The sequence below is a fragment of the Bacillus sp. PK6-025 genome (assembly GCF_056530265.1).
Window position 1 is genome coordinate 3,123,778 of sequence record NZ_CP096509.1, and the last position, 57,671, is coordinate 3,181,448.

Consider the following 57,671-nt stretch of genomic DNA (forward strand, 5'->3'; position numbering starts at 1 on the left):
AAATATTGCCCAGTCCGACCACTGTCCGCTGATCGAGCAGTGCGGTTTTCACTGAGCGGTTTGTTTTCTTCAGGCGCTCTCTTAAGTAACCGGCTGTAAATTCCTCGCTGAAAGGTTCGGGACCGAGCTGCCTGAGAGGCAGCTCCGTCAGTTCTTCTCCCGGCTTAAACAAATGCATCGTGCCGAACTTTCTGACATCCCGGTAGCGCAGCTCGCTTCCGTCCGTGAACCTGAAAATGACGTGCACATGTTTATCAAGGGGTTCATCGTTTTGATGAAGCCCGTACTTTCCTTCCATTCTCAAATGGGAAACCATGACACAATCATCAAGATGAAACAACAGGAATTTTCCCCTTCTTCCGATCGACTGAATCGTCTGACCGGCCAGGAGCCTTGCGAATTCCTCAGGCTCCTCCGGACGTTTTATGATTTTTGTCCATCTGACATCAACCGCATCGATCGTTTTCCCTCTTACAAGCCCGGCAAGAGTGCGCCGGACCGTTTCGACTTCTGGTAATTCCGGCACATCATCACTTCCTTTTCTCTATTTTGCATCGTACCATGAAGGCCCTGAAGCGCAGTCCACTTTCAGCGGAACATCGAGCTCCAATGCATGTTCCATTACTTCCGGAACTAGTTTTTCAAGCACTTTGATTTCATCTTCAGGCGCTTCAAAAATCAATTCGTCATGAACCTGCAGCAGCAGTTTGGCCTGGAGATTTTTTTCTTTCAGCTTGTCCGCCATGTCGATCATCGCTTTTTTAATGATATCTGCGGCGCTTCCCTGGATCGGCGTGTTCATTGCCGTCCGTTCGGCAAAGCTGCGCAGATTGAAATTCCGACTCGTCAATTCCGGTATATACCGCCTCCGGCTTAAAAGAGTCGTCACATAGCCCCTCTGTTTCGCTTCTTGAACGGTTTCTTCCATGTATTCTTTAACTCCCTGGAAGCTGTGGAAATAGCGCTCAATAAACGCGGCCGCTTCCTTTCTTGTAATTCCCAGGTTTTGCGACAAGCCGTAGTCGCTGATTCCGTAGACGATTCCGAAATTGACGGCTTTCGCCTGCCTCCTCATCGCAGGGGTGACTTCTTCTTCTGATACATGAAAAACATCCATCGCCGTTTTCGTGTGAACGTCCATATCGTTCGTGAACGCTTCAATCAAATTTTTATCCTTTGAAATGTGGGCGAGAACCCTCAATTCGATTTGGGAGTAATCCGCAGCGAATATGAGCCAGCCTTTTTGCGAAGGGACAAACGCCTGCCGGATTTTGCGGCCTTCCTCAAGACGGATCGGTATATTTTGCAGATTTGGATCGGTTGAGCTGAGCCTTCCCGTCTGTGTTAAAGCTTGATTAAAGCGGGTATGCACTTTATGGCTGTCTTTTTTGATTACTTTTAAAAGCCCTTCGACGTATGTGGACTGGAGCTTGCCGATCTGTCTGTAGTGCAGAATATCTTCGATAATGACGTGTTTGTCGCGCAGTTTTTCCAGCACATCGGCTGAAGTCGAATAGCCCGTTTTTGTTTTTTTGACGGCAGGCAGCCCGAGTTTTTCAAACAAAATCACACCGAGCTGCTTTGGAGAATTGATATTGAACGTTTCACCTGCTGACTCGTGGATTTTCTTCTCGTATTCCGCTAATTTGGCGGACAGTTCTTCCCCCATTTTTTTCAATCTGTCGACATCGACTTGGACACCGATCGATTCCATCTCACCGAGAATGTGGGCGAGGGGCATTTCGAGCGCTTCAAACAGATCGAGCTGCTCGTTTTTCTCCAATTCATCAAGAAGCTTTTCGCGGAGCAGCGATATCGCCTTCGCTTTTCTGGCTAAATGGTCGGCAAGCTCCTTCTCATCCGGCACCGCCTGTTTCGCGCCTTTTCCGTAGACCGCTTCATCTGCCGCGACAATGTGTAATTGGTGTTCTTTCGCAACGCTTGCAACATCGTCGTAAGAGTGTCCCGGATTGATGATATAGGCCGCAAGGAGAACGTCAAATTCTGCGCCTTTCAGTTCGATGCCCCGCCAGCGCAAAGCGACCGCCGCGCGTTTTGCATCAAACACCCATTTCTTTTTCGACTCGTCTTCGGCCCACTCTTTAAAACGGTCCGACTGAACAGCTGTCTCTTCCGGGATGAAGAAAGCGCCATGTTCGTTGACGATCGAAAAACCGAGGATCGGCGCCTCATGATAATTGTCGCCGAGCTGTTCGACAACGAGTGAAGCCGGTGACGCAAACAAATCATCCGTGATGTCTGTTTTGATCGTGACGTTGATCTCTTCAAACTGTTCTTCTTCTTTTTCTCCCGGCTCTTCGCCAATCCTTTCGAGCAAAGAGTTAAAACCGAGATCTTTAAAAATCTTGACGACCGCTTCCCTGTCAAAACCTTCGTATCCGAGGGAATCGAGGGTGACTTCAAGCGGCGCTTCTGTCGTAATTGTCGCAAGCTCTTTGCTCATCAATGCCTGTTCTTTAAATTCTTCAAGCTTTTCTTTCAGTTTTTTTCCGCTGACTTCGTCTATTGACGACAGCAGCTCCTCTACTGTATGGAACTGTTTCAAAAGCTTGATCGCCGTCTTTTCGCCGACGCCCGGCACACCTGGAATGTTGTCTGATGAGTCTCCCATCAGCCCTTTCATGTCAATGATTTGTTCAGGTGTAAGTCCGTACTTTTCCCGGACATGTTCCGGCGTATAGTATTCAACATCTGTAATGCCCTTTTTCGTGATGGCGACCGTCGTTCCTTCTGTAGCCAGCTGTGTCAGGTCTTTGTCGCCTGAAAAAATCTTCACTTCAAATCCGTCTTTTTCCGCTGACTTGGCAAGGGTGCCGATAATATCATCGGCCTCGTAGTTTTCAAGCTCATACCTTGAGATTTGATAGGCGTCGAGGAGCTCGCGGATAAACGGCAGCTGCTCGGACAGCTCGGGCGGCGTTTTTTGTCTGCCGCCTTTATATTCTTTAAACGTTTTATGTCTGAATGTCGTTTTCCCCGCATCAAAAGCAACGAGCATGTGGGTCGGTTTTTCTTCTTCAAGCATCTTCATTAAGATCGTGGTAAAACCGTACACAGCGTTTGTATGTATCCCTTTTTCATTGCTGAGAAGAGGCAGAGCGAAAAACGCGCGGTAAGCCAGGCTGTTTCCGTCAACCAATACTAGTTTTTTTCTTTCAGTCATCTTTATCCTCCTAAGGAGCCGATTCGTCAGCTTCCATTCAACTTCGTGATCATATTTGCTTATTTTATTTTAGCAAAGTTCATTTTGAAAGGAAAATGAGAGTGATTTTGCAGAAAAATAAAAAAAGGGACGCGCTGTTGATCGCGTCCGTCCATATGGCTCCTTGGATGAAGGGGTTCACTAATGATCCTATCAGCCAAGTTTTAACCATGTATATAAAAGTTGTTAAGCCTTTGTAAAGTTTGCTAAATGAAGCTACTCGGATGCGCGTTTTAAGCGGACCGTGAATTCGGTGCCTTTTCCCCGCTCGCTTTCGACGTCGATTTCACCGTCGTGGGCCTCGACTAAATGCTTGACGATCGCTAGGCCGAGACCGGTTCCTCCTGAATTTCTGCTCCTGTCTTTATCGATCCGGTAGAAGCGTTCGAATATTCTCGGGATTTCGGACCGCTTGATCCCGATGCCCGTATCCTTCACTTTGACTTGCACTGCATTTTCCAGTACATCAGCCGAAATCGTTACGTTTCCATCTTCAGGCGTATATGTGAGGGCATTGTTCACCAAATTTAAAAAGATCTGCTTTAGTCTGTGCGGATCCCCGGAAGCAACGGCTGGCTTCTCCGGCTTTTCCAGGGTCAAGGTGATTCCTTTTTCCTCCGCTTTATTCTTCAAAAGCATCTCAATTTCAGCGAGGATTTCACCAATATTGCAATTTTGAATATTCAGGGTGAAGTTCTGCTGTTCGATTTTCGACAGATCCAACAGGTCCTGGATCAAGGTTTGCAGACGGCTGCTCTCTTTTAAGATGATCGATAGAAATTGCAGCAGCGTCTCCCTTTCGTTCATCGCTCCGTCTAAAAGCGTCTCGGTGAACCCTTTGATCGATGTAATCGGCGTTTTCAGCTCATGGGAGACATTGGCGACAAAGTCCTTCCTCATTTCTTCAAGCTGCTTTCTTTCCGTCATATCATGGAACACGAGAACGATGCCTTTCCACTCATCATTGATGCCGATAATTGGAACTCCGTCGACTTCAAAATACCTTCTTTCAATTTTGATCGGCAGTTTAAACATTTTGCGGACCTTTGTTTCCGTCATAAAAATTTCTTCGATGAGATTAATGATTTCTTCGTGTTCGAGCACTTCGTGATAGAAATGGTAAAGAAGCTGATCGGCTTCTACGTGAAATTGCTTTTGATAAGCGCGGTTCACAAGGTGAATATAACCCTTTCCATCGATTAAGATCAGACCGGAGTCGATATTTTCGATGACGGTTTGCAGACGGTCGCGCTGCATTTCCTGTGCTCTTGTCATGTCCTGCAGGTTCTGCGCCAGCATATTGATGGACTGGCTCAGCATCGTTTCATCTTCGTTGAAAGTTCTTGCTTTATAGTTTCCTTTGGCAAGCTCAATCGCTACTTGTGTCGCAGACTCAATCGGATTCGTATATTGAGAGGTTATTCTCGCCCCAAGCCCGGCGATGATTAAAAAGGCCGTTCCAAGGCTCACGCCGAGGAGAATCCAGATCTTTTGATTGATATCTTGCAATGAATCGACAGGAGTGCTGATCAGAATATATCCATTCACATTCCCGTCTTCTTTCAGCGGCTGCACGTAACGGTAAACGGACTCGTCATCCGGATTGATTCTGAAGCCTCCTCCTTCACCGTTTAAATCCGACTCAAGCGCTTCTTTGATAACGGATTGATCTTCTGCACGGCCCCCAAAATGAAAAAGAACCTGACCTTTTGTATCAATCAGCGATACATGACTGTCCAGTTCACGGCTTGCCTTCTCTAAAATGGCTCCTTGCTCCGAAGACTTCATGTTTTCACGATTTGCCAATGAAGCGACCAAAGCGGCTTCTTTTTCAATATGGCTGCTCAGTTTGGCATCGTATGAGGAGTGAAACAAGTGAACGAGCAGAAAACCGAGTGAAGCAAATACGAGAATCAAAAGCGTCAGCAGGGCAGCTAAAAGCCGGGTCCGGAATTTAATCATTCAGCTTCGGCTCCTCCATTTTGTAGCCAAGACCTCTGATTGTTTTAATGTATTCCGGTTTTTTCGTATTTTTTTCGATCTTATCGCGAAGATGGCTGATATGGACATCGACGATGCGCGTATCGCCCGCGAAGTCGTAGTTCCAGACAGCATTGAGGAGAAGGTCTCTCGTCAGCACCCTCCCTTTATGCCTTCCCAAATATAAAAGGAGTTCGAATTCCTTAGGCGTTAGCTCGAGGCGTTCGTTTTGAAAGTAAACCTCATAATGTTCTGGCAGTATTTTCAATTCGCCTATGATCAGCTCGCCTGCATCCGGTTCTTCCGTCTCCTCCGGATGAACGGACAGCGTCTGTGTTCTTCTTAAAATCGCTTTGACCCTTGCCGTCACCTCTCTCGGGCTGAACGGCTTCGTCATATAGTCATCGGCACCCAGCTCGAGACCGAGCACCTTATCAAATTCATCATCCTTAGCGGTCAGCATCAAAATCGGATACATCAGCTTCTTCTGTCTGAGTTCCTTGCATACTTCAATGCCGTCCATTTTAGGAAGCATCAGATCGAGCACGATCAGATCCGGCTTCTCTTCAATCGCCTTTAATAAGCCGGCCTCTCCGTCCATGGCCGTCACCACATGATAGCCCGACCGTTCAAGGTTATATTTTAGAAGGGTAACAATCGATTCCTCATCATCTACAACTAATATCTTTTTGCTCATGACATGCCTCCAGGCTTCAGATTTCCCCGACATCTCTTTCTCTATCTTTTGTTAAATAAACGTTTTCACTCCTATTTTAACGAAAGCCTATCCGTTCGACAATTTGATTTTTCAGTGTTTTGCATAAAATCTCTCTTTTTCGGCAATAAACCGCTGTTTTAAGCGATGGAATGCTTCCAGAAAAAAGAATGAAAATGTCCGGGCAGATGATTATGATTAGGTATATGCTGACAGCCCGTGTTTATGTCTTGATTTTCATATGGTTTTATGTAAAAAAGATCGCATTCAAAAACAGGAAGGCTTGTATAAAGCCTTCCTGCTGTTTTCATTATGATAATACTTTCATGACGTTTTTGACTGATTCAACGGATTGATCAAGCTGACTTCTTTCTGTTTCAGTCAGTTCAAGTTCAATGATCTGTTCAAGACCGTTTCCGCCGATAATCGTCGGAACGCCGAGGTAAATGCCTTCATAGCCGTATTCGCCTTCAAGGTAGGCAATAGTCGGCAGCACGCGGCGCTGGTCTTTTAAGATTGCTTCAACCATTTCTGTCAGGGAAGCGGCTGGCGCATAATACGCACTTCCGTTTCCTAACAGGTTGACAATTTCTCCCCCGCCTTTTCTCGTTCTTTCAACAATCGCATCGATCCGGTCTTTCGGAAGAAGCGTTTCAAGCGGAATGCCGCCTGCATAAGAGTAGCGAACGAGCGGAACCATATCGTCCCCGTGTCCGCCCAGTACAAAACCTGTAATGTCTTTGACGGAAAGGTTGAGCTCCTGAGCGACAAACGTTCTGAATCTTGCCGTATCCAAAACTCCCGACTGGCCGATGACCCGCTCTTTCGGGAAGCCCGATTCTTTATAGACGGCGTATGTCATCGCATCCACAGGGTTTGTCAGAACGACGATGATACAATCAGGTGAGTATTTAACAACTTCCTTCGTTACGCTCCTCATGATCTTTTCATTTGTAGCCACGAGGTCGTCCCGGCTCATTCCCGGCTTTCTTGCGATTCCCGCCGTGATGACGACGATATCTGAGCCGGCCGTATCTTCGTAGTTTGCCGTTCCTGTAATATTCGCATCAAATCCTTGGACAGGGCTCGCTTCCAGCATATCGAGCGCTTTCCCTTTTGTAGGGTTTTCAAGCTGCGGAATGTCGACTAGCACGACGTCAGCCAATTCTTTTTGAGCCGTTAAAAACGCAGTTGTTGCACCTGTAAAGCCCGCTCCGATGACAGATACTTTATTTCGCTTCTTTCCCATGTTTTCTACCCCTTTTAATTGTTGTTGTTTTACCCCAAAACAGCCGTTTAAGACATATTTTTGATAAGCTCATCACCGAATTCAGAGCATTTAACTTCAGTCGCGCCGTCCATCAAACGAGCGAAATCGTATGTGACGACTTTGGATGCGATTGTTTTCTCCATAGATTTAATCACAAGGTCGGCAGCTTCATTCCAGCCCAAATGCTCAAGAAGCAGCACGCCGGATAGGATGACTGAAGACGGGTTTACTTTGTCTAGGCCAGCATATTTTGGAGCTGTACCATGTGTCGCTTCAAAGATGGCGTGTCCTGTCTCATAGTTGATGTTTGCTCCAGGAGCGATGCCGATTCCGCCGACTTGGGCAGCAAGCGCATCTGAAATGTAGTCCCCGTTCAGGTTCATTGTCGCCACAACATCAAACTCGGCAGGGCGGGTCAGGATCTGCTGAAGGAAGATGTCAGCGATGCTGTCTTTGATGATGACTTTGCCGGCCGCTTCAGCTTCGCTTTGCGCTTTGTTTGCAGCGTCTTTGCCGTCTTTTTCAGCGATGCGGTCGTATTCGGCCCATGTGAATACTTTATCGCCGAATTCTTTTTCAGCCACTTCATAGCCCCAGTTTTTAAAGGCGCCTTCCGTGAATTTCATGATGTTTCCTTTATGGACGAGCGTTACAGATTTGCGGCCGTGCTCGATTGCATACTCGATCGCAGCTCTGACAAGCCTTGACGTTCCTTCTTCAGAAACCGGCTTGATACCGATGCCTGATGTTTCAGGGAAACGGATTTTGTTAACGCCAAGCTCGTTTTTCAGGAATGAAATCAGCTTTTGAACTTCTTCAGAGCCTTTCGCGTATTCGATGCCGGCATAGATATCTTCAGTATTTTCGCGGAAGATGACCATATCCGTATCTTCAGGGCGCTTAACCGGTGAAGGAACGCCTGTGAAATAGCGGACAGGACGCAGGCATGTAAACAGGTCAAGCTCTTGTCTTAGCGCTACGTTTAATGAGCGGATTCCGCCGCCTACAGGAGTTGTTAAAGGACCTTTAATCGCGATCAGGTATTCGCGGATCGTATCAAGCGTTTCTTCAGGAAGCCATTCGCCTGTTTTGTTGTACGCTTTTTCCCCGGCGTAGACTTCTTTCCAAGTGATTTCCTTTTCGCCGTTATACGCTTTCTCCACAGCCGCTTCAAGAACCCTTGAAGCCGCTCTCCAAATATCAGGACCTGTTCCGTCCCCTTCAATAAACGGGATGACCGGGTTGTTTGGAACGTTTAATACTCCGCCGGAGACTGTAATTTTTTCGCCTTGTGCCACAATAAAACCTCCCATAATATGTAATTCTTCAATATAGAAAAACATTTGTTTCCCCCGTTTGGCGGGGGACAAACATGTTTTTTCATAGATTCATGAAATCGTTGTTTCCTAAGAAAGCCGTTAAGAGGCCGGCCGAACAAAGCTCGAACAGCCTCCTTTCAAACGGTCAGCTTCTGTCTTCAATCGGAATGAACGTCTGCATGTCAGGGCCGGTGTAATCAGCCCGCGGACGAATCAGTCGGTTATTTTCATATTGTTCGAGAATGTGAGCGAGCCAGCCTGATACCCTGCTGATCGCAAAAATCGGCGTGAACAGATCATGGTCGATTCCTAAGCTATGATAAACCGACGCAGAATAAAAGTCTACGTTTGGCGGCAGCTTTTTCTGAGACGTGACGATTTCCTCAGTCCGCTCTGAAATCTCATACCATTTGCTTTCACCCGTTAAATTCGTCAAACGTCTGCTCATTTCCTTCAAATGTTTTGCGCGGGGATCGCCCTGGCGGTATACGCGGTGGCCGAACCCCATGATCTTTTCTTTCTTTTCAAGCTTGGCGTGAATATATGAATCTACGTTTTCAACCTCGCCAATCTCTAAAAGCATTTTCATAACTGCTTCGTTTGCTCCGCCGTGAAGCGGACCTTTCAAGGCCCCGATTGCGGCCGTGATCCCTGAGTAGACGTCTGAAAGCGTCGCGACGCATACTCTTGCTGTGAACGTAGATGCGTTCAGCTCATGATCCGCATGCAGAATCAAGGCTTTGTCAAACGCTTCCACTTCAACAGGTGAAGGTTCTTTTCCATTCAGCATGTAGAGAAAGTTGGCGGCAAAACCGAGTTCCGGATTCGGCTCAATCGGCTCGAGCCCTTTGCGGATTCTTGAAAAAGCAGCGACAAGCGCAGGCATCTTCGCTTGGAGACGCACCGCTTTTCTGTAGTTTGCTTCCGCATCCATTTGATCTGCTTCTTCGTCAAACAGTCCGAGTAAAGAAACGGCTGTCCGAAGAGCTGCCATCGGGTGGACTTTTCCATTCGAGTAGGATTTGAAATGGTCAATCACTTCTTTGGGGATACCGGCATTTTCAGAAAGCTGTTTTTTAAGCTCTGCGAGCTCCTCTTTGTTCGGCAGCTTTAAATGCCAAAGCAGATAAACAACTTCTTCAAAGCTAGCTTTTTCTGTCAAATCATCGATGTTATACCCTACATATGTAAGAGTATCATCAATAATTGAACTTACTGATGATGTAGTGGCGACTACCCCTTCAAGGCCGCGTGTTGCTGTCATACTCATCTCTCCCTTTTTTAAAAAATTTCCCCTTTTAAAATTAAACCAAAACCTAGGAGCAAAAACAACGCATGTTGTATACATCTTCTTCAACCCAAAAAGAAAATGCTTACATTAAATCGTTTTTCAAATAAAACAATCGTGCGTTTCTATATACCGTTCGATACTCCGATATGCTTAATAAAGATTAAGCATATTTATATTATAAACAATAATCTGATAAATTTGTAGGTTTTTGATCAAAAATGCTTTCAAAGCCTTATAAATCAAGGGTTCGTAGTTATTTATTATCAATCGACAGCTTTGTAGAATCATGTATTCTTCTGTATCTATTTGAGGGAGGTTTTGGGAAGGGATTTTTATTAAAAGTGGACAGACGTATTCCTCCAGTTCTTTCATACTAATCGGTTTATGATTTTCACCTATAATAAATTTATAAACAAAAGAAAAAGAGATAAAATCTTTTACTTGTTACTTTACAGCAAATCCCCTTCATCCGTTTTAAAACAAACGGGGGGAGTTTTTATGAATGAAAAGTTATTATCATTATTTTGACTGATGTTCCCTTTTAAAAGAATCAGGTATGATCGATAAAGAAAACGTTTTCAAAGAAAGGGGAATGCCACATGCCTTATCGTATGAAACGAGTGTTGCTGCTTCTTGTCACTGGATTGTTTTTGAGTTTGTCTGCAGTCACTTCTACTGCCTCGGCTCAAGCAGGCGGATCGTTTTTTGACCCTTTTAACAGCTATAACTCCGGTGTATGGCAGAAAGCAAATGGTTATTCGAATGGAGGTGTGTTCAACTGCACTTGGCGTGCAAATAACGTATCAATGACATCATTAGGTGAAATGCGTTTGGGGCTAACAAGTCCATCTTATAACAAGTTTGACTGCGGGGAAAATCGCTCTATTCAAACATATGGATATGGACTTTATGAAGTCAGAATGAAACCAGCTAAAAACGTAGGGATCGTTTCATCGTTCTTCACTTACACAGGTCCAACAGATGGAACTCCTTGGGATGAGATTGATATCGAATTTTTAGGAAAAGACACAACAAAGGTTCAGTTTAACTACTATACGAATGGTGTAGGAAACCATGAGAAGCTTGTGGATCTCGGATTTGATGCATCCAATGCCTATCATACGTATGCGTTCGATTGGCAGCCAAACTCGATTAAATGGTATGTCGATGGGCAATTAAAACATACCGCGACGAGCCAAATTCCGACTACGCCAGGAAAGATCATGATGAACTTGTGGAATGGTATTGGTGTCGATGACTGGCTCGGTTCCTACAACGGTGTAACACCTCTATACGCTCATTACGACTGGGTGCGTTATACAAAAAAATAATGTCAAAAATGATAAGAGCCTGCAGCCTCAACCTAACCAGGCTCTTATGATTGTAATGAGAAGTTGTTGGCATGATTAGTCTTTTATACAATCTTATCGAGATGATGACAGCCCTCTTTCTGGGTTTGCTTTTTTTGCTTCTTTAGTTCTCTTTCTTTTGTGAAAATGACATCTCATATCCTTCAATTTTTTGATGGTTTCCTCAATTTCTTTCTGTTTTCTATCAATTTTTCTTTTTCGTTCACTAAAATCACTTGCTGCCGTCCGCGCCGCAATCATATCCGACGTCTCAGTTAGCAGAAAAAATAAACTCTCCGGCACTGAACAGCACTCGCAATTCGACAGCCATCATAATAAAGGATGCGATAACTGATGCAAGCGTTTCAGCCCGAAAGAGACGATAGATCATTTTTTCTTTTTATCCAAGCTTACCTGCTGAAGACTCCACAAATAAAAACCCACAAATTCGAAATAAACGGTCATATTTCCCCACACAGGTTTTTGACAAACTGAGCCCTCTTTTTATAGAGGGCCTTATTTTTTTGCACCAGCTGACTTCTATTTACAGATTTTTAGGAGTTTTAACTGCGTTATGTATGTTTATTTTTAGTTGCGAACGTTTTTTTCAAACTAAAAAACCCCCTGAAACAGGGGGAGCTGGCCCGCATTTCTAAGATGTAAAATGCTGGACGGCCTGCATGACAAGATAGGCGATCCCGGCACCGATGAGCGGGCCGACGGCAACGCCTTTGAATAAAGCGACCGCTAAAATCGTTCCAAATACAAGAGCGGTGGTGATATGCGGGTCTTCCGCGAGCAATGTGATCCCGTTTTTGGCGATCAATGCTACGAGAATGCCCGCCCCGAGTGCGATCCATGCGTAATATGATTTCATCGCTTCGCCAAGCTGTTTAAAGCCGATCTCTCCAGTGGCAATCGGCACAAGGACCGCTATTGTAATAACGGTAACTCCCCAGTTAATCCCTTTGGATTGGATGGCCGGAAACAGCTTTTGATCGAGGCCGGTCAGCTTGATCAAAAGCAGGACGGATACCGCGATGATCAACGACTGATTTTTCGCGATTAATGCGATGGCCAAAAGCAGGATCAAAAATAAATTAGCTTGAGTAAACATGCTGTATTCAACTCCATTTTTTTATGACCTTTCTCATAATAACAGGACTCAAGAATAAAATGAAATAAGGACATGCTTTCTAATATCAGGAGGATGCAGAATTGAATCAATCCTATCTCACAGCTGCGCTTCGGGCAGTGTATGTGCTGTTTTTGACCGCTGCTTGCGGAGCGGTCGGCTACTACTCTTTTCCGTTAACCTATCCTTTTGTGATTGCGCTTATTCTCGCCATCATGATCAACCCTTTTGTGGAATGGCTCGATAAGCGGACCGGGCTCCCGAGAGGCGTTAATGTCGGCATCGTGCTATGCGGCTTTTTGATCGCCGGAGCCGGCTTTTTGACCCTGGTCGTTGCCGAGATTGTCTCTGGAACGGCTCATTTGGCTAAAATACTCCCCGTCCAGTTTAATAAAGCCGCTCTTTATATCGAATCTTTTTTTACGAATCAAATCATGCCGCTGTATAATCAGCTTGCCGCTTTTTTTGACGGGCTCGAAGCCGCCCAGCAGGAATCGATCATTACACAGGTCCAAAATTTGGGCAGTGAACTCGCATCAGGCACCGCTTTGTTTCTTTCAAAAATTCTTGAGATGGTGCCCCTCTTTTTCGCCTTTCTGCCGAATATGGCGGCCGTGCTGATCTTTTCGCTCCTAGCTACTTTTTTTATCAGCAAAGATTTGCATAAAATACAAAACAAGGCGCGGTCTGTTCTTCCTGATCGGCTGATCTCGGGTGCAGCGGCTGTCTATGCGGAATTGAAAAGAGCGCTGGCAGGCTTTGTGAAGGCCCAGCTTACCCTTGTGGCGATGACGATGGTGCTGGTGTTGATCGGGCTTTCTGTGTTGAAGGTTAATCATGCTGTCGCCATCGCTTTTCTCATCGGGCTGGTCGACCTGCTGCCGTATTTGGGAGCGGGGTCTGTATTTGTGCCGTGGATCGTCTATTTAGCAGCATCCAAGCAGCTGCCGCTCGCGATCGGCCTCGGAGTCCTGTACATCGTCGTGCTCGTCTTCAGGCAGCTGGCCGAACCGAAGATTTTGAGCCGGTCAATCGGACTTCACCCTTTGGGAACATTGATCGCGCTGTTTGCCGGTTTCAAATTGTTTGGCTTTCTCGGATTGATCATGGGTCCCGCCCTTCTCGTTCTCATTCAGGCTCTCTTTACAACAGGTATTTTTAAAGACGTATGGCAGTTTATTAAAGGAAATGAAAAATAAGCGGCAGCCTGCTTTTTCCAATGCGGGCCGCCGCTTATCGGGTTATTTGATGATGTTAATCCGCCTGCCTTCAGACATCCTCTTCAGCTTGCGGGATATGAACGGTTTGAAACGGCTGCGCGTTGCCGGCAGCAGCAGCAGTAAACCGATGATATCCGATAAAAAGCCGGGCAGCAAAAGCAGCATGCCGCCTATGAAAATACAAAGCCCGTCCAAAATCGCATCCCCAGGCATTTTTCCATACTGAAGATCGCGCTGAACTTTGTAGTAAACTTCGATTCCTTGTTTTTTGGCGAGAGCGGCCCCGAGAAATCCCGTCAAGATGATCAGCAAAACGGTCGGCAAGACACCGATCCAATTAGCGGACAAGAGGAACAGACCGATTTCACTCGCTGGAAAAATGACGAGAAATAATAAGAAAAACTTCATTGTCTTCACCTCATAATTCTAATATGGAAGCGAACGGCCGCCCTGTCGCCTGCAAAAAAAGAAGGGAAAGCTTCCCTTCTTCTTCAATAAGCGATTAAAGTACGCTTGCACGTCCTTTGTAAACAGCTCCGCGGGCGGAGTCGACCGTAATGTCTTCTCCCTCTTTGAGAATGGAAGTCGCATTTTCTATTCCGACGATGACAGGGATGCCGAGGCTCAAGCCTACGACTGCCGCGTGGCTGGTTAAACCGCCTTCTTCAGTAATCAGCGCAGCCGCTTTTTCAAGGGACGCCATCATGTCACGATCCGTGCTTTTTGTAACCAAAACGGCGCCATCTTTCATTTTTTTATCCGCTTCTTGTGCATTTTGAGCGATGACCACTTCACCAAACGCGGATTTGCGTCCGATTCCCTGGCCTTTTGCGACCACGTCTCCGACAACATACACTTTCATCAAGTTTGTTGTGCCGGCTTCACCGACAGCTCCGGCCGTGATAACGATCAAGTCGCCGTGGCGTACGATGCCTGTGTCGAGAGATTTTTGCACTGCTTTTTCAAGCATTTCGTCAGTCGAGCTGTGGTTTTGTCCGCTTGTTGCGAAAACACCGAAGACAAGAGACAGCTTTCTTGAAACCGCATCATTTACCGTAACTGCGACAATCGGCGCCTGCGGGCGATATTTGGAAATCATTCTCGCCGTATGACCGCTTTCTGTCGGTGTGACGATGGCATTCACGTCAAGGTTGATTGCCGTATGCGCCACAGACTGGCCGATGGCATCTGTAATTGACATGCTGACTTGCTTGCTTCGTGCAGAAAGGATCTTTTTATGGTTGAGCGCTTCTTCTGAACGGGAAGCGATATTGTGCATCGTCTGAACGGCTTCAACAGGGTAATTTCCCGCAGCAGTTTCACCTGAAAGCATAATCGCGTCAGTTCCGTCAAAGATCGCATTGGCAACGTCGCTCGCTTCCGCGCGTGTCGGACGCGGATTGCGCTGCATGCTGTCGAGCATTTGGGTAGCCGTGATAACAGGCTTGCCAAGCGCATTGCATTTTTTGATCAGTTCTTTTTGAACGAGCGGCACTTCTTCAGCAGGGATTTCAACACCAAGGTCTCCACGTGCGACCATCAGACCGTCTGATACTTCAAGAATGGCATCGATGTTGTCAACGCCTTCCTGGTTTTCGATTTTTGGAATGATTTGAATATCTGCCGCATTGTGCTCTTCAAGAAGTTCGCGGATTTCAAGAACATCCGACGGACGGCGCACAAAAGATGCCGCGATAAAATCAACACCCTGCTCGATACCGAACACAATGTCGTTAGCATCTTTTTCCGTAATTCCCGGAAGATTGACGCTGACGCCCGGCACATTCACGCCTTTTTTGTTTTTCAGCGTTCCGCTGTTCATTACTTTCGTGACGATTTCACGCTTGTCCTTGTTGACATCTGTGACTTCAAGTCCGATCAGTCCATCGTCAAGCAAAATCGTTGAACCAATTGATACATCGTGAATCAACCCATCATATGTAACTGAGATTTTTTCAGGCGTACCGATGACTTCTTCCATTGACACGATCAGCTGAGAACCCGCTTCCAGTTCGATTGAACCGCCTTCCATTGTGTGCGTGCGGATTTCCGGACCTTTCGTATCAAGAAGGATACCGATATCTTTTCCCAGCTTGCCGGCTGCTTCGCGAATGTTTTTAATTCTTGCGCCGTGCTCTTCGAAATCTCCATGGGAAAAGTTCAAGCGCGCCACGTTCATTCCGGCTTCCATCAGCTGGGTGAGCTTTTCAACAGTTTCGCTGGCCGGCCCAATTGTACAAACTATTTTAGTCTTTCTCATATTGCTTCCTCCTCGGGTTTTACACTAGATTGACAGTTCTTGAGACAAGCGGTACATGCTTTGATCAATTGTATGTTTATGATCGAGTATTTCAATGATATCATGATGCACAAGCTGGTTATTTTGAATTCCGACACAGCGTCCGCCTTTTCCTTCAAGAAGCAGTTCAACCGCAAATGCCCCTAGACGGCTTGCCAATACACGGTCTGCTGCAGTCGGAGAACCGCCGCGCTGGATATGTCCAAGCACCGATACTCTAGTTTCGAGATTTGTGGCTTCTTCAATTCTTTTGCCGAATTCAACGCCGCTTCCGACGCCTTCCGCCACAATGATGATGCTGTGTTTTTTGCCGCGCTCATGCCCTCTTTTCAGCCTTGCAATAATTTCTTCCATATCGTAGTCAGCTTCAGGGATCAAAATGGATTCCGCGCCTCCTGCCAAACCTGACCATAAAGCAATGTCCCCGGCATGGCGGCCCATTACTTCAATCACGTATGTACGTTCGTGGGATGTAGCTGTATCCCTAATTTTATCGATGGCATCGATAACGGTATTTAACGCCGTATCAAATCCAATCGTCAAATCTGTTCCAGGGATGTCATTGTCGATTGTTCCCGGCACTCCGACACAAGGAAAACCGTGTTCTGTCAGCTTTTTCGCTCCCATATAAGAACCGTCTCCGCCAATGACGACTAATCCTTCTATACCATATTTTTTTAAATTCGCTATTCCTTTTTCCCGTCCTTCTACCGTTTTAAACTCAGGACACCTTGCTGTATATAGCTTCGTTCCTCCGCGGTGAATGATATCTCCGACAGAACCGATTTCAAGCTTTTCTATTTTTCCGCTGATTAAACCTGAATACCCGTTGTAAATTCCGTATACTTCTACGTCATGGTAGATCGCTTTCCTGACAACCGCGCGGACCGCCGCGTTCATTCCCGGGGAATCTCCGCCGCTCGTCAATACTCCGATACGTTTCATCTTTTTCACCTCGAAAACATATATAATTTACCTTAACACGTTCATTGCCGCTAAAACAATGAAAAAGGGATGAAAATTTTCCGAAAATCCCTATAAAACCTTACTCATTATACAATTAAACAAAAAGTTTTTAAATAAATTTTAAGCAAACTCTTTGAAAAATCGCGGGTGAAAGACACAATCCTTTCACTTTTCACCTTTATCCATAAAAAATAAACGTGAGCCAAAGGCCTCACGTTTATTTATTTTATCCCAACAAATTGGTTTTCAGTCGAAATTTTTCCAATTGATTTATACTTGTTATATCTTTGTTGAATCAGCTCGTTCTTATCCAGTTTCAGCAAGGATTTAAGCTCGCTTTTCAGCGCTTCATCGATGTAGGCGGCCTGCTGCTCTACATCGCGGTGTGCTCCGCCTCTTACTTCTTTTATAACATGATCTATAATATCCAATTCTTTAAGGTCCGGAGCGGTGATTTTCATTGTTTCTGCCGCTTTTTTCGCGAGTCCTGAATCCTTCCAGAGGATAGCAGCCGCTCCCTCGGGAGAGATCACCGAATAAGTTGAGTTTTCCAGCATCAATAAGCGGTTTGCGACGCCGAGCGCAAGCGCTCCCCCGCTGCCGCCTTCCCCGATGACGATCGAGATGACCGGCACAGAAAGTCCCGCCATTTCAAAAAGATTCTTGGCAATTGCTTCGCTTTGCCCCCGCTCTTCAGCTGCTTTTCCAGGGTATGCTCCTTTTGTATCAATAAAGCAGATGATCGGCCTGTTAAATTTATCGGCCTGCTTCATCAGCCTGAGCGCTTTGCGGTAGCCTTCCGGATGCGGCATTCCGAAGTTGCGGCGGATGTTTTCTTTTGTATCCTTGCCGCGCTGTTGGCCGATCACTGTCACAGGAAGGCCCCGGAACTTGGCAATTCCGCCGACAATCGCTTCATCATCACCGAAATATCGATCTCCGTGGCATTCAAAAAAATCGGTAAAAAGATGTTCGATATAATCGAGCGTTGTCGGACGGTTCGGATGCCTTGCAATCTGGACTCTGTCCCAGGCTTTCAGATTTGTATAAATGTCTTCTTCAAGCCTTTCAAGACGAGCTTCAAGCTTCGTAATTTCAGAGCTTAAATCCATATCGGAATCCTGTGTGAACCTTTTCAATTCGGCGATCTTTTCACGCAGTTCGACCACCGGTTTTTCAAATTCTAATTCTCCAGCCACTCGAGATCACCTCCAGTTTGGTGCATTTTCAAAATGCTGCCGAGCGTTTTTTTCATGTCTGCTCTGTGAACGACGGAATCAAGCTGTCCGTGCTTTAACAGAAATTCCGCAGTCTGAAAATCCTCAGGCAGTTCTTCACGGATGGTTTGTTCGATAATTCTTCTTCCGGCAAAGCCGATCAGCGCGCCCGGCTCGGCAAGGTTGTAATCGCCGAGGGATGCGAAGCTTGCGGATACACCGCCTGTTGTCGGATGTGTCATCACCGAAATGATCAAGCCCTGCTCTTCACTGAACAGCTTTAAAGCGGAGCTTGTTTTAGCCATTTGCATCAAGCTGAGAAGGCCTTCCTGCATTCTCGCACCGCCTGATGCGGTAAAAATAATGAAAGGCACTTTTTCTTCTCTTGCCTTTTCGATCGCCAGCGTAATTTTTTCGCCTACGACAGACCCCATGCTTCCCATTCTGAAAGATGAATCCATCACGGCAACGACTGCCGGAGATCCGTCAACCGTCCCTTTTCCGGTGACAACCGCTTCATTCAGCGATGTTTTTTCCCGGTCTTTTTGCAGTTTCTCAAGGTATCCTGGGAATTCCAGCGGGTTTTCAGACATCATATCCTGATTGAATTCTTCAAAGGAGCCATCGTCCAGCAGGCTTTTTATACGCTGCTTCGCGTTCATTTGAAGATGGTAACCGCAGTTCATGCAGACCCTTAAGTTTTTATCCAGCTCTTTTGTGAGCATGATTTTTTTGCAATCCGGGCATTTTGTCATGATCCCTTCCGGTACATCTTGCTTTGCTGATTCCGCGGGAACGGAAGCGTATTTTTTTTTCTTTTTGCTGAATATATCTTTTAACAAAAGATTACCTCCCTTTTCTGAAGGGTTTTCTTCATGTATGCCTGTCCTGTTTATAGACTAGAACATCACTATACCGAAACTATTGTACTTTTTTTGTCAAACGGTGTCATCCTCAATTCGACATTTTTGACCGGCAAACAGCCGAATCGCACTTGATGCGGTTAGAGACTGACAAATTGATATATCAGCCTTGAGAGCGGATACAAAAGTCTGGAAAAGCGATTTGAAAAAATTTTTTACAGCCCGCATATTCCCTTACAAGTGTCCCCAATAAGAGGAAAAACTGTACATCATATTCGAGAAACAGCGCGTGACGGCTCTTTAGGCCAGAGCAATCACGCGCTGATCACAAAAATGGAGTTTTATTTTCCTTCAATTACTGCAAGCTTTCTTGTCTTTTCAGCGACTTCTTCAGGATCGACATCGATTCGTGCAACACCTGTTTCCATCGCGGCTTTCGCTACCGCTTTGGCAACGGCCGGTGCGACCCTTGGATCGAACGGAGCCGGAATGACATATTCGGGGCTCAGCTCTTCGTCGGAAACGAGTGATGCGATCGCCTCAACCGCGGCGATTTTCATTTCTTCGTTAATATGTGTCGCGCGGACGTCGAGCGCCCCGCGGAAGATGCCGGGGAATGCGAGAACGTTGTTCACTTGGTTAGGGAAGTCAGAGCGTCCAGTTCCAATGACGCTTGCTCCGGCTTCATGCGCATCAGCAGGCATGATTTCAGGATTTGGATTCGCCATGGCGAAGATGATCGGTTTGTCAGCCATGCTTTCAACCATTTCTTTTGTCAAAGCACCTTCGACGGAAACTCCGATAAAGACATCGGCGTCTTTGATCACATCTTTGAGCGATCCGTCTATGCGGTTTTTGTTCGTATATTTTGCGACTTCATCTTTAACAGCGTTCATGCCGTTCGGACGGCCTTCGTAAATCGCGCCTTTCGTGTCGCACATGATGATATCGCGCACGCCGAAATGATAAAGAAGCTTGATAATGGCAATTCCCGCTGCCCCGGCGCCGTTTGCCACGACTTTGACGGAAGACATCGATTTGCCGGACAGCTTAAGCGCATTGACGAGACCGGCTACCGTAACGATTGCAGTACCGTGCTGGTCATCGTGAAACACCGGGATTTTTGTTTCTTTTTTGAGGCGTTCTTCAATGACAAAACAGTTCGGCGCTGCAATGTCTTCAAGATTGACGCCGCCGAATGTCGGCTCAAGCAGCTTGACCGTCTCAACAATTTTGTCGACATCAGATGTATTTAAACAGATTGGGAAAGCGTCCACACCGGCAAAGCTTTTGAAAAGAACCGCTTTTCCTTCCATAACCGGAAGGGCGGCTTCAGGGCCGATATTGCCGAGGCCGAGCACTGCCGTTCCGTCCGAGACGACTGCTACCATGTTTCCCTTCATTGTATAATCGTATACTTTGCTGTTATCATCGTAAATCGCTTTGCAGGGCTCAGCCACACCCGGAGAATATGCAAGGCTTAAATCATCCGCATTGCGAACCTGCACTTTTGATTTTGATTCCAATTTGCCCTGGTTTACTTTGTGCATATGCAGCGCTTTTTCTTTCAATGACATGTTAACAAACACTCCTTCAAGGGAATTTTGCCAAAAACTTTGCTTCGTTTTCTGCTTAAGATTCTTGTAAGAAGAACCCTAGAATCTTAAAAATGATAACACAATTGACCGCTTTTTTGATCAATAATGCTCAAAATACCTGCTATCTGAGCACGACATTTTTCTCACCTACAACGCTTTTCAGCCTGTAGAGGGCAGCGTGGTCAGCCTTGATGTTGTAGCTTTCCGGCAGCTGCATCGTTTGTTTCCGTTTTTCATAATAGACGCAGACCGGCGTTTCCCCTTTGTGTTCAAGCAGGATGCTGCTGATTTTCTTAAAGATATCGTGGGTGTGCTGACTTTCCTCCACTTTAATATAGACGGACGGCTGCTTTTTAGCATGAAGCGATTCGACAAGCGATGCCCCGGCGATGATCAGCTGGCGCTTTTCATTCCTTGTCTCAAGACGTCCTTCTGCAAAAAGCGATACGCCTTCTTCTAGGATCGGGGAAAGCTGTCTGAACTGTTCAGGAAAAACAACCGCTTCGATTTCCCCGCTTTCATCGCTCAGCTCCAGAAAAGCCATCGTCTGTCCCGTTTTTGTACGGATCGTCTTCATCTTCGTCAAAAGTCCGCCCAAAGCCGCCTTTTTACGGCTGGAGGCGAGCAGCTGAATAATCGGCAGCGCACCTGCACGGTCCAGCTTCTTGCGGTGAACGCTCAGCGGATGGTCAGAAAAGTAAATGCCGAGCGTCTCCTTCTCGTGTGCCAGCAGGTCGACGAGCGGCATTTCTTCCGTCTCGGCGTACTTCGGCTTAATTGTCAAGCCTTCATCGAGAAAGAAGCCGAGCTGATCATTGTCTCCTGCAAACAATTCGGCATGCTCCAGCGCGACATCGACAGAAGCGAGCAAAGTGGCCCGGTTTTCACCGAATTCATCCATTGCTCCGGCAAAAATTAAAGCTTCAATCGTTTTCCGGTTCACGCTTTTCACAGAAGTCCTGACACAAAAGTCAAACAAATCTGCGAACGGCTTTTCTTTTCTCGCCCTGTAGATTTCTTTCACAGCCGAAATTCCGACGCCTTTAACAGCCCTTAAACTGTAGCGCAGCGCCCCGTTTTCCACGACGAACGGATAGCCGCTCTTATTAATGGAAGGACCTAAAACATGCAGCCCTTTCCCTTTCGCTTCATAGATGTACTGAGCAAGCTTTTCCTCATTTCCGATCGCACTCGTCAAGAGGCCGCACATAAAGTAGAGGGGGTAATGCGCTTTTAAATAAGCGAGCTGGTAGCCGATCATGCTGTATGCAACCGCATGACTCCGGTTAAAACCGTAATTGGCGAATTTTACAATCAGATCGTATACTTCATTAGCCGCTTGTACGGAATACCCTTTTTTCAAGCATCCACTAATAAAATGATTTCTCTCTGTATCGAGAATTTCCTTGTTTTTTTTGCCGACCGCCCTTCGCAAAAGATCGGCTTCTCCAAGCCTGAAACCCGCCATCCGCGATGCGATCATCATGATCTGTTCCTGATAAACGATCACGCCGTATGTATCTTTCAAAATCTCGGCCAAATCCTCGTGCGGATAAGACACGGCAACCCGTCCGTGCTTTCGTTCGATATACAGCGGGATATTTTCCATCGGGCCCGGGCGGTACAAGGCATTGACAGCGACAATGTCTTCAAGGCTTGATGGCTTGAGCCTTTTTAAAACGTTTCTCATGCCGGCTGATTCGAGCTGGAAAATACCTGTCGTATCTCCTTCTGACAGCAGCTTAAACGTCTGTTCATCTTCATAGGGAATCGCCGAAAAATCGATGATGACCCGCTCGCTTTTTTCGATCAGCGTTTTGATCGATTCAATGAGCGTTAAATTGCGCAAGCCGAGAAAATCCATTTTCAATAGTCCCAAGTCTTCGAGATAGCCCATCGAATATTGCGTTAAATATACACCGTCATGTCCTTCCTGTATCGGTATGATATTCGTCAGCGGCTCCTCGCTCAACACGACGCCCGCCGCATGAATGGACGTATGCCGCGGAAGCCCTTCGATTTTCTGAGCCGTTTTAAATATGTCCTGAAGCTTCTTGGACCCGTTCAAGCGCTTGTCCAGTTCAACAGAAAGAGCTCTCGCCTCTTTCAGCGTCACTCCAGGTTTGGACGGAATCAATTTCGCCAGCTGGTCGGCTTCTTTCGGACTGATGCCCATCACCCTGCCGACGTCCCGGAGCGCCGCTTTTGCGGCCAATGTACCAAACGTGATAATTTGCGCTACGTGCAGTGCCCCGTATTTATTTTTCACGTATTGGATGACTTCATCCCTTCTCGTATCGGGAAAATCGATATCGATATCGGGCATGCTGATGCGCTCCGGATTTAAAAACCGTTCAAACAGCAATTTGTGCTTGATCGGATCGACATCTGTGATAAACAGCGTATAAGCGACGAGAGAGCCGGCCGCCGACCCCCGCCCCGGCCCTGTGATAATGCCGTTGTCGTGGGCGAACTTCATGAAATCCCAGACGATCAAAAAATAGTCGCTGAACGCCATGTCGCGAATCACTTTCAGCTCATACTCAAGCCGTTCGACATACTCCCTCGGAGCGGCATCGAACCGTTTTTCCAGTCCGAGAAAGCAAAGCTCAGCCAAATAATCGTCAGCATTCTTGCCGGAAGGCGCCGGATATTTCGGCAGGCGCGTCTGGCCAAGGCTCAGGTCCACCTGGCACAGATCCGCGATTTTGACTGTATTCTCCAACGCGTCCGGACGATCCCTGTAAATGTCAAGCATTTCAGCGGGCGGCTTGAGCTCAAGATGCAGATCTCCTTCGGCCTTCATGTCTTCGTTCAGCTTCTCGCCCGCTTTAATCGCTTTTAAACACGTATAAGCTGCCGCATCCTCTTTTTCGATGTAGCGTACATCGCCGGTTGCGGCAATCGGAATTCCCGTATGTTCGCTGAGCTCCAGAATGCGTTCAGAAAGAAGCGGGTCGCCCTTGTACGGCTGATACGACAAATAAAAGCTGCCCTCTCCGAAGATCGAAAGACAGCGGAGGGCGGCGTTCTTCGCCTCTTCGATCAGCCCTTCTTTCAACAGCGCTTCAACATGGCTTGTCCCGCCCGTTGTCAGCGCAATGAGCCCTTCATGATAACTTTTGAGCCATTTTTCTTTGATGCCGGTTTTTGATTTCGACTGCAACACGCTGCTGATTTTCAGCAGGTTTTGGTAGCCTTTGTTTGTTTTCGCCAAAAGAACGAGCGGATATGAAAGCTGTTCTTTTTCATCTGTTAAAACTGAGGCTGTAAGCCCGATAATCGGCTTGATGCCGCGTTTTTTGCATGATTTATAAAATTCCACCGCCCCGTACATGACCTCATCATCCGTCAGCGCCATTGCGCTGTAGCCCAGCTCTTTGGCTTTGGCCGTGAGGTCCTCTACGGAAGCGGCGCTGTTTAATAAGCTGTAACCGCTGTGTACTTGCAGGTGAACAAAAGGCATTTCTGTCACCCCTTCCTTTTTCGAGCCGTCTCTTTTTATTATATGATGGGATCGAATGAGAAACAAATGTTCTTTCTTTGATCAACAATCATACTTGTCTTTCTTTATCCATATAGTGTGATAAGGTGAGGTGATCGGAATGGATCCTGAACAGCCCTTTTTTCCAAACTTTATCAGCTGTTATTTTATTGCGCTAGGAGTGCTTCTCGGCGGTTGCTTAATCGGAGGGATCGGCGCCTATCTGTCGGGACAGCCGCCTTTAACGATTATTACAAGCCTCGCAAACCGTCTAAAAATCTGGGCGCTGGTTGCGGCAATCGGCGGCACGTTTGACGCGGTCTACAGCTTTGAAAGGGGCATTATCGAAGGCAATACGAGAGACATCGTAAAACAGCTTCTCCTGATTCTTTCGGCGATGGGAGGAGCGCAGACCGGTTATCTGATCATCAATTGGCTCACACAGGAGCATATTTCCTCATGAGAATCCCTCCTTATTATAAAAAACCGGGTTGGCAGCGTTTTTTTGCGGGAATGATGTGCGGAGCCATCATCAGCTGGGTCGTGTTCCTGTTTACATACGGCACCTTTCAGGAGAAGCAGGTCGTCTTGATAAGAGAACAGAAAGAGCGCATCAATGATTTAAATGACCAGATCACCATTTACCGGGAGGACCTTCATAAGCTGAATGAAGACAATAAAAGAAAACTGCTGATTCAAAGCGTCGACGTCAAGCTGATCAACGGCAAGCAATACAAATTGTCACAGCCCGACATGATGAACTTTGAAGAGCGTATCCGGGATAATATTTCGGATGTCATCACAAAGGATATCGAAAGCGTCTACCGGACGAAGGAGCTTTTAAAGCGGACGATTGAAAATAAAGAGTATACGATAAACGATAAAACGTACAAAGCGAAAGTCACCGAACTGACGATTTATACACGGCTTTCCGTTGAAATCAAAATCTCTTTTTCCGAATAAAATTATGGATTTTTTTTTACGATTTACATGCATTCGTCGCTTTTTTCCATATTTTAATTTAAACTGACAGTAAGCGATATGTAAGTTTTTTTAAAAAGGGAGGAAAGCAGAATGTACATTTACAGTTACCATCAGCTGGCAAGAGATAAAGTCAACCGGATCAAGCTGGGCTACTCGGCTTATGCGGAAACCGAAAGTCTCGCGTCCCTTATCAAAAGAGAGTTAAGAGCCCAAAACATCCATGTTTATGAGGATGTAACAGATATCGGATCATGGTTTATACCTGAATAAGCAGCAGCTGTGATGCGTAAAATGATCTGCTTACACTTTGCTGCTTACTTTTTCGCAAAATATAATGCAAACGCTTGCAGTTGAACTGCACAAAAAAAGAGGGACTTCCCCTCTTATTTGTTTTCTTTGCATATGCGCTCCAAGTCAGCGATGACAAGATCGGTGTCTTTCCAGTCATAGATGGAAGCACCGGCTGCGAGCGGATGGCCTCCGCCGTTGTATTTTTTAGCGACTTCATTGACAATCGGCCCCTTTGAACGAAGCCTTACCCTGATCTGGTCGGCTTCCTCCACAAAAAACACCCATGCTTTGATTCCTGAAATATTGCCGAGCGTGCTGACAAGCTGTGAAGCTTCAGACGGCGTAATATTGTATTGATGCAAAATGTCACGGGTGATGAATACCGACGCCACACCGTTTTCGGACAGAGAAACATTCTGGTAAATGTAACCGTTCAGCCTCACAACATTTAATTTCGTCTCATACAATTGATTAAAAAGCGCCTGAGAATTAAAAGGATACTCAATCAGCTCTCCGGCATATTTCAATGTCTTTTTTGTCGTGTTCGGAAATAAGAAGCGCCCTGTATCCCCCACAATGCCGGCATAGATCAGTTCGGCACCCTTTGTCGGAAGCGTCCATCCCGCTTGTTCTTTACCCGCTAAATACAGTTCGTAAATCATCTCGCTCGTCGAGCTCGCATTCGTATCCACCCATAAAAGGTCGCCGTATTGGTCTTCATTCGGATGATGGTCGATTTTGATCAGCTTGTCGCCCATGTTGTAGCGCGAATCGGAAATTCTCGCTTGATTGGCCGTGTCACAGACGATGACAAGTGCATTTTCATACACCGGGTCTTCAATCACATCCGGGGTGTACAAAAAAGCGAGGGAAGGCTCGGGCGTTCCGACCGCGAAAATATTTTTTTCAGGATAGGTTGCCCTCAGGATTTCCGCAAGGCCGCATTGGGATCCGTAGGCATCGGGATCCGGTCTCACATGTCTATGTATAATGATCGTGTCATATAATGATATGGTTCTGATGATTTCTTTTTTCATGACGCGCCCCTTCTTTACTTTGTTTTTAACCATTAAATCATAATCTGTTGTTGGTGGAAAGTGAAAGTTATGACTTTTTATTGTAGAAAGCGAACCCGATTATGTATACAATGGGTTTGTAAAACTTACAATGGAGGATGTCGATTATGCCGTTTTTTGTTTTTTTCATTGTGGTTTCAGCGATAGCTTATGGGTACTTCAAAGTAAGGTATGTGCGCACCAAAAAAGCGATTGAACGGGAATACTATTCGGCCAAGTCAAGCATGAGTCTGGGCCTGTTTATCATGTTCTTCGGCGCCAATCAGCTGCTTTTAAACCGCGGCACGCTTGCTGTCGTCATCGGCGTTATTTTTATGCTGACCGGGCTCGGGAGCATGTGGGCCGGCTACAGAGCCTATAAGCACTATGTCCCTTTGCTTGCGAAAGAAAACGAACGGGAAAACGCATAAGCGAAAAGAGGGACACTGGCCGCGTCCCTTAGCTTCTTTCCATCAGCTGAACCATCATCATCGCTTTGCCGACGAGAGCACCCTGGTGAAAAACTTCTATATCCATTTTTCCGAACTTTCTCCCGGCTTCGAGAATGTTCGGTTTTATTTCAATGACAGACTCCATTTGCACAGGCTTTAAAAAATAAATCGTCATGCTCTCTATCACGAGTTCGCCTTTTTTGTGCGACCGCAAAAAACGGTTTGCAGCTTCGGTCAAAATCGTCGTAAACACGCCGTAGGAAATCGTTCCCAAGTGGTTTGTCATTTGCGGCGTTACTTCGTATTGATAAACCGGATCCGGCTTGTTTTTGTCATTGTCCGATTCTTTGAAACCGCCTGTCACAATGTCATCGAGTTTTTCGCCGACCTGAGGCTGCTTCTGAATCATTTGAAGCGCCTTTAATACGTCCTGCCTGCTGATCATGCCGATCAGCTTTTGCCGCTCGTCAACGACGGGAAGCACTTCGATTCCTTCCCAGACCATCATCTGCGCCGCTGAAGCGACTGACGTTTTGCCGATTACTGTAATCGGGTTTTTCGTCATGACTTTTTCAATCAATACAGAGCGGTCATATCCGGCAACATCTTTTGAAGTTAAAATGCCGTGGATTTTCATCTGCTCGTCAACGATGGGAAAACGTCCGTGCCCCGTTTCAAAGTTTTTCTCATACCATCTTTCGAGCTTTTCATGAGGGGATAAGCAGACCGTTTTTTCCAAAGGGGTCAAAATATCCTCGACAAGCACGACCTCTTTTTTGATGAGCTGGTCATAAATCGCCCTGTTGATCATCGCGGCTACAGTAAACGTGTCATAGCTTGTAGAAATGACCGGGAGCTCGAGCCTGTCGGCAAGCTCAATAATCTCCGGCTCCGTATCAAAACCGCCGGTCACCAGCACGGCAGCACCCGCTTCCAAAGCCTGGCGGTGCGCATCGATTCGGTTGCCGACAATCAGCAGGTTGCCCGCCCCGGTATATCTCATCATCGCATCAAGCTTCATCGCTCCGATGACGAATTTGTTGAGCGTTTTATGAAGCCCTGCTTTTCCGCCAAGCACATGGCCGTCAATGACATTGACCACTTCAGCGTATGTCAGTTTTTCAATATTCTCTTTTTTCTTTTGCTCGATCCTGATCGTTCCGACCCTTTCGATCGTGCTGACAAACCCTTTATTCTCGGCTTCTTTTATCGCTCTGTAAGCAGTTCCTTCACTGACTTTCATTTCCTTCGCAATCCGCCTGACGGAGATTTTTTCGCCGACGGACAAAGAATCAATATATTTTAAAATCTGTTCGTGTTTTGTCGCCAATCGTTTCACCTTCATCCTCTGACTGCTAGATATATTTATTATAAATGGTTGTGCAATTGAACCGCAATCCGCCTTCGCAACATCATGTCCGTCTAAGAGCGATCATTCTCCATCAGAAGAAGCGCTTTTTCAAGCCATGAGCAATAGCCGTTTTCCCGCTCCAGCGCCCGGGTCAATACAAGGTAATGGCCGAAATGAGGCGAGCGGAAAGTTATCGATTCACCCGCTTCGCGCTTCAATTCTTCGAGCTTATTTTTTAAAAAAACGGCTTTCTCCTCCCGCTTTTGAAGCTGATCGGCAAAAAGCCTTTTCGCTTCATCACGTTCCATCGAAGAGATAAAATAAGCTTTCAGCATAAATTCATCTTTTACCGTATCGGGGACCGGTTTGAATTCCGTAAGCCATCCGTGAAGTTCACGCTTTCCGGCCTCTGTGATGGAATACATTTTCTTTTCTAATTTTGAGCCTTGGATCACCGTTTCATATTCGATAAATCCTTCATCCGTCAGCTTTTTCAGCTCGGGATAAATCTGACTGTGCTTGGCGCTCCAAAATTGGCCCAATTCGGCTTTAAAGCGGCTTGTCATATCGTAGCCGCTCAAACTCCCGTGATCAAGGAGCCCCAAAATCGCGTATTTCAATACCCTCATAATATCCTCCCAAGAACAATCCGATTCCTATATTATATCATCATTAACATGTTTTGATAGACATATAACCGGTTCAACCGAAAAAAGGACCCGGATTCGGGTCCTCTAAAAACAAGTTTATTTAAATTCGATTGACTCACCGACCTCAAGCACTTTTCCGACGCCGCCGGGAAGGCTGTCCGCAAATGCATGCGGGTCCTGTTCGATGACGGGGAACGTCGAGTAGTGAACCGGTACAACCTGTTTCGCCCTGAGCCATTCTGCGGCCAGTTTGGCATCCTCCGGGCCCATCGTAAAATTATCGCCGATCGGCAGGAAAGCGAGGTCGATATGATTTAATTCACCGATCAGCTTCATATCTGAGAAAAGCCCGGTGTCTCCTGCATGAAAAATCGTCCTTCCTTCCACAGTCAAGAGGATCCCCGCCGGCATGCCGGTATAGACGATCTTTTGGCTGTCTTCTTCCGTATAAGCCGATCCGTGGAAAGCCTGCGTCAGCTTGACTTGGCCAAAATCGAACTGATGGGAGCCGCCGATATGCATCGGATGGACATTCAGGCCTTTCCATCCCAGATAGACCGCGAGTTCATTCGGAGCTACAACGAGCGAATGATTTCGCTTGGCGATTTCGACGGTATCGCCGACATGATCGTTATGACCGTGGGTCAGCAAAATAACATCCGCTTTAACCTCTTCCGGCTTTAAATCGGTTAAAGAATTTCCTGTAATAAACGGATCGAAGATCAACTGATGATTTCCCGTTTCAACTGTTACCACTGAATGACCATGATATGTCACTTTCATCATATCCACCCCTGTTTTTTAATTTCGCACGTCTAAAGAGAATGACGGTTAATCACATTCAAGCCGCCTGTCGCTTCAATGACTGTTCCCGTAATGTAGTCGGAATGTTCATCGCATAGAAAAGTGATGATCCTTGCGATATCTTCACCGGTTCCCGACCTGCCGATCGGCGTTTCCTCATCAAGTGACGCCCTCGCTTCTGAAATCGAGGCCTCTTTCATATCCCCGACGATGTTGCCTGGACAAACCATGTTGGCTGTGATGCCGGAGCCCGCTTCTTCAATGGCGATCGTTTTTGTTAAAGAAGCCAGCCCCACTTTCGCCGCTCCAAAAGCGGAACGATGCAGCCAGCCCGGCGCATGGTCGGCCCCCTGAAATCCGTATGTGATGATGCGGCCGAACCGCTGGCGCCTCATCACCGGAACAACCGCTTTAAACAGATGGAAGACAGAGCTTAAGTTGCCTTCAAGCATGTCATACCATTCATCATCAGTATAATCTGCAAGCTTTTTTCGTTCAAATATGTATGGGCCGGCATTATTGATCAGAAGATCAATTTTTCCAAATCGCTCAAGTGCGGCATTCACCATCCGGAGCAGGTCTTCTTTCTTGGTGACATCTCCCTTTACAAACTGTAAACGGTCAAGGGATGACCGCCATTTTTCTTTGAGGCGGCTGACAGCTTCTTCGTCCTGCCTGTAATTCACCGTCACTGAGTAGCCTTTTTCAAGCAGGGCTTCCGTCACTTTACGCCCCAAACCTTTTGAACCGGCAGTAATTAACGCATGGCGCACATCTTTCCCTCCCAGGCATTGGTTCTCGGTATTCGCAAATGATTGCATGTATCTACCTATACTTTACTACAAAAGCCAGAGTATATCACATGTGGAGCATCGGGAAATTTGCAATCGCCGCTGGACAGAAGAAAGCTGAAGCCCGCTGTTACGGGCTCCAGCTTTCTATTGTTTATCTGCATCAGCTAACGGCTGTGCGTCATCGTGCGCGACAAATCCGCTGAAATAGGCATCAGAGATTTGCTGAACGGTTTCTTTATCGCCGTCGGCATCATACATGTATGCGTGTTTTGACTGATCTTGTTTCATTGCCACACCCCTTTTCGATTCACAAATCTATTTTGCGTATGAAGCCGCACAGTTATGAATCGAATCGGGAAGTGTTAAAAATTGTTCAAACAATGCTTCGCCTTTTGAATGGCTTCTTCCACCTTTTTGAATCCCGTCCCGCCTTCACTCATCCTTTTTTCGACGGCATGGTGCGGGTCGAGCACGATGTAGACGTCTTCTTCAAACAGTTCGCTTGCCTTTTCGAACTCTTCAAACGGCAGGCCGCTGAGATAAATGCCTTTTTCGATACAAGTGTAGACAAGCTTTCCGACGACTTCGTGCGCCTCTCTGAACGGCATGCCCTTTTTAGCCAGATAGTCGGCAAGTTCGGTGGCATTTGAAAAATCCTGCTCCGTTGCTTTTTTCATCATATTTTTGTTCACTGTCATCGTTTTCGTCATGCCGGCAAAAATCTCAAGGCTTCCTTCGACCGTTTTCACAGTATCAAACATACCTTCTTTGTCTTCCTGCAAATCTTTATTGTACGCTAACGGGAGCCCTTTCATAATCGTCAGGAGGCCGATCAGATCACCGTATACGCGTCCGGTTTTCCCGCGGATAAGCTCTGCCATGTCCGGGTTTTTCTTTTGCGGCATCATGCTGCTCCCCGTAGCATAAGTGTCATCAAGCTCAATGAATTTAAATTCCTGCGAACACCAAAGAATGATTTCTTCGGAGAATCTTGACAGATGCATCATCAAAATGCTGCTCGCGCTTAAAAATTCAAGGATGAAATCCCTGTCGCTGACGCCGTCCAAGCTGTTTTCATATATCGAGTCAAACCCGAGCAGACCTGCTGAATATTCTCGGTCGATCGGAAATGTCGTTCCGGCGAGCGCCCCGCATCCAAGGGGGGACTTGTTAATCCGCTTGAATGAATCATGATAGCGTTCTTTATCGCGCTCAAGCATCCAGAAGTAAGCGAGCAAATGATGCGCGAACGAGATCGGCTGCGCCCGCTGCAGATGGGTGTATCCCGGCAGTATCGTCTCCACATGTTCTTCCGCTTTTTCGATAAGCACGTGTTGAAAAGCCGTAATCAGCTCGATGATATGCTCTGTGTGCCCTTTTAAATACAGGTGCATATCCGTCGCCACCTGGTCGTTTCGGCTTCTGGCCGTATGAAGCTTTCCGCCGAGCGGCCCGATTTCGTCAATGAGCATTTTTTCAAGGTTGAGGTGAATGTCTTCGTAATCGACTGAAAAATCGAGTTCGTTTTTTTCCGCTTTGTGCAAAAGGGATGTCAGGCCTTCTTTTATTTTGACCGCTTCTGCTTCGGTTAAAATGCCGCATTTTTCAAGCATGGAAGCATGAGCGAGAGACCCTGCGATATCTTCTTTCACGAGCGTTTTGTCAAAGTGGATCGATGCTCCGAACTCATCGACCCATTTTTCCGGTGTTTTTTGGAACCGGCCTCCCCACAGCTTTTTCATGCTTTAATCTGCTCCTTTTTTTGGACGATGCTGTTTACTTTCGTCGGCAGTCCCCACAGCTCGATAAAGCCGACGGCAGCGTGATGATCGAACGCATCGTCTTTTGTATACGTCGCCAGTTTTTCATCATACAGGGAGTATTCGGATTTACGCCCTTCAACGATCGCATGGCCTTTGAACAGCTTGACGCGGACGACGCCCGTGACATGCTTCTGCGTTTCTTTCAGGAAACCGGAAAGCGCGTCTTTAAGCGGAGAAAACCACAGGCCGTTATAGATCACTTCAGCCATTTTTTGTTCGATCAGAGGTTTGAAATGCGCCACTTCTTTTACTAATGTCAAATCTTCAAGCTCTTTGTGCGCCTTAATCAAAGTCATCGCGCCCGGGCATTCGTACACTTCGCGTGATTTGATGCCGACAAGGCGGTTTTCAACATGGTCGATGCGCCCCACTCCATGCGCGCCCGCCAGTTCATTCAGCTTTAAAATCAAGTCTGACAGCGAGTAATGAGCGCCGTCAATGGAAACCGGAATGCCCTCTTCAAAAGCGATTTCGATCACATCGGGGGTATCCGGTGTTTTTTTCAAGCGGCTTCGTCAAATCATAAGCCCCTTCAGGAGGCGCCGCCCATGGATCTTCCAGAACTCCGCATTCATTGCTTCTGCCCCACAGGTTCTGGTCAATTGAATACGGGCTGTCAAGATTGATCGGAATCGGAATGCCGTGCTTTTCTGCATACGCGATCTCTTCGTCGCGCGACCATTTCCATTCGCGCACAGGTGCCAGCACCTCTAAATCCGGATTGAGCGATTTAATGGACACCTCGAAGCGCACTTGGTCATTTCCTTTGCCTGTGCAGCCGTGAGCCACGGCTTGGGCGTTCTCTTTTTCAGCCACTTCGACCAGCTTTTTGGCGATCAGCGGTCTGGACAGGGCTGATACAAGCGGGTACTTTCCTTCATAAAGCGTATGGGCCTGGAGGGCGGTCAGTGCAAACTCTTTCGCAAATTCTTCTTTTGCATCGATAACATATGAATTAGAAGCCCCGACTTGAAGCGCTTTTTGCTGAACAAATGCGAGATCCTTTCCCTCCCCGACGTCAAGGCAGCAGGCCACTACATCATATCCCTGTTCCTGCAGCCATTTTATCGCGACAGAAGTATCAAGTCCTCCTGAATATGCTAAAACCACTTTTTTCTTTTGCGTCATTTTGAAAAACTCCTCTCATCTCGGTGCTCTTTTTGTATAAAAATAAGTTTTATTTAATAAAAATACATTTAATATGTATACACTTTAACAAGGAAGTCTGGTTTTTTCAACCTTTTTATAAAAAAAACTTCATTCATTTTTTATGAATGAAGTTCAGTGCATATTCAGCGTTCAGCCGGAGGGCTTTCCGGCTTTATTTTTTCATATCTTTTCTCAGTTCTCTGATGACATGGGCAAGCTCAGGCACAATCAGCTTTGACATTGCAAGCTTAACCGCCCCGCTTGAACCCGGTGTTGCAAACACGGCTTTATTTTGAATAACACCCGCTGCAGCTCTTGAAAGGATCGCAGCCGCTCCGATATCCTCTGTATAACTCAGCATGCGGAATATCTCCCCAAATCCCGGAATTTCTTTCGAAAAAAGAGGAACGATCGACTCGATTGTTACATCTCTAGAGGCAATGCCCGTCCCTCCGTTTAATAGGATGGCATCGATCCGGTCATCAAGACAGCCTTCCAGCACGGCTTTTTGAATCATTTCCTTTTCATCCTTTACAATCTCATAGGAAACGATCTCATGACCGTCTTCCGCTAAAAACTCTTTCATAAGCCGGCCACTTTTATCTGTGTCTTCCGTTCTTGTATCGCTGACAGTAATAACTTTGCAGTTGACGCGGTCCGGCGCTTCTTTTTTATGTTCCTCAACACTCATGGCTAAATAGCCTCCTTTATACAGTCTTTTTTCATTATAAAGGGGAAGATGCATAAAAAAACAGCCTTCCTTGTAAAGAGAAGGCTGTTTTTTTATTTTTAGTGAGCCAGTCTAACGACGTCTCTTGCAATCATCACTTCTTCATTCGTCGGGATGACGAGGACTTTTACAGGTGAATGCGGATAGCTGATAAACGCTTCTTTTCCACGGACGTTATTCAACGCAGGATCCCAATAGACACCCATGAATTCCAAACCATGAAGAACGCGCTCTCTGACTTCAACGCTGTTTTCCCCGATGCCGGCAGTGAAAATGATCGCGTCTACTCCGCTCATTCTCGCTGCATAAGAACCGATGTATTTATGAATTCTGCTTGCGAATACTTCAAGGGCTGTTTCCGCACGTTCATTGCCTTCTTTAGTTGCTTCGACAATATCGCGCAAATCGCTTGAGAATCCGGAAATACCTAAAAGACCGCTCTTTTTATTGAGTGTGTTCAGGACTTCGTCGGCTGTTTGACCCGTTTTTTCCATAATGAACGGGATAAGCGCAGGATCGATGTTTCCTGAACGCGTACCCATCGCCACACCTGCAAGCGGTGTGAAGCCCATTGATGTATCGATTGATTTGCCGCCTTCAACAGCTGCGATGCTCGCGCCGTTTCCAAGGTGGCAGGAAATCAGGCGAAGTTCTTCAATCGGACGGCCGAGCAGCTCTGCCGCGCGTTCAGTCACATATTTATGAGATGTGCCATGGAAACCGTATTTACGGATGCCGAATTTCTCATAGTATTCGTATGGCAGACTGTACAGATAAGATTGTTCCGGCATTGTTTGGTGGAATGCCGTATCAAAAACGGCCACGGCAGGAACATTTGGAAGTACTTCTTTAAACGCTTTAATTCCGACAATATTAGCCGGGTTATGAAGCGGTGCGAGTTCCGAAATCTCCTCGATCTCATGGATCATTTCATCCGTCAATAAAACGGAATCGCTGAACTTTTCGCCGCCGTGTACGACGCGGTGTCCGATTCCGTCGATTTCATTTAAATCTTTGATAATGCCGAATTTTGTAAGTTTATCCAACAGCATTTTTACGGCTACGGAGTGATCCGGGATATCTGTTGTTTCGGTCTTTTTTTCGTCGTTGACGGAAATCGTGAAGATGCCGTTATCCAGCCCGATTCGCTCAACAAGGCCTTTTGTTAGTACTTTTTCGCTGGGCATTTCGAACAGTTGAAATTTCAATGATGAGCTTCCAGCATTGATTGCAATAATTTTGGACATAAAATGACGCTCCTTTTTACCTATAGTCCGGTGACATTATGTTCAACCCGGATCATAAAAAATATGTATAAAATCGTTCTTAGTAAATTCAAAAAATATCTGCCTTTCTCATTTAAACACTCAAAAGAGTGCATTTCAAGTCACGATCCGACATGTTAACGCTTTCACAAAGAAATTATTATATTCTGAATATAAAAACAGATCAGAGAATATATCTTCTCTGATCTGCTTATCTTTTTTCAGCTTGAAACCAGTTGTCGAGTTTGGCTGTCATTTTCAGCATCGCATCCTGATTGGCGAATGATGGAACTTGTGCAAGCAGAACTTGTTTAGGCGCTTTCGCCTGTTCGCCATGCTTTTGTAAAACCAAAATGCTCTTCGCGTGTGCCTCATCTTTGAAAATCGACAGCGGAAGCTGAAGCACTGCATTAATATACGCATTGTCCTTTAAAAAGGTACGCAGCTTTTCGCTTTGGCTGCTTTCGAACAATTGGTTCGGAATCATAAAAAATAAATAGCCGCCCGGTTTCGTATAGGTCAAGCTTTGTTCAATAAACAAATGGTGTGAAAAAGAATGGCCTTCATCTGCCTTTAATTCGAAAGCGCGCGCGCTTTCGTCATCAGGATAATATCCGACGGGAAGATCGCAAATGACCGCATCGGCAGGCTCCATAAAAATCGGCTGCAGGCTGTCCTGGTTAAAAAGCTCGATTTCCTTTTCCTGCAGGTTTGCCTGGACATAGGCGAGCTTGATCAGAACGTCATCAATCTCTGAGCCGAACGCTTTTCCGGCTTCACCGGCCAGCTGGTTCAAGACGGCAAGCAGCAGGTTTCCAGTGCCGACCGCCGGATCAAACAGCGTCAATTCTTTTTTGGGTCCGATGAATTTGTTCACCAGATATCCGATAAATAAACCGATTGTATCGGGCGTCATCTGCCGGTTCGGATGGGGAATATCTTTCTGGCCTTTCAGGATGGCAAGCTGGAAGGCTTTTCGGATCGCCTCATGGCTGCATTCTGAAAAACGCGCACGGCCGAGCAGATCCTTCACCTTTTGTTCGGCTTTTTCGGAAAGCCCGCGGTCCGCGGAACCTGTAAAGAATGCCTCTCCTGCTTCCGCCAATCCTTCTATGTAAGGGATCTGCAGGTCACGTGCGATGATTTCCGCTCCTTTGTCAAGCCATTCATAAATCGTTTCGACTGGATAGTTTTGCATGATGATGTCTCTCCTTATCAAAAAATCAAAGCCATGAAAAGAGCTCCGGCAAGATGATCACCTGGAGCCCTTTTATGAGTTGAATTTACTTAACGAGTGATTTGGCAGCTTCGATGGCTTTGTCATAGTCCGGGTGGTTTGTCGCTTCGCTGACGTATTCAGTGTAGACGACTTTTCCGTTTTCATCTAACACAAATACGGCGCGGGCAAGCAATCTCAATTCTTTAATGTAAAGCCCGAATGCTTCCCCAAAAGACATTTCCCTATGATCTGACAATGTTTCCACATTTTCAATTCCGTTTGCTCCGCACCAGCGAGCCTGTGCAAACGGCAGATCCGCGCTGATCGTATACACTTTCACTGAACCGAGGCCTGCGGCTTCTTCGTTAAAGCGGCGGGTCTGCGCGTCACAAACACCTGTATCGATAGACGGAATCACCGAAATAACGGCTGGTTTGCCTTTAATGTCTTGAAGCGTGACTTCCTCAAGCGAATTGGACAAAACAGTGAAATCAGGCGCCTGGTCTCCGACTTTCACTTCTGAACCTACCAGTGTCACCGGGTTTCCTTTAAATGTAATTGAAGCCATCATCATTCCTCCTTCATTTATGTATGACTCTACTATAAAAGAGTTTAGGACAAACTGCAAAGCTTAAGTCCGGCCGAGACAAAAAAAGTTAACTGCTGCAGGAACAGTTAACTTCTGTGGCCGGAAAGCCGAAGCTTTTAAAATGGAGGCGTCTGGTTTTGGCGGTTCATATTTTGCTTTTGCTTATCGTTTTTCTTAAACATATGCTGAATCCGTTCGATCGTTTGCGGGGCTGCGTCTAAAATCTTATCGATGACGTGCGTGTTTTCATCCAAATGCAGGATTTTAACGCCTGATGATCCGACAATCAAAAAAGCAATCGGCGTAATCGATACGCCTCCCCCGCTTCCCCCGCCAAACGGGAGCTTCGATTCTTTTCGTTCACGATCTCCATCGCTCGCTTTGGATTCGGCCGGTTTATTTCCGCCGAACTCGCTTCCGCCAGCCGCAAAACCGAATCCCACTCTGGAGACGGTTAGGATGACGCTGCCGTCAGGTGTTTCTACAGGATCTCCGATAATGGTATTGACATCGATCATTTCCTTTAAATTTTCCATTGCGGTTTTCATCAAACCTTGAATTGGATGTTCAGCCATATTCCATTCCTCCTATACTGATGAATCATTCTTTGTTGAACCTGACAGATTTTTTGGCAGCTTAAATAAGCCGCGCATTTTCCCTTTCCAGTTCATCACGATTCTAAATGCTGCGGTTATAGCATGGCCAACGCGAAAATGGAATATACATGTCAGATGCGTTTTAGAGGAGCGGCTGTTAAAGACTGGAATCACTTCGTATTCCGGCTGGCTGTCAAAGCAAAAAATCTGATGCAAGAGAGCCATTGTGCCGGCTTTCAGAGACCAGGCGCCTCCCGTGACGATTCCGGTTAAAGCGGCATCAGGAAAGCCGAGGACTGAGGTCCATTCGAGCTTCGTGATGTGAATCCGCTTCATAAATCGGCGGATAAGCGGCTGCAGATTGATGACCTGTTCTACCAATTTTTTGATTTGCTTCGTATTATCGAACACTTCCCGATAGCCGACTTTTCTCCTCTTTTTATCGTTTTTTAGAGCCGTATTCGTCTGTTCTTTTACATCAACGGTCATATCCTGCTGATTGATTTTAATCACCGGAATTTCCTTTTTGAAGCGCAGAAGCCCAAAACCTGTTCGAACTTTAAAGGTCAGCCGGTCGTCATCGTCTGTATGAAGATATTCGATCGCGATGCGGATTTTCATCATCATTAACGCTGCCAAAAGAAGGAATACTCCCGCAATCCATATGTAAATCATGATTTCACTTCCTCTTATACTAATCATTATAGGAAGAAATTTGAAAAAATAAACATAGACGGAGCTTATTCCAGGCAGCAAAAAAACCCGGCTGTCTTTCAGCAGCCGGGTTTGATACGCTCAGTCTTTTTTTCGATACAGCTTTTCATGAATAACCGCCGTGTCCGCAAAGAAATCGTGAATCCCCTGTTTCTTTGGCGAAAATGCAGCAACGAGATACGTAATATACAAACTGTTGATATAGCGGCCGATAAGCTCCCTAAACAAGATCACATCCCATGTCAGCCCTTTTTCCGGGGCAAGCGACACGACCTTCAGCCCGAATACCATCTTGCCCAACGTCTGTCTGAAATACTTCGTCATCAGGACGAAATAAGCGAAAAATACTGCCGCCGTTACAAAAGAATAAAGCGAAAAGGTGAAAAACCCTGATTCTTTAGGGAGATTCAGCAGGCTGAAAACAGGTGAAACCGCTAATTTGTTGATGCTGCCGACAACAATCCCGTCGAGCAGAAAGGCAAACAGCCTGATCCAAAAACCGGCATATGCATGCTCTACATGCGGGGCCGATTCTTCCCTGGAAACACCGGCGTCCGGTGATAATTCATTATGATCCTTTCCATCATAAGTCACATCCATTTTTTCGGTCCCCTCCTATTTAGCGTATAAATACATGAGTCTCGGTGCGCCGGATTGAGAAATTGCTTCTTTAATGTTTAAGAAATCGGCTTCGCTTTTAAACATCTTATTTGCAGTCATCGAAAAGAGCGACGCAAGGCCGGCTGATTCTTCATAGCTGACAACAGACGCTCCGGCAAGGTTTTTGTGGTCTTTTTTCATCGCTTTGACCGCATCCTCATAGTAGCCGAGCTCATCAATGAGATGGTTCTGTTTCGCCTGGCGGCCGTCATAAACGCGTCCGTCGGCAATTTTTTTCACGTCATTTTCGGACATGCTGCGTCCTTCGGCTATAACATCGACAAATCCTTCGTACGCGTCATCGACCATTGACTGCATGATTTCTCTTTCTTTTTTCGTCATATCGCGCGTCGGTGACATGATGTCTTTAAACTCACCGCTTTTGATCGTTTCCGTTTTCAATCCAAGCTTTTCTGCAAGCTTGCTGTAGTTAAGGCTTTCCATGATGACCCCTAGTGAACCCGTCAGCGTGTCCGGCGCTGCAAAGATTTTGTCGGCAGGCGTTGAAATGTAATAGCCTCCAGATGCAGCCATCGAGCCCATTGATACGTAAATCGGTTTTTTCGTATCTTTTTTGATCTCTTCAAGCTTCTTATGTATTTCGGCGCTTTCGTATACTCCGCCACCCGGAGAATTGACGCGCAGAATAATGCCCTTTACAGCAGAGTCGTCTTTTGCTTTTTCAAGCATTTGCAAAAACGATCTGTGGTTATAGCCTTCAGAGCTGAACAAGCCAGAAGCGCCGCCATTGTCGGAAATCGTTCCGTTCACTTCAAGCACGGCGATTTTTCTTGAGCTGTTTCCTTCTTCAAGCACCGTTTCTTCCTGGGTGTCATTAAGGCCAAACTGCATCTTTCCGTCATTCCCCATCGTGTCAAATACTGCTAGCAAAAGGCTCACCACCGCAGATAACGCAAAAACGCCCAGCGCGATGACAAGTGCGATCCATCTTTTCGCATTCATTTTGTCTGTTCTCCTCCTTTGAATAAAAAAAGCTGCATGTCTTAGTACGTATATGAAGAGAAAAAGTTCAGTATGATGCCGCTTCATATACAAGAAGTTTTTGGACATGGTAAACTAAGGGTCACAGGTCATTTTAACATACATGTTAGATGGCAGAAAAATCTAAACTTAACAGACAAAGGGGAGAATGATTGTGACAGACCGCCGGAACATTTATTTCTTTTACAAAAAAAGCGAAGAAACCGACGAGCAGTGCAAAAAACTGAAACACCTTGCAGAAGAACACGGATTTCGCGTCGTTCACCATCACAATGAAGCCAATATTATCGCAAGTATCGGCGGCGACGGGACATTTTTGCAGGCGGTTCGAAAGACGAATTTCAGGGATGACTGCCTGTACGTAGGCGTGGCCAAAAAGGGGACAGCTCATTTGTATGCGGATTTTAATATACATGATACCGATAAAATGATTGAAGCGACAAACTCTGAACAAATCGAGGTCAGAAAATATCCGCTGATCGATGTAACCGTTGACGGGACAAGCTTTCAATGTCTGAATGAGGTATCCATCCGTTCAAGCATTATTAAAACATTTGTGATGGACGTTTATATTGATGATCTTCACTTTGAAACATTCCGCGGGGACGGAATGATCGTGTCCACTCCGACCGGAAGCACCGCGTATAACAAATCGGTTGAAGGGGCCGTCGTTGATCCGCTGCTTCCATGCATACAGGTGACAGAGCTCGCTTCATTGAACAACAACACATACAGAACACTCGGATCTCCGTTTATTTTAAGTGCGGATCGAAAGCTGACATTAAAAATCGTCCAAGACGGGAACGACTATCCGATCATCGGCCTTGATAACGAAGCCTTCAGTACGATGCATGTAAAAGAAGTCGAAGTCAGCCTCTCGGGCAAGATGATCAAAACCATTAAATTAAAAGACAATTCATTTTGGGAAAAAGTAAGGCGCACATTTCTATAATTTTGAAAACCCTTTCATTAAAAAGAGCGGGATGTTCCTCCTGCTCTTTTTTGCGGATGCTTATCACGAAATTTTCACTTCCGCATTCATGCCGGGCAGCAAGCACTTTGGCGGACGAATTTAATATCGACACATCGGATTGCCTCAAAAGTGCTCCTCCTTCCGGTTTTTATATATCGTATTACAAGTTGTATTACGCATCCTTTTTTCTATAAATCAACAGATTAAAAAGAAAAAGGCTGGTGATCGTCTGACCAACAGCCTTTAGCCGATTATTTGCTCCACTTTTTAAAATCCTGATTCAGTCTGATCAAATGAGTTTCCAATGTGCTCAGTTCTTCTTTTGTCCAGTCTTGAAGAACCTCCGTGTATACATGATAGCGAGCCTTTTGCACTTTTTTCAGAGTATCAATGCCCTCCGAAGTCATTTCTACAAGGCTGATCCGGCCGTTGTTGGGATCGGGAAAACGCCTGATGAGCTTTTTCCGTTCCAATGCTGCAACCTGTCTGCTCGCTGTCGAAAGATTCAGCATTAAGGTTTCAGCCAGCGAGTTGATGGCAAGAGGACTTTGCTTATCAAGCTCGCTTAACAGCAGATATTCCGAGCGGTCCAGACTTCCGAACCGCGGACTGTAGGCCGTCGTCAGACGGACTAAAAGCGCGATTTCCTTCTCGATGTTTCGGAGTGAGTCATGCCCCAAAGGATATTCCCCCCCTCTTGTGTGGTTATTCAGCTTTTGTTTTAAGAACGATTTCCCGTTGTCTTAGTTCAAAGCGCTTAATTTTCGCCGATGGCGTTTTCGGCAGTTCTTCGATGAATTCTATCTCCCGGGGGTATTTATAAGGGGCCGTCATGGCTTTTACATGGTTTTGCAATTCCTTTGTCAGTTGTTCATTTCCGCGGGATCGATCCTTTAAGACAACATATGCTTTCACGATCGATCCCCTGATTTCGTCAGGGCTTGCCACCACAGCACATTCTTTGACCTCAGGATGCTTGATCAGTGCATCTTCAACTTCAAACGGGCCGATTGTATATCCTGAACTGATGATCACATCGTCATTGCGGCTTTCAAACCAGAAATAGCCGTCTTCATCCTTTCGCGCCTTATCCCCTGTTATAAAGTAATCTCCTCTTCTTTGGCGGAGCGTTCGTTTTTGATCTTTGTAATATTCTTTAAAGAGTGCCGGCGTGCTTAAGTGGACGGCGATATCGCCCGTTACGCCCGGCGGACAGCTCTTTCCATTCCCGTCTATAATATCAACCAGGTTTCCAGGCGTCGGTTTTCCCATGCTTCCAGGCTTGATTTTCATTCCTTTTAAAATCCCCACCAACAGCGTGCTTTCCGTTTGTCCGTATCCGTCCCGCACATCAATATGAAAATGCTTTTTAAATGTATCAATGACTTCCCTGTTCAACGGCTCCCCGGCCGAAACAGCGCTGTGCAGAGAAGACAGGTCAAAGCGGGACAAATCATTTACTTTCGCCATGAATCGATATTCTGTCGGCGTACAGCATAGCACATTGATTTGATGGCGCTCAATCAGCTGCAAATACGTTTCCGGCGTAAATTTCCCGTGATAGATAAAGCCGGCTGCACCGCTGCCGAGCACTGCTAAAAACGGGCTCCATACCCATTTTTGCCAGCCCGGCCCCGCTGTTGCCCAGACGAGATCCCCTTCTGAAATGTCAAGCCATGCGGAAGCTGTCGTTCTTAAGTGAGCATAAGCCCAGCCGTGTGTATGTACAACTCCTTTTGGCTGACCGGTCGTGCCTGATGTGTAAGATAAAAATGCGATGTCATCGCGAGAGGTATCAGCCGCTTGAAAATCCGCGGCAACGGCCTGATTCATTTCTTCAAGCAGGTTGATCCACCCTTCTCTGCTTTCTCCGACGGCAAATAACGACAGCTCATCTTTTGCTTGAACATCTAGAAAAGCATCAAGAAATGCTGAATATACGACGGCTCCTTTGACGCCGGCATGCTTGATCCTGTAATCCAAGTCTTTCGCCCGGAGCATTTCGGAACATGGGATGACCACCATTCCGGCTTTTAAAATGGCCATGTAGACGGCATACGTCTCCGGGATCCGCGGCATCATCACGATAAGCTTGTCACCTTTTTTCAGTCCAGAACGGGTCAATATGCTGCCGATTTTGTAAGCCCTTTCAATTAATTTTTCATAAGTCCAAGACACTTGACGTCCTGATTCATCTTCCCAGATCAAAGCGGTTTTATCACGGGAAGATTTAAATTTTTCAATTTCATCAACCGCGTTATACTTCTCCGGCGCAATCAAATCTTCTCTTCTCAACCCATCCATCTCCTTGTCTTGTGCCATCTTTTTATTATACATAATCCTTTCATACAATTGTATTCCGAAATGCCTATTTTGCAGAACATAAAAAAGAGTGGGGATTAAACCCCACCCATTATCCATTGCTTTTTAATTTTAATTATTGTTGTGTTCCACCCATTTGCTGTTGAGCGAAAGAAACTAAACGCTTAGTGATTTCTCCTCCAACTGAACCGTTTGCACGAGAAGTAGTTTCTGCTCCAAGGTTAACGCCAAATTCAGAAGCGATTTCGAATTTCATTTGGTCGATAGCTTGAGCAGCACCAGGAACCAATAGTTGGTTAGAACTGCTTTGTCTGTTGTTTTGAGCCATGTGTTCTCACCTCCTTGTGAGTATAGATTGTGTAAAAACACATGACTTCATACAAAGAATGTTTGGTAATTGTATGCAAAAACAGACAAAGGCGTTTGTTCGAATATTCCTTTAGAAAAAGTCCGCAAATTGATCTTTCGTTTCCGCTTTGCTGCTCAAAACAATCGTTTCTGTGTTCTCTACAGCTTCGTTGATGAGCGGTTCGAAATCTGTGTAGCTTTCAAAGTGTTCGATTTTTTCTTTTTTCGGACGCGTTTTCGGCGCAGAAGGCGTGAAGATCGTGCAGCAGTCTTCGTACGGACGTATGCTGATATCGTACGTATCGATTTCCTTCGCTTTTTCGATGATTTCCGTCTTATCCATGCCGATTAAAGGGCGCAAAACCGGCGTGCTCGTGACCGCGTTGATGGCATACATGCTTTCGAGCGTCTGGCTTGCCACCTGGCCGAGGCTTTCTCCTGTAAAAACGGCAAGCGCGTTATGTCGTTCGCGCAGTTTGTCGGCGATCTGCAGCATCAGCCTTCTGGTCGCCGTCATGGAATAGTTTTCGGGAATCTGCTTTTGAATGAGCTCTTGGGTTTTCGTAAACGGAACGATATGAAGCTTGATGTCTCCGCCGAAAGCCGTAAGGCGTTTAGTGAGATCAATCACTTTTTGCTTGGCCCGTTCGCTTGTATATGGCGGGCTGAAAAAGTGAACAGCTTCGATCTCAAGCCCGCGCTTCATGGCATAGAACCCGGCAACAGGGCTGTCAATTCCGCCGGATATCATAAGCATCGCTTTTCCTCCGCTTCCGACCGGCAGTCCGCCCGCACCTTTTTCATCCCGGAATGTCAAATACGTAGCATCTTCCCGAATTTCGATCCGCAAATGGATGTCCGGGGAATGAACGTCAACGGTAAGATCATCGGTGTTGCGCAAAATGTGTCCGCCGATTTCGGCATTCATCTCATTTGTATTTAATTCAAACTGCTTGTAAGCCCTTTTCGTCGATACTTTAAAGGTATCTCCGGGCTTGTATTGTTCTTGAACAGACGCGAGCGCCGTCTCTTTAATGCTTTCCAGATCTGTCAGGCACTTCACGGCAAGACTGAACGATTGGATGCCGAAAACGTTTTTCAGACGGGCCATTACGGCTTCCGCGTCTTCTCCGTTTAATACGAGAGTCATCCTGTCACGTGTTGACTCATAACGGACGTTGCGGAAATCGCGCAAGACCATTTTGATATTTCTTTTCAGGCGATCGACAAAAAGCTTTCTGTTCTTTCCTTTTGTTGAAATTTCGCCAAATCTGATTAAAATATAGTCTTCATTCATTGTGTCTCTACCTCATAATTCCTTTTAGTTTGTGTAAACTTTCTTTTAAGGCCGTCATAAACGGGCCGACAATCTCCTGATTGTCCCGGTATGTCATACTGATTCTGATGCTGCTTGCCGCTGCATCTTCACCTTTTCCCATTGCTAAAAGCACCTTGCTCGGCTTATGCTGTTTTGAAGAGCATGCTGATGTCGTCGATACGAAAATACCCCGCTCTTCTAGCATATGCAAAAGGACCTCGGCCTTCAATCCCGGCACGGAAAAATTAATGATATGCGGCGCGCTGTTTTCTTCCGGCGTATTTAATATAACACCTTTTAGCTCTTTTAGCTCCTTGATAAAAGCCAATTTTGCCGCCTTTATTTCTTCTATATAATGGTTATAATCCTGTTTTGACATATTGATCGCTTTTGCAAGCGTAACAGCGCCGGCGGTATTTTCAGTTCCGGCACGCCTGTTGTTCTGCTGTTCTCCTCCGGAAATCAAAGGAAAAAGCGAAATCCGTTCGTTCAGAATGAGCGCTCCTGTTCCTTTTAAGCCGTGAAATTTATGGCCCGATATCGTACAAAGGTCAATGTCCGCCCCGGAGATGTCCAGCGGAACCTTGTTAATGCCTTGAACGTGATCAACGTGAAAGTATGCCCTTGTGTTTTCTTTTACGATTTTGCCGATGTCTTCCACAGGCTGGATGACACCTGTTTCATTGTTGACGTGCATGATGCTCACCAGAATCGTGTCTTTGCGGAACGCTTGTTTCAGATCTTCAAGCGAAACAAATCCGCGGCTGTCGACAGGAAGATATGTAACCTCAAAGCCGAAGGCTGTCTTCAGCTGCTCCAAAGATTCCGTCACAGACGGGTGTTCAATGGAGGAAGCAATAATATGTTTTCCTTTTTGCATATGTGCCAAAGCAATGCCTTTCAGCGCCATGTTGTTGGCTTCTGAAGCCCCGGACGTAAACACGATATCATGACTTTTTAGCGAAAGCGCCGTTTTGATCTGTTTCCTTGCTTCTGAAAGCAATTGATCCGCTTCAATGCCGTGGCGGTGCAACGACGAAGGGTTGCCGAAGAAGCGCTGATTTACTTGTTCATAAATTTGTAATAATTCAGGATATGGTTTTGTTGTTGAACTATTATCAAGATAAATCATGATCTACTCCTTTAAAAATGAACGTTCTTTTTCATGACTGTATATGTTATCATATCAACTTGTAATTGAAAATTAAAAATAAATGTTTGACTTCTCTGATTTTTAAAATATAATAGTCTTTGGACTTTTGTCATATTATATCACGAAAATAAATTGACAGAAAATTTAAACAACAAACCAGGAGGTTCTTTTTAATGAAAACTTCACTATCCGCTAAGGAAACGACGGCGATTGGACTTATGCTGTTCGCCCTCTTTTTCGGAGCGGGAAATATGATTTTTCCTCCCCAGCTCGGTCAAGCTGCCGGAGAGAATGTTTGGCCGGCTATCATCGGATTCTTGCTGACAGGCGTCGGTCTTCCGCTGCTCGGCGTCATCGCGGTTGCTCTAAAAGGGAGTGCAAAAGGCCTAGCTGACAAAGCCCATCCGGTCTTCGGCACGATATTAATCGTCAGCATTTATTTGACGATCGGACCTTTGTTTGCTATTCCAAGGACAGGAAATGTTTCATACGTGATAGCGGTGGAGCCGTTTTTAGGGAAACATTCATCAAGTCTTTATCTGTTTATCTTTACCCTGATATTTTTCGGAATCACTTATTTCCTGGCTTTAAACCCAAGCAAGCTTGTTGACCGCATCGGTAAAATTTTAACACCGATATTATTGACTGTAATCGCAATATTAGTCATCAAAGCGTTTATCACCCCGATGGGCAGCATCGGCTCTGTGACAGAGGCCTATCAATCCGCACCTCTGTTTGTCGGATTTTTAGAAGGATATAAAACGATGGATGCGATCGCTTCAATCGTATTTGGAATTGTCGTTATTACCGCGATTAAAGACCGCGGCGTTACAAATCCAAAGTCAATCGCCGCTTCATGCATCAAAGCGGGGATCGTCGCTGCAGTCGGTCTCGGACTCGTTTATGTTTCTCTCGCTTATTTAGGGGCGACAAGTGTTGAAACCGTCGGTTCGCTCAACAACGGCGGCGAAATATTGTCCAAAGCTTCCGCGTATTTATTCGGCTCGCTTGGAAATGCCGTGCTCGGTATCGCGATCTTGTTCGCCTGCCTGACGACGAGCGTCGGACTCGTTTCCTCTTGCGGAGAGTATTTTTCAAAGCTGATTCCGAAGCTCTCTTACAAAGCTGTTGTCATCATCGTGACGCTTTTCAGCCTTGTGATTGCCAATTTCGGACTGACAGAAATCATCTCGTTTTCAGTTCCGATTCTGTCGGCGATTTATCCGCTTGCGATCGTCGTCGTTTTGCTCTCTTTCATTGACAAGCTGTTTGCTGAACGACGCGAAGTCTATATCGGTGCCCTTATCCCGACTGGAATTTTAAGCATCATCGACGGATTAAACGCGGCGAAAATTCCGCTGGGTCCGGTAAACGATATCTTAAAAGCGAACATCCCGCTGTTCAGCATGGGTGTCGGCTGGGTCATTCCGGCTGTTATCGGCGCGGTGATCGGTTACATTGTGACATTTTTCATCGCTTCGCCGAAAGACAAATTAAAGAAAGTCAGCTGATCTTTGAAAAACCGGCTCTGTTTTTAAACAGGGCCGGTTTTTTTATTTTTCATTGCAGCTATAGACAAAAAAACCCGACACGCCTTTTCACGTGCCGGGTTTTTGCTCTATTCAGGCTGCTTCGCGTCCGCTGCAAGCCGGGCAACTGCTCCCGGCGACGCTTTTTCGACCGCTCTGGCGGCAATGTCGTAAGCCTCTTCATACTGATATGCATAAAAACTTTTCTCTGCTTCTTTGAGCTGTTCGGAAAGAATCCGGTCCTGGCTTCTGAAGCGGTTGCCATATTGGATGATGCGTTCGATCAGCAAAACCAGTTCAACCAGTTCATCCGTCTTTGTTTTCACTTCTGTGACAAGCTGTTCCGCCTCTTGAAGGCGTTCGTTCACCGCATCCATGTTCAGCGGCAGCTCATTCAGCTGTTCTGTCACTTTCTGCACAGTCGTCTGCGACTGCCGGATCTTTTCGGTTATGGCTTCCGGAATCCCTGGAACATTGCTTTTCTCCAGGCTCCGCGCCGTATCCTTGATCGTCTGCTTTAATTGCTTGAGAAGCTCTCTTGCCTGAAGCTCTTCTTTTCTCAGCATTTGCAGCATGTCTCTGTATTCGTCATGCTCCCGTTGAGCGGCTTCCATCTGCTTTTCGATATCCGCAAGCTCTTCTTTTAACAGCGAGTAGGCGACATGTTTCTGATCAAGCCTTTCTTTCACTTGTTCGAACTGCTTTTCGATCATTTCAAGGCGTTTTTCGTATGACTGCTGTTTCTCCAGTTCTCCGGTTGTCAGTCTGTAGCCTTTCTTGACGAGTTCGGTTTCAGCTTCGGTATCCTTTTTGGAGGCTTCAAGCTTTTCCAATGCAGCGGCAAGCTCAGGCACTTTCCCCAAAATTTCCTGCCCTGCTTCGACTTCATGCTCCAGCTGGTTATACAGCGTCTGGATCGTTTCATCAATCATCTGCACGATTGCGGCGGCTTCTTCTAAATCAAGTTCGTCCAAAAGCGCACCTTCAGCACGCTTCAATTCTTTCAAAAGGTTTTCGAGCTCCTTCTCCACTTGAATATGATCGAGCTTGTACCCTTTATCGATCATTTCCTGATAGCCGGCTTTCAATTTGGCGATTTCCTGCGGAACGGTCTGCTTGCAGCTTGCAAGCAGTTTCGGCACATCGTCTATGTATGATTGAAGCTCTTCAAGCAAACGGTCTTGGGCGAGCAGCACCTTTCTGGCTTCTATATAATTTCCGCCTTCTGTTTCCTCTTCAAACTGTTTAATGCCTTCCCACACGGTATCGAGGTCGGTTTCAATTTTCTCATAGAGGTCTCCGTACAGGTGGCTGTATGCCAAAAGGTTTTTCCGCACTTTTGTATACCGTTCTTTTACCTCTTCGATTTCTTTGCGGTTCTGCTCTTCGCTCGAGACAAGATCGGCGATTTCCTTTAAGATGTCTTCAATGTTGGATTCAGCCGCTGATAAAAGATTCTCAATATGCGCGAGCACCTGTTTCGATTTTTGAAAACGGTATTTGTCGGCGCAATCCTCGGCTTCAAACAGAAGCTCTTCGACTTTGGGCATATGCGAGGTGACGATTTCATCCCATTCCCGGCGCCACCTTTCAAAGAATTCCTCAGTCTGCCCCGTCATTTTCAGATGCTTGATTTTTGACATCTCTTCCACGATCGATCGGTTCATGATTTCGATTTTCCAAGCTTCTAAACGGTCGATCTCTTTATATATATTTTTTCTGAATAAGTAGCCCGTAGCGAATAAGATTAAAAATAACGCCAGTAAGCCAATGACAAACTCCATAATGAGCCCCCTTGCTGTTTATCTGTTCTGTCAGGGTATGTATTTGAAATTGTTATGTAAAAATGAAGTTAAACTATCGTTTTCATTGTTCTTATGATACCATGTAACCAACATTTTTTGAGCAGAATTTTTAATTTTTTTACATCAAAGTGACAACATCTGACTATTTTTTTACGGGGTGACATCATGCTGAAACGAGACGGTCATGTTCATTCTCCCTTTTGTCCGCACGGATCAAAAGACGAATTCAGATATTATATAGAAGAATTATGCAAAAAAGGCTTCCGATCCGTATCCTTCACCGAGCATGCGCCGCTTCCGCCTTCATTCATGGATCCGACCCCGGAGAAAGACAGCGCCATGCCGATCTCCGAGCTGGACCGCTATATTGAACGGCTGACCGAACTGAAGGAAGAGTACAAAGGACAGCTCGACGTTTTAATCGGTCTTGAAGTCGATTATATCCGCACCTTTGAACACGAAACGAAAGCTTTTCTCGATCAATACGGCACGCATCTTGACGACAGCATTCTTTCCGTTCATTTTTTGCCGGCCGGATCATCGCACATCTGCCTTGACTACGATGAAAAAGCGTTTCAGCAGCTGATCGGCTGCTACGGCAGCACAGAACAGGTCTATCTCGCCTATTATGACGAAATTTATTCTTCCATTGTATCACCGCTGGGAGCATTTAAGCCAAAACGAATCGGCCACATTACGCTTGCGAAAAAATTTGTGAAGCTGTTTCCGTATTCGATGTCAGAAAGCGTCAGAAAATCGGTCTCCTCCTGTTTGGATGAAGCCGCAAAGCGCGGATACGAACTTGACTTTAATACGTCCGGCCTCCGCAAGCCTTATGCAGGCGACGTCTATATGGAAGAATGGATGATAAAAGAAGCGGAACAAAAAAACATCCCGCTTGTCTTTGGGTCTGATGCCCACCAAGCAGAGGATGCCGGATTTGGTTACGAACATTTTGAGAGCCGCTTGGCTAAATAACGGCGGCTTGCCGACCTTCTCTGTACAACAGACTGAGAAGCCATGTTTTGACTTCCTTGTAATACGCCTGATAAAAGTACGGCTCGTGCGGCTGTACATACAGCACTTCTGAAATATATTGAGGCTGCAGATAAGGCATCATTAAAAGCGACTTCAGCTGAATCATAAAATGGGAAAGGGGAAAACGGGAAAATTCATTGTCCTCATTTCCCTTTTCAATGATCAGGTGGAGAATGTACTTTTCTTTTGTTAAATATGTCGACATCACTTCGCGATTCAGTGTGGAATCAATCGTGACTTCGCGATAAACAAACCGAGTTAATTGACGGTGCTCATGCTGATACGATAGAATATCAAAAACCAATTGAAGAAGGCAATCCGTTGCACCTGCATCCGGAAGGCGTTCATAACCCTTTTCAAGGACTCTTAAATAGCCTTCATAAAAACGGGATATCAAATGCTCCATTAAACCGCCTTTTCCATTAAAATAATAGGAGATGTGGGCGACATTGACATTGGCTGCTCGGGCAATTTCGCGGACGGATGTTCCTGAAAAACCTTTTTGGTTGAACAGCTCCACGGCAGATTCGATGATCCTGTCCTTCGTGGTTGAAATAGCGTTTGATCCCATCTTGTTTCACCCCTTCTTACTTAAAACAATTCCACTTCAAGCGGAATTGTTCCTGTAAAAAGTGCTCGACAAATAGCATCACGGCAAGCGTGTTTTTGCCATTTCAAAGAAAAAGCGAGGGAAATTATCATGTTTCATGTCGAAAAAACAGAAGGCAGCAAAGAAAAAAAATACGAGCTTCTCCTCAAACAGATCGATGCGCTGACAGAAGGCGAACCTGATATGATCGCCAATACAGCAAACGCCTCCGCTCTTTTATATCAATCATTGGAAGACATCAACTGGGCGGGTTTTTATTTTGCCAAAGACGGCGAGCTTGTGCTCGGGCCGTTCCAGGGACTTCCTGCATGCGTAAGAATCCCGTTCGGGAAAGGCGTCTGCGGCACCGCTTATACAAACGGCCGGGTCGAGCGCGTTGAAGATGTGAACGCGTTCCCCGGACACATTGCGTGTGATGCGGCATCCCAATCCGAAATCGTAGTTCCGCTTGAAGTTGACGGGAACATCATCGGGGTGCTCGATATCGACAGCCCGATTAAAAACCGCTTCGATGAAACAGATGAGTATTATTTGAAAAAGTTCACAGAGATGCTTGGAGAGCGTTTAAGCGAAAAGAGCCGGTAAATCCGGCTCTTTTTTAATGTGTCATAAACCTGTTTTTCCCGTTTCGCTTTGCATTGTACAGTGCGACATCCGCCTCTTTAAAAAGGCAGGTTAAAGATTTCGGACGATCTTGAGACCAATTGGATACCCCGCACGAAATCGTCACCTTTGGATCAGTGCATTCCCTGACAAGCGTAATCAGCCTCTCAGCAAGCATTTCACCGGTGTTCAGCCCTGCTTTCGGCAAGTATACCGCAAGCTCTTCTCCTCCCCACCTTGCTGCGACGTCCTGGTCGCGGATGTTTCGCTGGATCACCCTGGCGACTTGAATGAGAATATCATCGCCTTTCTGATGGCCGTACGTATCGTTAATCTGTTTAAAATCATCGATATCAATCAATACGAGTACGCCGCTCTCATCCGCTTTCATACTGTACCCGATTTTTTCATCGAAATAGCTTCTCGAGTAAAGCTCTGTCAAACGGTCTGTTTGAACAAGATACTTCAGCCGGTCACGCAGCATCAAATTCGACACGGCGAGCGTGGAATGCCTGATCAGCGTCTGAAACAGCTTAAACATTTCAAATGAAAAAGAGCAGACGTTTTTTTTCAATACGATGACAAATCCTTTGTTTTCATTATTCTCCAGCATCGGAACGCCCATTAATGAAGCATAACCGTCATTTCCAAAAAACGAAGAACCGTTTCCGACAAATACCCCGTTTTCCTCTGAAATCTTTTCTTTAACATAGCGGATATATGGAAGGGCCGCATCCGTCTGAAAAAAACTGGTGCTTCCCGGCAGCAGGGTTTCCTCGTCCAAATGATTTTTATAAAAAAAGCCCACCTCTTCGGCGCCAAATGAACTGATCAGCCTTTCGGACAAACTCTTCATCATATCAGGGAGGCGTTTCGTCCGGTTCAGCTGATGCGATGTTTCATTAATCAGCTCCAAATTTGAAATCATATTCTGCGACTGTTCGTAAAGCCGGGAATTTTCAAATGCTTTCCCTGCCGCATTCGAAATAATGCATATATCCGCTGCCGTATCGGCAGCCCCTGGTCCAAAAGCCTTCAAAACGCCATACGTTCCCTGCCGGCCTTTAATCGGAATGTAAACTTCCGATTCATTTTTGCTCTTCGCCTGTCCTGATAAGTATGCCTCTAAGGCGAAAGAATCGGTCGATTCGCTTTGCACATCTAACTCTATCGCAGGAAGGCTGATGTATTGGTCCTCGTCGTATGACAAGAAAAGACAATATGCCAAAAAAGGAAAAACATCCCTCAAACTTTCAACCATTGTCTTGAGCACCTGCTCCTGATCCATCAGCTCATGCAGCAGCGCCGTCTTTTCATAAATCTTTGTTTTATTGAGCTCCTCATGAAATAATGCATCAAGTTTCAGACAATGCATTAAAAACAGGCGGATGGATTCAGCAAGACGTTCTGGTACTTTATGATTCTTTTGACACAAAAGTTCTATATATTTGCTGTTTTCTTCTATTGTTATAATGATATAATAATCATTAACTCGGCTGATCTGGCCGCTTTGGCCGTTCGCTCCCTGCGGACTTGAAGAAGGACGCAATGTAAGAGATATAAACGAAAAAAATGACTCTGCTGCCGCTTTTAGCCAGGCAACAGAGTCATCGTACGAGACGGCCGGCTTTTTTAAAAGAAATTGGAACAGCTTCTGATGAAAAGACAGATATAGGTCTTCAGTTTGTTTATTCATGGTCATCACCTTAAAAAAATCCGTTTTATGTATTTTATTTTCCTGATTATATCATAAAAAACAGGACTTTATACTTATTAACGATTCAGGCTCTTTGGGACAGTCCATGAATGGTTGACTTTGCACAGCGGACATTATATAATCTTCTTTGTGTGAAATAATGCAGCCTTTTTGTTCTGCTTCTGTGTTTCATTTTGTTCCTTATCTATTAAGGTGTATCGTGTAACTCTTTGCTGCTGGAGCGAGGATACATGAAAACAAAATGGACATGGCTGAATTGAACAGATGGGTTTTATTTTCACAAAAATAAAACCAAAGGAGGAGTCACATTATGGCTCGCTATACAGGTCCAAGCTGGAAATTATCCCGCCGTTTAGGCATCTCTTTGAGCGGTACGGGTAAAGAATTAGAAAAACGTCCTTACGCACCAGGTCCTCACGGTCCGGGACAGCGTAAAAAACTATCAGAATATGGTTTGCAATTGCAAGAAAAGCAAAAGCTTCGCCATATGTACGGTGTGAACGAACGCCAATTCCGCAACCTTTTTGACAAAGCTGCGAAAATGGCTGGTAAACACGGTGAAAACTTCATGATTCTTCTTGAAGCACGTCTTGACAACATCGTTTACCGTCTTGGCCTAGCGCGCACTCGCCGCCAAGCACGCCAATTGGTAAACCACGGTCACATTCTTGTTGACGGAAGCCGCGTTGACATTCCGTCTTACCAAGTTAAACCTGGCCAAACGATTTCACTTCGTGAAAAATCTCAAAACCTTTCTGCAGTTAAAGAAGCGGTTGAAGTGAACAATTTCGTTCCTGAATACCTGACTTTTGACGCTGAAAAGCTTGAAGGTTCACTAACTCGCCTTCCAGAGCGTTCTGAGCTTCCTGCTGAGATCAACGAAGCATTGATCGTTGAATTCTACTCTCGTTAATAGAAAATGCTCTTTAAAGAGCATTGGCAAAAACCCTGGAATTGTTGATATATCAGCGATTCCAGGGTTTTTTGTTGTATTCTTCTTCCCCCGTTGATTCGGGGAGATTGCAGGCTGTTGATAAGCCGGGAATAAAACGGACCCAGCTCATAAGCGTCAAGTTTTTAATAGATGATTTTTCTTGCAAGATACCTCCTCACAAGCAAGATATGACAAACGTCTCCTTTTCTCTTATGCATATATTCGGTAAAATCAAATCGTTGGTTAAAGAATGAAAACGGAGGAGTGACCAACAAATGCTTATGTTTTTTGGTAAGTTTCTCTTGTTCTACTTGTTCTGTTTAGCTGCATTCGCCATTTTCAAAGTCATGTACTACAATATCAGCAAAAAATGGGTTGCAAAGACTGAAGATGGCACTAAACTGAATTGGGCTTTGAATGTCTTTGTTAAACACGGTAAGAAAATGGACAGCAACGACTGCTTTGTGATGGGGATGTTAGCGGGATGGTGTGCGATTTATTTATAAAAAACTCCCGAAAGCTTCGATGAGGGCCAAGATCCGTCTCGCGATACAAGGGGCATGAACTTCAGTGACTGCTTTTGCTTTAGTCTCGCCCATTTGACTGTCTCCGGTATCTCAAAACCATCTTGAATCGTCACTGAAATTGATATGCCAAACAATCATCGGAAATACGGGCATCTCTCATTAAAAATCAAGTTAACAGTCGTTCCCCTTCGGTCTTCTTCAGACTATAAAAAACCCCAATCGCCAGATGATTGTCTAACAATTGGGGTGCAATTTACGATACATTTACTTTTGGATCTGGTCCATATTGATTTTCTTTTGTTTCGCCAGCCTGACAGTAAAAAATCAGCAGAATGACAGCACCGATAATCGGCAACAAGCCAATTAAAATCCACCAGCCGCTTCTTCCGGTATCATGCAGCCTGCGGACATTGACAGCCAAAGAAGGCACCAAAACAGCCAACTGATAAATTAAGATCAGGACGTACCCGAGGAATCCACCGCCATACCCGATGATATATCCTACTTGATATCCATCATATCCTTCCGCTGTCATGATTCCTGAAATAAATAAACTTACGATCATTACTGTTAAGATAAATAAAATAAAACATATGATACCGTTAAACAAATGAAACAACCAATATTCCTTTCGTCTTGCTCTCCCTTCAAAATTCGCATAATTCCTCAAGCCTTTCCAAAACCACTTCATACAAGTTCCTCCATTGTCAAATCTATAAATTTGCGAAAAACATATGAATTATACCATAAAATATCATTATCGACCATTTACTTGAAGGATGCTCCCAAGTCATCTTAGAGGAACATTTTTTTAATTGAAATTTGAGCTTGTTCCTTTTCAAAATTTCAGTTCTCATTTCACCATTGCTTCTGTATAATATGAATCATCCATTTCGCCTCTGTAGCTCTAGAAGGGAAGAGCGCCGTAAAACATTGTAGGAACGGGTCGCAAGGCAAGGGTTTCAGAAGCACCGAAAAGCAAATAGCTGAGACAGGTGGAATTCCTGTCGGTGAAAGTCCGTAGGGAAGCGTGTTCTCCCCTAGCCTATGCTTACGAGAGGAGTGCGGGTTCGAATCCCGCCGGAGGCATTGATCTTTGTTCTCTAAGAAGAAGTCAAAAAAACAGACAGAAATTCACTGTCTGTTTTTTACGGCTTTGACCTGTCATATATTAAAATGTGTAAGATTCGCCGTCATCCGGCACAAAAACACGTGAAGACATTCCTTTTTCCTGAATGAAACTCTTCAATTCTTCCCGTGATAAAGTCCAATGGTTGACAGCTTCCATATGACTGGAAATGATTGTGGCGTCAGGAGCGGCTTGATAGACTTCAGCAATATCCTCTTTCCCCATGACGAGAGACCCTCCTTCAAAGAATTGATTGTCTCCTCCGTTAACGACTATGATGTCCGGCTGATGCGCAGCGATTTCTTCCCGGACACCTTCATACCAAACCGTATCCCCTGCTACATACAGCGTTTTCTCCTTTGAGTGCTTGAAGACAACGCCGCACACTTCTCCGGCAAGCTTTTTTATCTCTCCTCGTCCATGCTCGCCTTTTGTCTTGATTAATTGAATCCCCTCAAACACCGTATCTTTTGTTAAAACCACTGTATTTTGAAAACCTGCTTTTCTCACTTCCTCAGCATCTGCTTCATTTTGGACAAACAGTTTGATTTCTTTCGGCAACAGATCTTTGGCAGCATCGTCAAAGTGATCTAAATGCAGATGAGTGACGATGACTGCGTCGGTATTCTTGACGAGCTCGTCGGTTGGCACAGGCAAGGTGACTAAAGGGTTGTTTTGATCTTGTCTTGCTGAGTTCGGAAAAGGAGGATAAGTGCCTTTCTCAGCCAGCATCGGATCTATTAAAAATGTTTTGCCAGCATATTTAACGGTTAATGTTGCATTTCGAATTTGTTGAATATCCATGGTTATCATGCCTTTCCTTTTATTTACGATTAGTTTATACTATGACCGATCATCATTTAAATAGATATAGTCAAGTCTTTTTAGCATTTGACTTGATTTTTGAAAAACGTTCTTTTGAGAGGATTTGATGAAATGCTGGATCATACAGACAGGCAAATCATAGAGGAATTATCAAAAAACAGCCGGATGACCATGAAGGAATTAGGAGAGAAAGTTCATTTGACAGGGCAGGCGGCTTCCTCAAGGGTTGCAAAATTAGAGGATCAAGGAGTGATTGAAGGTTATACCATAAAAGTGAATCAAGACAAACTCGGGTGTTTTATTCACGCTTTTATCAATATCTATACAAAAAGCACTTATCATAAGCCTTATCTTTCGTTTATCAAAGCACAGCAGAAATACATCATTCAAAACTATAAAATCAGCGGGGACGGCTGTTATCTTCTCGAATGCAAGTTTCCGTCTAATCAACTGTTGGATCAATTTTTAACAGACTTAAACCATCATGCAAATTATAAACTGTCGATCGTTATTAATAAAACGGGCGTGTGAAGAATCCGCCGTCCGCTTTTTTCATAAAAAAGAGGGCCCTAAAGACCCTCTACTTCAGCCGCTTTGCTGCATTTTCCGTCTGATTCAATTGATTGTATCCGTCAGCCGACTGCTGCACCTCTTGTTTTCGTTCCGTTTCCAGCTGCTTGTTGTAATCTTCCATAAACTTTTCTTTGGCTGCAATGAACAGGTTCATGCTACATTCCTCCCTCTTCAACGATGGAAATGCTCTACCTATTACATCTATATTTT

Annotated in this window: 54 protein-coding genes and 2 pseudogenes (1 of these 56 running past the window's edge); 13 read left to right on the forward strand and 43 right to left on the reverse strand. The window is 45.6% G+C overall.

The genetic code is table 11. The features are described from left to right. The 7 genes from mutM to citZ all read right to left on the reverse strand — a co-directional run. Positions 1-526 carry the 5' portion of a DNA-formamidopyrimidine glycosylase gene (gene mutM / locus M1D67_RS15980; RefSeq protein ID WP_023855481.1) on the reverse strand. The gene continues 302 nt to the left of window position 1, outside the view, so 526 of the gene's 828 nt are visible here — the first part of the coding sequence; its start codon is at positions 524-526; its stop codon lies off the left edge, out of view. 18 nt (positions 527-544) lie between these two features. Further along, complete coding sequence (gene polA, locus M1D67_RS15985) at positions 545-3,184, reverse strand: DNA polymerase I (RefSeq protein ID WP_020452550.1); 2,640 nt, start codon at positions 3,182-3,184, stop codon at positions 545-547. Positions 3,185-3,439: 255 nt separating this feature from the next. After that, entirely contained in the window at positions 3,440-5,185 is a 1,746-nt protein-coding gene (gene pnpS / locus M1D67_RS15990; RefSeq protein ID WP_479831387.1) for a two-component system histidine kinase PnpS, read from the reverse strand. Then, positions 5,178-5,900: a response regulator transcription factor gene (locus M1D67_RS15995; RefSeq protein ID WP_020452552.1), complete on the reverse strand. Its 723-nt coding sequence runs from the start codon at positions 5,898-5,900 to the stop codon at positions 5,178-5,180. The genes pnpS and M1D67_RS15995 overlap by 8 nt, the downstream gene beginning before the upstream one ends. 328 nt (positions 5,901-6,228) lie before the next feature. Next, positions 6,229-7,167: a malate dehydrogenase gene (gene mdh, locus M1D67_RS16000; RefSeq protein ID WP_023855484.1), complete on the reverse strand. Its 939-nt coding sequence runs from the start codon at positions 7,165-7,167 to the stop codon at positions 6,229-6,231. Between the two features lie 47 nt (positions 7,168-7,214). Next, complete coding sequence (gene icd, locus M1D67_RS16005) at positions 7,215-8,486, reverse strand: NADP-dependent isocitrate dehydrogenase (protein ID WP_144499094.1); 1,272 nt, start codon at positions 8,484-8,486, stop codon at positions 7,215-7,217. A gap of 166 nt (positions 8,487-8,652) precedes the next feature. Further along, a complete protein-coding gene (citZ, locus tag M1D67_RS16010; RefSeq protein WP_479831388.1) occupies positions 8,653-9,771 on the reverse strand; it encodes a citrate synthase in 1,119 nt (372 codons plus the stop codon). 626 nt (positions 9,772-10,397) lie between these two features. Here citZ and bglS point away from each other — a divergent pair. Next, positions 10,398-11,129, forward strand: a complete 732-nt coding sequence (gene bglS / locus M1D67_RS16015; protein ID WP_144499095.1) for a beta-glucanase — start codon at positions 10,398-10,400, stop codon at positions 11,127-11,129. A gap of 255 nt (positions 11,130-11,384) precedes the next feature. Here the strand turns inward: bglS and M1D67_RS16020 are convergent. Next, positions 11,385-11,532: pseudogene (locus M1D67_RS16020) on the reverse strand (transporter); the annotation flags it as partial. A gap of 267 nt (positions 11,533-11,799) precedes the next feature. After that, entirely contained in the window at positions 11,800-12,264 is a 465-nt protein-coding gene (locus tag M1D67_RS16025; RefSeq protein ID WP_020452557.1) for a DUF441 domain-containing protein, read from the reverse strand. Between the two features lie 101 nt (positions 12,265-12,365). On the opposite strand from M1D67_RS16025, the gene ytvI reads away from it, so the two are divergent. Further along, positions 12,366-13,481 (forward strand): sporulation integral membrane protein YtvI, encoded by a 1,116-nt coding sequence (gene ytvI / locus M1D67_RS16030; protein WP_020452558.1) that lies wholly within the window; start codon positions 12,366-12,368, stop codon positions 13,479-13,481. Positions 13,482-13,523: 42 nt separating this feature from the next. Here the strand turns inward: ytvI and M1D67_RS16035 are convergent, their stop codons facing one another. The 7 genes from M1D67_RS16035 to dnaE form a co-directional block, all read right to left on the reverse strand. Then, positions 13,524-13,910, reverse strand: a complete 387-nt coding sequence (locus M1D67_RS16035) for an FxsA family protein (RefSeq protein ID WP_020452559.1) — start codon at positions 13,908-13,910, stop codon at positions 13,524-13,526. A gap of 94 nt (positions 13,911-14,004) precedes the next feature. Further along, on the reverse strand, positions 14,005-15,762 hold the full coding sequence (gene pyk / locus M1D67_RS16040; RefSeq protein WP_479831389.1) for a pyruvate kinase: 1,758 nt from the start codon (positions 15,760-15,762) through the stop codon (positions 14,005-14,007). A gap of 24 nt (positions 15,763-15,786) precedes the next feature. Next, on the reverse strand, positions 15,787-16,746 hold the full coding sequence (gene pfkA, locus M1D67_RS16045) for a 6-phosphofructokinase (protein WP_020452561.1): 960 nt from the start codon (positions 16,744-16,746) through the stop codon (positions 15,787-15,789). Between the two features lie 242 nt (positions 16,747-16,988). Continuing rightward, positions 16,989-17,966, reverse strand: a complete 978-nt coding sequence (accA, locus tag M1D67_RS16050) for an acetyl-CoA carboxylase carboxyl transferase subunit alpha (RefSeq protein ID WP_023855491.1) — start codon at positions 17,964-17,966, stop codon at positions 16,989-16,991. Then, complete coding sequence (accD, locus tag M1D67_RS16055) at positions 17,951-18,826, reverse strand: acetyl-CoA carboxylase, carboxyltransferase subunit beta (protein WP_020452563.1); 876 nt, start codon at positions 18,824-18,826, stop codon at positions 17,951-17,953. The genes accA and accD overlap by 16 nt, the downstream gene beginning before the upstream one ends. A 362-nt stretch (positions 18,827-19,188) precedes the next feature. Continuing rightward, positions 19,189-20,424: an NADP-dependent malic enzyme gene (ystJ, locus tag M1D67_RS16060; protein ID WP_035338184.1), complete on the reverse strand. Its 1,236-nt coding sequence runs from the start codon at positions 20,422-20,424 to the stop codon at positions 19,189-19,191. Positions 20,425-20,566: 142 nt separating this feature from the next. Further along, the gene (dnaE, locus tag M1D67_RS16065; RefSeq protein WP_023855492.1) at positions 20,567-23,911 is read right to left on the reverse strand and encodes a DNA polymerase III subunit alpha; all 3,345 of its coding nucleotides are present in this window, start codon (positions 23,909-23,911) and stop codon (positions 20,567-20,569) included. A 139-nt stretch (positions 23,912-24,050) separates the two neighbouring features. On the opposite strand from dnaE, the gene ytrH reads away from it, so the two are divergent. From ytrH to M1D67_RS16080, 3 genes are all read left to right on the forward strand, one after another. Beyond that, the gene (ytrH, locus tag M1D67_RS16070) at positions 24,051-24,392 is read left to right on the forward strand and encodes a sporulation membrane protein YtrH (protein ID WP_003184343.1); all 342 of its coding nucleotides are present in this window, start codon (positions 24,051-24,053) and stop codon (positions 24,390-24,392) included. After that, positions 24,389-24,892, forward strand: a complete 504-nt coding sequence (gene ytrI, locus M1D67_RS16075; protein ID WP_020452566.1) for a sporulation membrane protein YtrI — start codon at positions 24,389-24,391, stop codon at positions 24,890-24,892. Before ytrH ends, ytrI begins: the two co-directional genes overlap by 4 nt. A 111-nt stretch (positions 24,893-25,003) precedes the next feature. Continuing rightward, the gene (locus M1D67_RS16080; RefSeq protein ID WP_020452567.1) at positions 25,004-25,183 is read left to right on the forward strand and encodes a YtzJ family protein; all 180 of its coding nucleotides are present in this window, start codon (positions 25,004-25,006) and stop codon (positions 25,181-25,183) included. Positions 25,184-25,296: 113 nt separating this feature from the next. On the opposite strand, the gene M1D67_RS16085 is transcribed toward M1D67_RS16080, so the two are convergent. Then, positions 25,297-26,241, reverse strand: a complete 945-nt coding sequence (locus tag M1D67_RS16085) for a DHH family phosphoesterase (protein ID WP_023855493.1) — start codon at positions 26,239-26,241, stop codon at positions 25,297-25,299. 146 nt (positions 26,242-26,387) lie between these two features. Between M1D67_RS16085 and M1D67_RS16090 the strand changes: the two genes are divergently transcribed. After that, the gene (locus M1D67_RS16090; protein WP_023855494.1) at positions 26,388-26,690 is read left to right on the forward strand and encodes a YtpI family protein; all 303 of its coding nucleotides are present in this window, start codon (positions 26,388-26,390) and stop codon (positions 26,688-26,690) included. A gap of 28 nt (positions 26,691-26,718) precedes the next feature. On the opposite strand, the gene M1D67_RS16095 is transcribed toward M1D67_RS16090, so the two are convergent. From M1D67_RS16095 to sppA, 15 genes and pseudogenes are all read right to left on the reverse strand, one after another. Beyond that, complete coding sequence (locus tag M1D67_RS16095) at positions 26,719-28,041, reverse strand: CBS domain-containing protein (RefSeq protein WP_020452570.1); 1,323 nt, start codon at positions 28,039-28,041, stop codon at positions 26,719-26,721. 92 nt (positions 28,042-28,133) lie between these two features. Continuing rightward, positions 28,134-28,691 (reverse strand): PadR family transcriptional regulator, encoded by a 558-nt coding sequence (locus tag M1D67_RS16100; RefSeq protein ID WP_020452571.1) that lies wholly within the window; start codon positions 28,689-28,691, stop codon positions 28,134-28,136. Between the two features lie 117 nt (positions 28,692-28,808). Beyond that, positions 28,809-29,495: a metal-dependent hydrolase gene (locus M1D67_RS16105; RefSeq protein ID WP_020452572.1), complete on the reverse strand. Its 687-nt coding sequence runs from the start codon at positions 29,493-29,495 to the stop codon at positions 28,809-28,811. 32 nt (positions 29,496-29,527) lie between these two features. After that, positions 29,528-30,289: an SDR family oxidoreductase gene (locus M1D67_RS16110; RefSeq protein WP_023855495.1), complete on the reverse strand. Its 762-nt coding sequence runs from the start codon at positions 30,287-30,289 to the stop codon at positions 29,528-29,530. A 165-nt stretch (positions 30,290-30,454) separates the two neighbouring features. Beyond that, complete coding sequence (locus tag M1D67_RS16115) at positions 30,455-30,598, reverse strand: hypothetical protein (protein WP_020452574.1); 144 nt, start codon at positions 30,596-30,598, stop codon at positions 30,455-30,457. 74 nt (positions 30,599-30,672) lie between these two features. Next, positions 30,673-32,052: an argininosuccinate lyase gene (gene argH, locus M1D67_RS16120; protein WP_020452575.1), complete on the reverse strand. Its 1,380-nt coding sequence runs from the start codon at positions 32,050-32,052 to the stop codon at positions 30,673-30,675. Continuing rightward, positions 32,049-33,261, reverse strand: a pseudogene (locus tag M1D67_RS16125) (argininosuccinate synthase). Before M1D67_RS16125 ends, argH begins: the two are co-directional and overlap by 4 nt. A gap of 193 nt (positions 33,262-33,454) precedes the next feature. Further along, positions 33,455-33,973, reverse strand: coding sequence for a MogA/MoaB family molybdenum cofactor biosynthesis protein (locus M1D67_RS16130; RefSeq protein WP_023855497.1), 519 nt, complete (start codon positions 33,971-33,973; stop codon positions 33,455-33,457). Between the two features lie 98 nt (positions 33,974-34,071). Further along, positions 34,072-35,259 (reverse strand): acetate kinase, encoded by a 1,188-nt coding sequence (locus M1D67_RS16135; RefSeq protein WP_020452578.1) that lies wholly within the window; start codon positions 35,257-35,259, stop codon positions 34,072-34,074. Positions 35,260-35,488: 229 nt separating this feature from the next. After that, a complete protein-coding gene (locus tag M1D67_RS16140; protein ID WP_020452579.1) occupies positions 35,489-36,475 on the reverse strand; it encodes a class I SAM-dependent methyltransferase in 987 nt (328 codons plus the stop codon). An 85-nt stretch (positions 36,476-36,560) separates the two neighbouring features. After that, a complete protein-coding gene (tpx, locus tag M1D67_RS16145) occupies positions 36,561-37,064 on the reverse strand; it encodes a thiol peroxidase (RefSeq protein WP_023855499.1) in 504 nt (167 codons plus the stop codon). 137 nt (positions 37,065-37,201) lie between these two features. Next, a complete protein-coding gene (ytfJ, locus tag M1D67_RS16150) occupies positions 37,202-37,660 on the reverse strand; it encodes a GerW family sporulation protein (protein ID WP_020452581.1) in 459 nt (152 codons plus the stop codon). 12 nt (positions 37,661-37,672) lie between these two features. Next, positions 37,673-38,356 carry a DUF2953 domain-containing protein gene (locus tag M1D67_RS16155; RefSeq protein ID WP_020452582.1) on the reverse strand — a complete coding sequence of 228 codons (684 nt, stop codon included), beginning with the start codon at positions 38,354-38,356 and terminating at the stop codon, positions 37,673-37,675. 120 nt (positions 38,357-38,476) lie between these two features. Next, on the reverse strand, positions 38,477-38,995 hold the full coding sequence (locus tag M1D67_RS16160; protein ID WP_105981144.1) for an RDD family protein: 519 nt from the start codon (positions 38,993-38,995) through the stop codon (positions 38,477-38,479). Positions 38,996-39,010: 15 nt separating this feature from the next. Further along, positions 39,011-40,018, reverse strand: coding sequence for a signal peptide peptidase SppA (gene sppA / locus M1D67_RS16165; protein WP_026579077.1), 1,008 nt, complete (start codon positions 40,016-40,018; stop codon positions 39,011-39,013). 193 nt (positions 40,019-40,211) lie between these two features. Here sppA and M1D67_RS16170 point away from each other — a divergent pair, with 193 nt between their 5' ends. Next, positions 40,212-41,009: an NAD kinase gene (locus M1D67_RS16170; protein WP_039072912.1), complete on the forward strand. Its 798-nt coding sequence runs from the start codon at positions 40,212-40,214 to the stop codon at positions 41,007-41,009. A gap of 272 nt (positions 41,010-41,281) precedes the next feature. On the opposite strand, the gene M1D67_RS16175 is transcribed toward M1D67_RS16170, so the two are convergent. The 5 genes from M1D67_RS16175 to M1D67_RS16195 form a co-directional block, all read right to left on the reverse strand. Then, positions 41,282-41,710 (reverse strand): MarR family winged helix-turn-helix transcriptional regulator, encoded by a 429-nt coding sequence (locus M1D67_RS16175; protein WP_020452586.1) that lies wholly within the window; start codon positions 41,708-41,710, stop codon positions 41,282-41,284. Between the two features lie 25 nt (positions 41,711-41,735). Further along, on the reverse strand, positions 41,736-43,334 hold the full coding sequence (mbcS, locus tag M1D67_RS16180) for an acyl-CoA synthetase MbcS (protein WP_479831852.1): 1,599 nt from the start codon (positions 43,332-43,334) through the stop codon (positions 41,736-41,738). A 133-nt stretch (positions 43,335-43,467) separates the two neighbouring features. Further along, positions 43,468-43,680, reverse strand: coding sequence for an alpha/beta-type small acid-soluble spore protein (locus M1D67_RS16185; protein ID WP_003184396.1), 213 nt, complete (start codon positions 43,678-43,680; stop codon positions 43,468-43,470). Between the two features lie 111 nt (positions 43,681-43,791). Beyond that, positions 43,792-44,997, reverse strand: coding sequence for a tRNA uracil 4-sulfurtransferase ThiI (gene thiI, locus M1D67_RS16190; RefSeq protein ID WP_479831390.1), 1,206 nt, complete (start codon positions 44,995-44,997; stop codon positions 43,792-43,794). A 7-nt stretch (positions 44,998-45,004) separates the two neighbouring features. Then, complete coding sequence (locus M1D67_RS16195; protein ID WP_229128934.1) at positions 45,005-46,150, reverse strand: cysteine desulfurase family protein; 1,146 nt, start codon at positions 46,148-46,150, stop codon at positions 45,005-45,007. Positions 46,151-46,344: 194 nt separating this feature from the next. On the opposite strand from M1D67_RS16195, the gene brnQ reads away from it, so the two are divergent. After that, positions 46,345-47,682: a branched-chain amino acid transport system II carrier protein gene (brnQ, locus tag M1D67_RS16200; RefSeq protein ID WP_020452590.1), complete on the forward strand. Its 1,338-nt coding sequence runs from the start codon at positions 46,345-46,347 to the stop codon at positions 47,680-47,682. Positions 47,683-47,789: 107 nt separating this feature from the next. Here brnQ and ezrA read toward each other — a convergent pair whose 3' ends face one another. Continuing rightward, positions 47,790-49,484 (reverse strand): septation ring formation regulator EzrA, encoded by a 1,695-nt coding sequence (gene ezrA / locus M1D67_RS16205; protein ID WP_479831391.1) that lies wholly within the window; start codon positions 49,482-49,484, stop codon positions 47,790-47,792. Between the two features lie 186 nt (positions 49,485-49,670). Between ezrA and hisJ the strand changes: the two genes are divergently transcribed. Further along, positions 49,671-50,483 (forward strand): histidinol-phosphatase HisJ, encoded by an 813-nt coding sequence (gene hisJ / locus M1D67_RS16210; RefSeq protein WP_020452592.1) that lies wholly within the window; start codon positions 49,671-49,673, stop codon positions 50,481-50,483. Here the strand turns inward: hisJ and refZ are convergent. Continuing rightward, a complete protein-coding gene (gene refZ / locus M1D67_RS16215) occupies positions 50,476-51,114 on the reverse strand; it encodes a forespore capture DNA-binding protein RefZ (RefSeq protein ID WP_020452593.1) in 639 nt (212 codons plus the stop codon). The two genes, hisJ and refZ, sit on opposite strands and share 8 nt — an antisense overlap. Positions 51,115-51,243: 129 nt before the next feature. Here refZ and M1D67_RS16220 point away from each other — a divergent pair, with 129 nt between their 5' ends. Further along, positions 51,244-51,738, forward strand: coding sequence for a GAF domain-containing protein (locus tag M1D67_RS16220; RefSeq protein WP_020452594.1), 495 nt, complete (start codon positions 51,244-51,246; stop codon positions 51,736-51,738). Between the two features lie 13 nt (positions 51,739-51,751). Here the strand turns inward: M1D67_RS16220 and M1D67_RS16225 are convergent, their stop codons facing one another. After that, entirely contained in the window at positions 51,752-53,452 is a 1,701-nt protein-coding gene (locus M1D67_RS16225) for a sensor domain-containing diguanylate cyclase (RefSeq protein ID WP_095323539.1), read from the reverse strand. A gap of 331 nt (positions 53,453-53,783) precedes the next feature. Between M1D67_RS16225 and rpsD the strand changes: the two genes are divergently transcribed. Further along, complete coding sequence (gene rpsD / locus M1D67_RS16230) at positions 53,784-54,386, forward strand: 30S ribosomal protein S4 (protein ID WP_020452596.1); 603 nt, start codon at positions 53,784-53,786, stop codon at positions 54,384-54,386. Positions 54,387-54,682: 296 nt separating this feature from the next. Continuing rightward, positions 54,683-54,913 carry a hypothetical protein gene (locus M1D67_RS16235; RefSeq protein WP_458117521.1) on the forward strand — a complete coding sequence of 77 codons (231 nt, stop codon included), beginning with the start codon at positions 54,683-54,685 and terminating at the stop codon, positions 54,911-54,913. Positions 54,914-55,187: 274 nt separating this feature from the next. On the opposite strand, the gene M1D67_RS16240 is transcribed toward M1D67_RS16235, so the two are convergent. Beyond that, a complete protein-coding gene (locus M1D67_RS16240; protein WP_026579070.1) occupies positions 55,188-55,625 on the reverse strand; it encodes a DUF805 domain-containing protein in 438 nt (145 codons plus the stop codon). A gap of 480 nt (positions 55,626-56,105) precedes the next feature. Next, a complete protein-coding gene (locus M1D67_RS16245) occupies positions 56,106-56,867 on the reverse strand; it encodes an MBL fold metallo-hydrolase (RefSeq protein WP_186439855.1) in 762 nt (253 codons plus the stop codon). Between the two features lie 132 nt (positions 56,868-56,999). Between M1D67_RS16245 and M1D67_RS16250 the strand changes: the two genes are divergently transcribed. Continuing rightward, the gene (locus M1D67_RS16250) at positions 57,000-57,419 is read left to right on the forward strand and encodes an Lrp/AsnC family transcriptional regulator (protein WP_144499104.1); all 420 of its coding nucleotides are present in this window, start codon (positions 57,000-57,002) and stop codon (positions 57,417-57,419) included. 49 nt (positions 57,420-57,468) lie between these two features. Here the strand turns inward: M1D67_RS16250 and M1D67_RS16255 are convergent, their stop codons facing one another. After that, positions 57,469-57,615, reverse strand: coding sequence for a hypothetical protein (locus M1D67_RS16255; protein WP_165688280.1), 147 nt, complete (start codon positions 57,613-57,615; stop codon positions 57,469-57,471). Positions 57,616-57,671: the final 56 nt, after the last annotated feature.

Bases quoted from the DNA above. Each gene is read 5' to 3' on its own strand.
- pfkA (WP_020452561.1), bottom strand. From the start codon at position 16,746: ATGAAACGTATCGGAGTATTGACGAGCGGCGGAGATTCCCCGGGAATG.
- sppA (WP_026579077.1), bottom strand. From the start codon at position 40,018: ATGAATGCGAAAAGATGGATCGCACTTGTCATCGCGCTGGGCGTTTTT.
- M1D67_RS16220 (WP_020452594.1), top strand. From the start codon at position 51,244: ATGTTTCATGTCGAAAAAACAGAAGGCAGCAAAGAAAAAAAATACGAG.
- M1D67_RS16235 (WP_458117521.1), top strand. From the start codon at position 54,683: ATGCTTATGTTTTTTGGTAAGTTTCTCTTGTTCTACTTGTTCTGTTTA.
- M1D67_RS16090 (WP_023855494.1), top strand. From the start codon at position 26,388: ATGCCGTTTTTTGTTTTTTTCATTGTGGTTTCAGCGATAGCTTATGGG.
- M1D67_RS16240 (WP_026579070.1), bottom strand. From the start codon at position 55,625: ATGAAGTGGTTTTGGAAAGGCTTGAGGAATTATGCGAATTTTGAAGGG.
- ytfJ (WP_020452581.1), bottom strand. From the start codon at position 37,660: ATGGCTGAACATCCAATTCAAGGTTTGATGAAAACCGCAATGGAAAAT.
- pyk (WP_479831389.1), bottom strand. From the start codon at position 15,762: ATGAGAAAGACTAAAATAGTTTGTACAATTGGGCCGGCCAGCGAAACT.
- M1D67_RS16080 (WP_020452567.1), top strand. From the start codon at position 25,004: ATGTACATTTACAGTTACCATCAGCTGGCAAGAGATAAAGTCAACCGG.
- ytrI (WP_020452566.1), top strand. From the start codon at position 24,389: ATGAGAATCCCTCCTTATTATAAAAAACCGGGTTGGCAGCGTTTTTTT.
- M1D67_RS16245 (WP_186439855.1), bottom strand. From the start codon at position 56,867: ATGGATATTCAACAAATTCGAAATGCAACATTAACCGTTAAATATGCT.
- M1D67_RS16035 (WP_020452559.1), bottom strand. From the start codon at position 13,910: ATGAAGTTTTTCTTATTATTTCTCGTCATTTTTCCAGCGAGTGAAATC.
- bglS (WP_144499095.1), top strand. From the start codon at position 10,398: ATGCCTTATCGTATGAAACGAGTGTTGCTGCTTCTTGTCACTGGATTG.
- brnQ (WP_020452590.1), top strand. From the start codon at position 46,345: ATGAAAACTTCACTATCCGCTAAGGAAACGACGGCGATTGGACTTATG.
- ezrA (WP_479831391.1), bottom strand. From the start codon at position 49,484: ATGGAGTTTGTCATTGGCTTACTGGCGTTATTTTTAATCTTATTCGCT.
- M1D67_RS16225 (WP_095323539.1), bottom strand. From the start codon at position 53,452: ATGAATAAACAAACTGAAGACCTATATCTGTCTTTTCATCAGAAGCTG.
- M1D67_RS16250 (WP_144499104.1), top strand. From the start codon at position 57,000: ATGCTGGATCATACAGACAGGCAAATCATAGAGGAATTATCAAAAAAC.
- M1D67_RS16135 (WP_020452578.1), bottom strand. From the start codon at position 35,259: ATGTCCAAAATTATTGCAATCAATGCTGGAAGCTCATCATTGAAATTT.
- M1D67_RS16130 (WP_023855497.1), bottom strand. From the start codon at position 33,973: ATGAGTGTTGAGGAACATAAAAAAGAAGCGCCGGACCGCGTCAACTGC.
- hisJ (WP_020452592.1), top strand. From the start codon at position 49,671: ATGCTGAAACGAGACGGTCATGTTCATTCTCCCTTTTGTCCGCACGGA.
- M1D67_RS16140 (WP_020452579.1), bottom strand. From the start codon at position 36,475: ATGCAAAACTATCCAGTCGAAACGATTTATGAATGGCTTGACAAAGGA.
- ytrH (WP_003184343.1), top strand. From the start codon at position 24,051: ATGGATCCTGAACAGCCCTTTTTTCCAAACTTTATCAGCTGTTATTTT.
- mbcS (WP_479831852.1), bottom strand. From the start codon at position 43,334: ATGGATGGGTTGAGAAGAGAAGATTTGATTGCGCCGGAGAAGTATAAC.
- M1D67_RS16115 (WP_020452574.1), bottom strand. From the start codon at position 30,598: ATGAAACAAGATCAGTCAAAACACGCATACATGTATGATGCCGACGGC.
- M1D67_RS16100 (WP_020452571.1), bottom strand. From the start codon at position 28,691: ATGAGGGTATTGAAATACGCGATTTTGGGGCTCCTTGATCACGGGAGT.
- argH (WP_020452575.1), bottom strand. From the start codon at position 32,052: ATGAAAAAGCTGTGGGGAGGCCGGTTCCAAAAAACACCGGAAAAATGG.
- M1D67_RS16255 (WP_165688280.1), bottom strand. From the start codon at position 57,615: ATGAACCTGTTCATTGCAGCCAAAGAAAAGTTTATGGAAGATTACAAC.
- M1D67_RS16160 (WP_105981144.1), bottom strand. From the start codon at position 38,995: ATGGATGTGACTTATGATGGAAAGGATCATAATGAATTATCACCGGAC.
- M1D67_RS16195 (WP_229128934.1), bottom strand. From the start codon at position 46,150: ATGATTTATCTTGATAATAGTTCAACAACAAAACCATATCCTGAATTA.
- thiI (WP_479831390.1), bottom strand. From the start codon at position 44,997: ATGAATGAAGACTATATTTTAATCAGATTTGGCGAAATTTCAACAAAA.
- M1D67_RS16025 (WP_020452557.1), bottom strand. From the start codon at position 12,264: ATGTTTACTCAAGCTAATTTATTTTTGATCCTGCTTTTGGCCATCGCA.
- M1D67_RS15995 (WP_020452552.1), bottom strand. From the start codon at position 5,900: ATGAGCAAAAAGATATTAGTTGTAGATGATGAGGAATCGATTGTTACC.
- dnaE (WP_023855492.1), bottom strand. From the start codon at position 23,911: ATGCCTTTTGTTCACCTGCAAGTACACAGCGGTTACAGCTTATTAAAC.
- M1D67_RS16185 (WP_003184396.1), bottom strand. From the start codon at position 43,680: ATGGCTCAAAACAACAGACAAAGCAGTTCTAACCAACTATTGGTTCCT.
- rpsD (WP_020452596.1), top strand. From the start codon at position 53,784: ATGGCTCGCTATACAGGTCCAAGCTGGAAATTATCCCGCCGTTTAGGC.
- citZ (WP_479831388.1), bottom strand. From the start codon at position 9,771: ATGACAGCAACACGCGGCCTTGAAGGGGTAGTCGCCACTACATCATCA.
- polA (WP_020452550.1), bottom strand. From the start codon at position 3,184: ATGACTGAAAGAAAAAAACTAGTATTGGTTGACGGAAACAGCCTGGCT.
- refZ (WP_020452593.1), bottom strand. From the start codon at position 51,114: ATGGGATCAAACGCTATTTCAACCACGAAGGACAGGATCATCGAATCT.
- ystJ (WP_035338184.1), bottom strand. From the start codon at position 20,424: ATGTCATTGAAAGAAAAAGCGCTGCATATGCACAAAGTAAACCAGGGC.
- mdh (WP_023855484.1), bottom strand. From the start codon at position 7,167: ATGGGAAAGAAGCGAAATAAAGTATCTGTCATCGGAGCGGGCTTTACA.
- M1D67_RS16155 (WP_020452582.1), bottom strand. From the start codon at position 38,356: ATGATTTACATATGGATTGCGGGAGTATTCCTTCTTTTGGCAGCGTTA.
- pnpS (WP_479831387.1), bottom strand. From the start codon at position 5,185: ATGATTAAATTCCGGACCCGGCTTTTAGCTGCCCTGCTGACGCTTTTG.
- M1D67_RS16085 (WP_023855493.1), bottom strand. From the start codon at position 26,241: ATGAAAAAAGAAATCATCAGAACCATATCATTATATGACACGATCATT.
- M1D67_RS16105 (WP_020452572.1), bottom strand. From the start codon at position 29,495: ATGAAAGTGACATATCATGGTCATTCAGTGGTAACAGTTGAAACGGGA.
- tpx (WP_023855499.1), bottom strand. From the start codon at position 37,064: ATGGCTTCAATTACATTTAAAGGAAACCCGGTGACACTGGTAGGTTCA.